Annotated in this window: 43 protein-coding genes (1 of these 43 only partly in view); 12 read left to right on the top strand and 31 right to left on the bottom strand. The window is 33.1% G+C overall.

All coding sequences use genetic code 11. The features are described 5' to 3' along the window. Positions 1–244: 244 nt before the first annotated feature. The 4 genes from B8963_RS04760 to B8963_RS04745 all read right to left on the bottom strand — a co-directional run bounded on the left by B8963_RS04760 (position 245) and on the right by B8963_RS04745 (position 3204). Positions 245–1375, bottom strand: a complete 1131-nt coding sequence (locus B8963_RS04760) for a DUF819 family protein (protein ID WP_084060262.1) — start codon at positions 1373–1375, stop codon at positions 245–247. Positions 1376–1412: 37 nt separating this feature from the next. Then, a complete protein-coding gene (locus B8963_RS04755; RefSeq protein WP_084060261.1) occupies positions 1413–1757 on the bottom strand; it encodes a HopJ type III effector protein in 345 nt (114 codons plus the stop codon). Further along, on the bottom strand, positions 1754–2434 hold the full coding sequence (gene rsmI / locus B8963_RS04750; RefSeq protein WP_084060260.1) for a 16S rRNA (cytidine(1402)-2'-O)-methyltransferase: 681 nt from the start codon (positions 2432–2434) through the stop codon (positions 1754–1756). The genes B8963_RS04755 and rsmI overlap by 4 nt, the downstream gene beginning before the upstream one ends. A gap of 83 nt (positions 2435–2517) precedes the next feature. Continuing rightward, a complete protein-coding gene (locus B8963_RS04745) occupies positions 2518–3204 on the bottom strand; it encodes a hypothetical protein (RefSeq protein WP_084060259.1) in 687 nt (228 codons plus the stop codon). A gap of 177 nt (positions 3205–3381) precedes the next feature. Between B8963_RS04745 and B8963_RS04740 the strand changes: the two genes are divergently transcribed. The 3 genes from B8963_RS04740 to mscL all read left to right on the top strand — a co-directional run bounded on the left by B8963_RS04740 (position 3382) and on the right by mscL (position 5613). Next, positions 3382–4026: a thymidine kinase gene (locus tag B8963_RS04740; RefSeq protein ID WP_084060258.1), complete on the top strand. Its 645-nt coding sequence runs from the start codon at positions 3382–3384 to the stop codon at positions 4024–4026. Further along, positions 4019–5125: an alanine racemase gene (gene alr / locus B8963_RS04735; RefSeq protein ID WP_084060723.1), complete on the top strand. Its 1107-nt coding sequence runs from the start codon at positions 4019–4021 to the stop codon at positions 5123–5125. The genes B8963_RS04740 and alr overlap by 8 nt, the downstream gene beginning before the upstream one ends. 86 nt (positions 5126–5211) lie before the next feature. Next, complete coding sequence (gene mscL / locus B8963_RS04730) at positions 5212–5613, top strand: large conductance mechanosensitive channel protein MscL (RefSeq protein WP_084060257.1); 402 nt, start codon at positions 5212–5214, stop codon at positions 5611–5613. Between the two features lie 132 nt (positions 5614–5745). Here the strand turns inward: mscL and B8963_RS04725 are convergent, their stop codons facing one another. Then, positions 5746–6147 carry a response regulator gene (locus B8963_RS04725; RefSeq protein WP_234989621.1) on the bottom strand — a complete coding sequence of 134 codons (402 nt, stop codon included), beginning with the start codon at positions 6145–6147 and terminating at the stop codon, positions 5746–5748. Positions 6148–6312: 165 nt separating this feature from the next. Between B8963_RS04725 and B8963_RS04720 the strand changes: the two genes are divergently transcribed. The 6 genes from B8963_RS04720 to B8963_RS04695 all read left to right on the top strand — a co-directional run bounded on the left by B8963_RS04720 (position 6313) and on the right by B8963_RS04695 (position 12161). Further along, positions 6313–7302, top strand: a complete 990-nt coding sequence (locus tag B8963_RS04720) for an aspartate-semialdehyde dehydrogenase (RefSeq protein WP_084060255.1) — start codon at positions 6313–6315, stop codon at positions 7300–7302. A gap of 92 nt (positions 7303–7394) precedes the next feature. Then, positions 7395–9554 (top strand): prolyl oligopeptidase family serine peptidase, encoded by a 2160-nt coding sequence (locus tag B8963_RS04715; RefSeq protein WP_084060254.1) that lies wholly within the window; start codon positions 7395–7397, stop codon positions 9552–9554. Between the two features lie 91 nt (positions 9555–9645). Next, a complete protein-coding gene (locus B8963_RS04710) occupies positions 9646–10623 on the top strand; it encodes an ABC transporter ATP-binding protein (protein ID WP_084060253.1) in 978 nt (325 codons plus the stop codon). Between the two features lie 2 nt (positions 10624–10625). Further along, positions 10626–11030 carry an alternative ribosome rescue aminoacyl-tRNA hydrolase ArfB gene (gene arfB / locus B8963_RS04705; RefSeq protein ID WP_084060252.1) on the top strand — a complete coding sequence of 135 codons (405 nt, stop codon included), beginning with the start codon at positions 10626–10628 and terminating at the stop codon, positions 11028–11030. An 82-nt stretch (positions 11031–11112) separates the two neighbouring features. Further along, entirely contained in the window at positions 11113–11628 is a 516-nt protein-coding gene (locus tag B8963_RS04700) for a DUF3124 domain-containing protein (RefSeq protein WP_084060251.1), read from the top strand. Between the two features lie 77 nt (positions 11629–11705). Continuing rightward, positions 11706–12161 carry an FKBP-type peptidyl-prolyl cis-trans isomerase gene (locus tag B8963_RS04695; protein WP_084060250.1) on the top strand — a complete coding sequence of 152 codons (456 nt, stop codon included), beginning with the start codon at positions 11706–11708 and terminating at the stop codon, positions 12159–12161. Positions 12162–12184: 23 nt separating this feature from the next. Here the strand turns inward: B8963_RS04695 and B8963_RS04690 are convergent, their stop codons facing one another. The 11 genes from B8963_RS04690 to pdxA form a co-directional block, all read right to left on the bottom strand. Beyond that, positions 12185–12640 (bottom strand): 3-oxoacyl-ACP synthase, encoded by a 456-nt coding sequence (locus B8963_RS04690; protein ID WP_084060249.1) that lies wholly within the window; start codon positions 12638–12640, stop codon positions 12185–12187. 65 nt (positions 12641–12705) lie between these two features. After that, on the bottom strand, positions 12706–13818 hold the full coding sequence (locus B8963_RS04685; protein WP_084060248.1) for an NAD(P)/FAD-dependent oxidoreductase: 1113 nt from the start codon (positions 13816–13818) through the stop codon (positions 12706–12708). 12 nt (positions 13819–13830) lie between these two features. Further along, positions 13831–15228: a hypothetical protein gene (locus B8963_RS04680; RefSeq protein ID WP_084060247.1), complete on the bottom strand. Its 1398-nt coding sequence runs from the start codon at positions 15226–15228 to the stop codon at positions 13831–13833. 33 nt (positions 15229–15261) lie between these two features. Then, entirely contained in the window at positions 15262–17253 is a 1992-nt protein-coding gene (locus B8963_RS04675; protein ID WP_084060246.1) for a hypothetical protein, read from the bottom strand. Between the two features lie 26 nt (positions 17254–17279). Continuing rightward, a complete protein-coding gene (locus B8963_RS04670) occupies positions 17280–17984 on the bottom strand; it encodes a hypothetical protein (protein ID WP_234989608.1) in 705 nt (234 codons plus the stop codon). Between the two features lie 174 nt (positions 17985–18158). Beyond that, positions 18159–19508, bottom strand: a complete 1350-nt coding sequence (accC, locus tag B8963_RS04665; protein ID WP_084060244.1) for an acetyl-CoA carboxylase biotin carboxylase subunit — start codon at positions 19506–19508, stop codon at positions 18159–18161. An 86-nt stretch (positions 19509–19594) separates the two neighbouring features. Continuing rightward, entirely contained in the window at positions 19595–20092 is a 498-nt protein-coding gene (gene accB / locus B8963_RS04660; protein WP_084060243.1) for an acetyl-CoA carboxylase biotin carboxyl carrier protein, read from the bottom strand. Between the two features lie 27 nt (positions 20093–20119). Beyond that, complete coding sequence (locus B8963_RS04655; protein ID WP_084060242.1) at positions 20120–21118, bottom strand: beta-ketoacyl-ACP synthase III; 999 nt, start codon at positions 21116–21118, stop codon at positions 20120–20122. A 171-nt stretch (positions 21119–21289) separates the two neighbouring features. Further along, positions 21290–21487, bottom strand: coding sequence for a 50S ribosomal protein L32 (gene rpmF / locus B8963_RS04650; RefSeq protein WP_084060241.1), 198 nt, complete (start codon positions 21485–21487; stop codon positions 21290–21292). Between the two features lie 8 nt (positions 21488–21495). Beyond that, positions 21496–22032: a YceD family protein gene (locus B8963_RS04645; RefSeq protein WP_084060240.1), complete on the bottom strand. Its 537-nt coding sequence runs from the start codon at positions 22030–22032 to the stop codon at positions 21496–21498. Positions 22033–22188: 156 nt separating this feature from the next. Next, positions 22189–23244 carry a 4-hydroxythreonine-4-phosphate dehydrogenase PdxA gene (gene pdxA / locus B8963_RS04640; protein ID WP_084060239.1) on the bottom strand — a complete coding sequence of 352 codons (1056 nt, stop codon included), beginning with the start codon at positions 23242–23244 and terminating at the stop codon, positions 22189–22191. Positions 23245–23301: 57 nt separating this feature from the next. Here pdxA and B8963_RS04635 point away from each other — a divergent pair, with 57 nt between their 5' ends. Beyond that, complete coding sequence (locus tag B8963_RS04635) at positions 23302–23892, top strand: riboflavin synthase (protein ID WP_084060238.1); 591 nt, start codon at positions 23302–23304, stop codon at positions 23890–23892. Between the two features lie 2 nt (positions 23893–23894). Here B8963_RS04635 and B8963_RS04630 read toward each other — a convergent pair whose 3' ends face one another. Together B8963_RS04630 and B8963_RS04625 are read right to left on the bottom strand one after the other, a co-directional pair. Beyond that, entirely contained in the window at positions 23895–24134 is a 240-nt protein-coding gene (locus B8963_RS04630; protein ID WP_084060237.1) for a putative signal transducing protein, read from the bottom strand. A gap of 46 nt (positions 24135–24180) precedes the next feature. Then, on the bottom strand, positions 24181–25272 hold the full coding sequence (locus B8963_RS04625; RefSeq protein WP_084060236.1) for an acyltransferase family protein: 1092 nt from the start codon (positions 25270–25272) through the stop codon (positions 24181–24183). Between the two features lie 70 nt (positions 25273–25342). On the opposite strand from B8963_RS04625, the gene B8963_RS04620 reads away from it, so the two are divergent. Further along, positions 25343–26098 carry a sulfite exporter TauE/SafE family protein gene (locus tag B8963_RS04620; RefSeq protein WP_084060235.1) on the top strand — a complete coding sequence of 252 codons (756 nt, stop codon included), beginning with the start codon at positions 25343–25345 and terminating at the stop codon, positions 26096–26098. 65 nt (positions 26099–26163) lie between these two features. Here B8963_RS04620 and B8963_RS04615 read toward each other — a convergent pair whose 3' ends face one another. From B8963_RS04615 to B8963_RS04575, 9 genes are all read right to left on the bottom strand, one after another. Then, positions 26164–27159, bottom strand: coding sequence for a DUF3829 domain-containing protein (locus B8963_RS04615; protein ID WP_084060234.1), 996 nt, complete (start codon positions 27157–27159; stop codon positions 26164–26166). 104 nt (positions 27160–27263) lie between these two features. Then, positions 27264–28718: an SLC13 family permease gene (locus tag B8963_RS04610; RefSeq protein WP_084060233.1), complete on the bottom strand. Its 1455-nt coding sequence runs from the start codon at positions 28716–28718 to the stop codon at positions 27264–27266. A 243-nt stretch (positions 28719–28961) separates the two neighbouring features. Beyond that, positions 28962–29111 carry a hypothetical protein gene (locus tag B8963_RS15920; protein WP_159447275.1) on the bottom strand — a complete coding sequence of 50 codons (150 nt, stop codon included), beginning with the start codon at positions 29109–29111 and terminating at the stop codon, positions 28962–28964. Positions 29112–29513: 402 nt separating this feature from the next. Beyond that, positions 29514–31046, bottom strand: a complete 1533-nt coding sequence (locus tag B8963_RS04605) for an ATP-binding protein (protein WP_084060232.1) — start codon at positions 31044–31046, stop codon at positions 29514–29516. Position 31047: 1 nt separating this feature from the next. Continuing rightward, on the bottom strand, positions 31048–31536 hold the full coding sequence (locus B8963_RS04600) for a Rab family GTPase (RefSeq protein ID WP_084060231.1): 489 nt from the start codon (positions 31534–31536) through the stop codon (positions 31048–31050). Continuing rightward, complete coding sequence (locus B8963_RS04595; protein ID WP_084060230.1) at positions 31523–32368, bottom strand: cell envelope biogenesis protein OmpA; 846 nt, start codon at positions 32366–32368, stop codon at positions 31523–31525. The genes B8963_RS04600 and B8963_RS04595 overlap by 14 nt, the downstream gene beginning before the upstream one ends. Before the next feature lie 23 nt (positions 32369–32391). Continuing rightward, a complete protein-coding gene (locus tag B8963_RS04590; RefSeq protein ID WP_084060229.1) occupies positions 32392–32751 on the bottom strand; it encodes a fructose 1,6-bisphosphatase in 360 nt (119 codons plus the stop codon). A gap of 456 nt (positions 32752–33207) precedes the next feature. Beyond that, the gene (locus tag B8963_RS04580) at positions 33208–34647 is read right to left on the bottom strand and encodes a rubredoxin (protein ID WP_084060228.1); all 1440 of its coding nucleotides are present in this window, start codon (positions 34645–34647) and stop codon (positions 33208–33210) included. A gap of 7 nt (positions 34648–34654) precedes the next feature. Then, entirely contained in the window at positions 34655–38185 is a 3531-nt protein-coding gene (locus B8963_RS04575; RefSeq protein WP_084060227.1) for a nitrate reductase, read from the bottom strand. Between the two features lie 206 nt (positions 38186–38391). Between B8963_RS04575 and B8963_RS04570 the strand changes: the two genes are divergently transcribed. Next, positions 38392–39147, top strand: a complete 756-nt coding sequence (locus tag B8963_RS04570) for a DUF5995 family protein (RefSeq protein WP_084060226.1) — start codon at positions 38392–38394, stop codon at positions 39145–39147. 3 nt (positions 39148–39150) lie between these two features. Here the strand turns inward: B8963_RS04570 and B8963_RS04565 are convergent, their stop codons facing one another. The 4 genes from B8963_RS04565 to B8963_RS04545 form a co-directional block, all read right to left on the bottom strand. Beyond that, positions 39151–39822, bottom strand: a complete 672-nt coding sequence (locus B8963_RS04565) for a response regulator transcription factor (protein ID WP_084060225.1) — start codon at positions 39820–39822, stop codon at positions 39151–39153. 143 nt (positions 39823–39965) lie between these two features. After that, the gene (locus tag B8963_RS04555) at positions 39966–41252 is read right to left on the bottom strand and encodes an alginate export family protein (RefSeq protein ID WP_084060223.1); all 1287 of its coding nucleotides are present in this window, start codon (positions 41250–41252) and stop codon (positions 39966–39968) included. 42 nt (positions 41253–41294) lie between these two features. Next, entirely contained in the window at positions 41295–42122 is an 828-nt protein-coding gene (locus tag B8963_RS04550; protein WP_084060222.1) for an ABC transporter ATP-binding protein, read from the bottom strand. A 10-nt stretch (positions 42123–42132) separates the two neighbouring features. Further along, on the bottom strand, positions 42133–42210 hold the 3' end of the coding sequence (locus B8963_RS04545) for an ABC transporter ATP-binding protein (protein WP_084060221.1). 768 nt of this gene lie beyond the right edge of the window; the window shows 78 of its 846 coding nt (coding positions 769–846); its start codon lies beyond the right edge, outside the window; the stop codon is at positions 42133–42135.

Below are 42210 nucleotides of genomic sequence, written 5' to 3'. Positions count from 1 at the left end.
GTTGATGGTTGATGGTTGATGGTTGATGGTTGATGGTAATTTCAAAAAATTGAACCTGAAATCCAAATAAAAATCCAGACTAAAATGTCAGTTCGAGTGAATTATTTTGTAGCCTCTGCGAAAAAATAATTTGTATCGAGAACCACTAAAAACTTAAAAAAATCAAGAATAAAAATCATGTGCAATCTTGAAAATTTAGCAATAGAACCCTGCCAGAAAGCGGGGTTTATTTTTTAGAGTTCATTTAAATTAAAAAATTCTTCAACAACCAAATTGTCAACATTCCCCAAAAAGTGCCTGTTGCCATGCTTAAAATAGCAAGTACTATTGCGTGTGGCATCCATTTTTTTTCATAAGCTGCGGTAACTGCAGGTGCTGTTGCAATTCCGCCTACATTAGCCATACTCGCTATTGGAACCCATGCCATATTTACGTTTAATACTTTGGCTAAAAGCAACATAAATATAAAATGCCCCACCAACCAAACCGATAAAAAGCCTAAGAAATAAAAGTTAAAGCCTAAAGTAGCAAATTGTAATTTTAAGCCCAATACTGCCATCACAATAATTATTAATATTCCTCCTAGTTTTAAGGCAAATTTAAAATTCCAATTGCGAATAAAATTACTGATCAGAAGCCCTAAAATAGAGAGTGCGACTATTTTTGCTACAAAGCTTTCAATTAATAAATTGCAGATAACCACTGCCAAAAGTATTAGTGCAAATCCGAAAATTGGAGGTAATTTCTTCCCTTTTTCTGATCGAATATCATCAGGCATTAATAAGTCTGTTATTCTAAATTTCTTGTTTAAATAGTTGCTTTTTTTAATGGTCTGAAACATTAAAATGGTCCAAATATTAACCAAAATATTATCCATTACTAATACCGACAAAAACACATTTTCAGGGCATTCAACCAATTCTTTTAAAACCAATTGACTTGTGCTACCACCTATCCAACTGCCCACAATTGGAGGAATACCTTTCCAATACTCTTGATTAATTAAGGTTTCTGAGACCAAATCTGAAGTCAAGAAGCCTAAACCCAACAGCACTGGAAAAATAGCAATGAACATAGAACCTCCCGCAAAAAGCACAATAGGTTTCCACCCAATAGCTTTTAATTGATGTAAGGATAAGCTACTCATTACTGCAATGATTGCTAAAGGAATAAAATAGTCTTTACTAAAATTATGAATTGCAGCTTGTGAATAATCTACATTAAATAAATAAGAAATGAGCGCAGGAATTATATACGCCAATAAGATTGCAGGTACCCAATCGAATAATGATTTAATGTGCTTGTTCTCCCAACGGTCTAAAAAATATACCGCTATTACGGTAAAAAGAGAAATGAACCAAGGCGTTAATTCCATAGGTTCAATTTAAGGTATTTTAATTATGTATTTGCAATTATTTTTCCAAGAGTGCTTCTGCTTCAAACTTTAAGCCAGCAAAACCTGTTTTTATAAAATTTCTAATATTTTGATGATTACTCCCTTCAGGATTCTTTAATACTTCCTCAAAATAATAGGCGCCAAAACAAGCTAGAGTTTCTTCTTTCGTGAAGTTTTGCTTTTTTGCAAAGGCAAACAACTTGCATGAGCCTGAATTCTCACCTGCCGCATTTTTTAACTCCCCATTAGTAAAAGCTGTTGGGGTAAATATATAATTAGCTTCTATAACGGCCATAGTATCTGTAAAATTTACCGTTTCGGGAGCTTTATTGAGCTTATTTTTTAAATCTTGTAATTTCATTTTTCTTTGCTTTTTCCTGCAACTACTAGTACTATTTCTCCTTTGGGTGGCTTATCGGTATAGTGCTTTAATACCTCTTCAGCAGTGCCACGAATAGTTTCTTCATATAATTTTGTGAGTTCTCTTGAAACAGAAACTTGCCTATCCCTACCAAAATATTCTACAAAATTCCCGAGTGTTTTTAAAAGTTTATGTGGAGATTCGTAAAATATCATGGTTCTTGATTCATCCGCTAAAAATGTTAACCTTGTTTGCCTACCTTTTTTAACAGGTAAAAAGCCTTCAAAAACAAATTTATCATTTGGCAAACCACTATTTACCAAGGCTGGAACAAAGGCTGTAGCACCAGGAAGGCAGTCTACTTCTATGTTATTTTCCACACATGCCCTAGTGAGTAAAAAACCAGGATCCGAAATTGCTGGTGTTCCTGCATCTGAAATTAATGCTATGGTTTCTCCCGCCTTAAGTCTTCTTATTATAGCTTCAACCGTTTTATGCTCATTGTGCATATGATGACTTTGCATCTGAGTTTTCACTTCTAAATGATGTAAAAGTTTGCCGCTAGTTCTTGTGTCTTCCGCTAAAATTAAATCTGCCTCTTTTAAAACACGAATAGCTCTTAGTGTAATATCTTCTAAATTGCCTATTGGTGTTGGAACAATATATAATTTCCCCATTGTTTAAAATTAAAAAGCCAGAAGTTAATTGTATAAACTTCTGGCAAAACTATCATTTAATTTTTTAAGTTGCTGTCTTAGTACTAAGAAAACTTACGTGAAATAAGCTCCATAAACCTTGTTTCATACTCCTCTTTTCCTGCCCAATTTTTATAATCAGGTTTTACCATATTAACAATAAAAGCTACTGATCTTTCTTCTGTATTTATGGTGTTTAATTGTGACAAAACACGATTATAATCTTCCATATTCCCATTAAAAAGATGTTTTACAAAAGCTAAACGGTCATTTAATCCTACTTTTATTTCCTTTCCAAAATTTTCATTTAAAGATTTTTTAGAAACTTCGGTTGCTTTTTCTGCTGTTTCAACGGGCATAAAAAGGTCTTTATCATTCTTCATAAGTGCTGGTTTTGCCATAAAATCAGCAAAAACATCGTCTGCCTCACCTGTAAATGGCATTTCAGAAATCATATCTTTAATTGTTTCCATACCAGGTGTAGCAATATCTACTTCATGTGGGTTGCTTTCTGGCACTGATTTGTTTTCACGCATAACTGCATTTGCCAATTCTTCAAATTTTGCAGCAATAGAACTTTTTGATACATCTATCTCTATATCATTTAATTCTTCCTCTATAAATTTTAATACTGCAAGCTTCTCGTATAACTCCTTTGAGGCAGCATACATTTCTGTAATTTCACTGAGGTCGTCTGCGGTAATAATATTTGTGGCAATTTTAACTAGTTTCTTTTTCAATTGTTTTTTCATCTCTACAATATTTATATTTTCAATTAGGCACTATAATTCATCATGCTAAAAATAACAGCTTAAACGTACTGCTAAAATTTTTAATCTTTCTATTATAAAAGCCCGTGTTTCTTTCTTAATTTTAAGCCTTCGTTTAATAAAAACGAAAAACGTATTACTTTCGTCTAAAATTACAAAATGTTTCTCGAAAATACTGTTAACCCTAAAGAACAATTTGGCTGGATCGAAGTTATTTGTGGTTCTATGTTTTCTGGCAAAACAGAGGAGTTAATTAGAAGGTTAAAAAGAGCCCAATTCGCAAAGCAAAAAGTAGAAATTTTTAAGCCACAAGTGGATACTCGCTATCATGATGAAATGGTGGTTTCCCATGATGCTAATGAAATTCGTTCTACACCTGTTCCTGCTGCAGCTAATATTAGATTGTTAGCTGACGGCTGTGATGTAGTTGGTATTGATGAAGCACAATTTTTTGATGATGAAATAGTTTCTGTCTGTAATGATTTAGCCAACAAAGGTATTCGTGTACTTGTTGCTGGATTAGATATGGATTTTAAAGGCAACCCATTTGGTCCAATGCCAGCACTTATGGCAACTGCAGAATATGTTACTAAAGTACATGCCATATGTACTAGAACAGGCAACTTGGCTAATTATAGTTTTAGAAAATCTACTAACGATAAATTGGTTTTACTTGGAGAAACTGAAGAATACGAACCCCTAAGTAGAGCAGCTTATTACAAAGCTAGATTGCGCGAAAAAGTAAAAGAAATTGATGTTACAATTGAGGAGGTGAAGGACATAAAAAAGGATGAAAATGTCTAAAGCTCAAGAAACAGTTCTAGAAATAAACTTAAAAGCCCTTGAACACAATTATAACTACTTAAAAAGTAAAATAAAACCTAATTGCAAATTTCTTGGTGTTGTTAAAGCCTATGCCTATGGCAGCGATTCAGTTAGAATTTCACAAAAATTGGTTGATTTAGGTATTGATTATCTGGCAGTAGCTTATGCTGAAGAAGGTGTAACCCTAAGAAATGCTGGCATAAGAGTGCCAATTCTAGTACTACATTCGCAAATAGTAAGCTTTGATACGATTATTGAGCGATGTTTAGAACCTAGTATTTATTCTGAAAGAATTTTAAGAGAATTTATTATTTCCGCAGAAAAGCATGGACAGAAAGATTATCCTATTCATATAAAATTTAATACTGGATTAAACAGACTTGGTTTTAATGAAAGTGATATTCCTAAAATTATCAAAATACTATCTGAAACCAATGCTGTTAAAGTATTGTCTATTTTTTCGCATTTAGCAGCTTCAGAAGATTTGAATGAAAAAGAATTTACCGAAAACCAAATACGAAGTTTTAATACAATTGCATCCCAAATTGAAGCCGCTTTACCTTATAAACCATTTAAGCATTTGGCAAATACTTCGGGTATTATCAATTTTCCAGAGGCACATTTAGACATGGTACGCAGTGGTATAGGCCTATACGGTTTTGGAAATGACGATAATGAAGATTCTAACTTTATACCCGTGGCTACTTTAAAAACTAATATTTCTCAAATACATTCTTTAGAACCCAATGAAAGTGTTGGTTATAATAGAGCATTTACTGCCACAGAAAAAATTAAGACAGCGACATTACCGCTTGGTCATGCCGATGGAATAGGTAGAGAGTATGGCAATGGTAAAGGTGTTGTACGTATTCATGGCCAAAATGCGCCTATTATTGGCAACACTTGTATGGATATGATTATGGTTGATGTTACTGCAATTGATTGCCAAGAAGGAGATGAGGTCATTGTATTTGGACAAGATCCAACAGCAACAAAATTTGCTGAAGGAGCAAAAACAATATCTTACGAGCTTATTACTGGAATTTCACAAAGAGTAAAAAGGGTATTTGTTGATTAATTTTTTTTAACATTTATTTAAGCTTTGTTTTTTTTAGTAAATTGCAACACATTAAACAATTAACTAATTTAATTAAACACAAAATCATGTTAAAAGAATTTAAAAATTTCATTATGACGGGTAACGTCATAGAATTTGCAGTAGCAGTAATTATGGCTGGTGCTGTAGGTATGGTTGTAAACGGTTTCGTTTCTGACATCATTATGCCAATCGTAGGTCATTTTGCAGGTGGTGTAGATTTCGCCGATTTAAAGGTAATCCTTACTCCAGCATCAGGATCAGCAGAAGCTGGTAATTTAGTAGCAGAAAACGCTATTCGTTGGGGTGCTTGGGTTAATACAATTGTTAACTTATTAATAGTTGGTTTTGTAATGTTTTTAATTGTAAAAGCTTACAACAAAGTAAAAACTCCTCCAGCTCCTCCAGCTCCAGCAGGTCCTACTCAAGAAGAGTTACTTGCTCAAATTAGAGATTTACTAAAAAAATAAATACATTATTTTATCCTTGAAATAGGATAATACCGCTGCACTGCAGTAGTAACTTTAAAGCCGTCAAAACATTTCGCTAATGTTTTTGACGGTTTTTTTTATATAAAAATTTTTAGGTATTAATTGTAAAGACTAAGCTATTGCACTGAAAATACTATCAACGCTTATACGCGACAAAGGCTTATCAAAATATCCATGAACTAATGGATGCTCCTTGGCGAGTTGGCGATCTTTAACCTTTGCAAAAGCAGATAGTATAAAAATACGCATTCCGCTTTTATGCTTTCCAGACTTTTTTAATTCATCTAAAAATTGCCATCCATCCATATTAGGCATAACAAGATCAAGCAAGATAATATCTGGTAAATCTTGCGCTAGAAAAGTCTTGTCGTTAACAACGTCTAATACTTCCATAGCACTTTCAAATATCTGAATAGTACAAGGTGTGGAAGCTTGCTGTATACCATATTGTGTTGCAAAACGAGAAACTAAATCATCATCTATTATCCAAACTTTCATTGCCCAAAAATACACTTTCAAATCTAAATTTATAAATTAAAACGGTCTAAGGTGCTGGAATAAAGACAAAACAATGATTGTTATAAATAAAACATTTTGTTATATTTTAATTATTAGTGTTAAAAACCCTTGTAGTATAAACTGTATTGAACTACATTTGCACCCTATAAATTTTAGAAAATGAAAGTAGCAGTTGTAGGTGCAACGGGAATGGTTGGAGAGGTTATGCTAAAAGTTTTAGCAGAACGCAATTTCCCTGTCACAGAATTATTATTAGTAGCCTCAGAACGTTCTGTAGGCAAAAAAATGTCTTACCAAGGAAAAGACATCACTGTAATTGGGTTAGCAGATGCTGTTGCAGCGAAACCAGAAATAGCAATTTTTTCTGCAGGTGGTGACACATCATTAGAATGGGCTCCAAAATTTGCAGCCGTTGGCACCACTGTCATTGACAATTCTTCTGCATGGCGCATGGATCCTACTAAAAAATTAGTAGTGCCTGAAATTAATGCCTCGCAGTTAACTAAAGAAGATAAAATTATCGCTAATCCAAATTGTTCTACCATACAAATGGTAATGGTACTAGCACCTTTACACAAAAAATATAAGATGAAACGCGTAGTTGTTTCTACGTACCAGTCAGTTTCTGGTACAGGTGTAAAAGCTGTTCAACAATTAGAAAATGAAATAGCAGGAATCCAAGGGGAAATGGCATACCCTTACCCAATTGGTAGAAATGCTTTACCTCATTGTGATGTTTTCTTAGAAAACGGATACACTAAGGAGGAAATGAAACTTGCTCGTGAGCCTCAAAAAATATTTGATGATAGAACATTTTCTGTAACAGCAACCGCAGTTAGAATTCCAACCGCTGGTGGACATTCTGAATCTGTGAATGTAGAGTTCGAAAATGACTTTGATTTATCAGAAGTGCGCAAATTGTTAAGCGAAACTTCTGGTGTTATTGTCCAAGACAATCCTGATACAAACACCTATCCAATGCCTATTTACGCACATGATAAAGATGATGTTTTTGTTGGCCGTATTCGAAGAGATGAAACACAACGCAATACACTAAATATGTGGATTGTTGCTGATAACCTTAGAAAAGGTGCTGCTACCAATGCTGTTCAGATAGGTGAATATTTAATTACACATAATCTAGTGTAACTATAAAATATTAAAGAGTGTTAAAACCTTTATAGCAAATATGTTATAAAGGTTTTTTTGTGGTATTTTTAGAGAGACTAATTATTCACACCATGAAAAAACCAATTATTATTACACTGGCAACACTCACTCTTGCAAGTTGCCAAACCACACCTAAAAAAGAAAAAATTACTGTGAATTACCCAAAAACTAATCAAGTAGATTCAGTTGATACTTATTTTGGAATAGAAGTTAAAGACCCTTATCGCTGGCTAGAAGATGATCGTAGTCCAGAGACCGAAGCTTGGGTGAAAGACCAGAATAAAACAACATTTGGCTATTTAGATCATATCTCCTTTCGCGCCGATTTAAAAAAACGACTTGAAAAATTATGGAATTATGAAAAATTAGGTTCACCTTTTAAAGAAGGGGACTACACCTATTTTTATAAAAATGATGGTCTACAAAATCAATATGTAGTATATCGCAAAAAAGGCGATGATGGTAAAGCTGAAGTTTTTCTCGACCCGAATACTTTTTCTGAAGATGGTACTACTTCATTAGCTGATCTTAGTTTTTCAAAAGATGGATCCATTGCTGCTTATGCAATTTCTGAAGGTGGTAGTGACTGGAGAAAAGTCATTATTATAGATGCGGCAAAAAAAGAAATTTTAGAAGACACGCTGGTTGATATAAAATTTAGTGGAATTTCTTGGAAAGAAAATGATGGTTTCTATTATTCTAGTTATGACAAACCGAAAGGTAGTGAGCTTTCTGCAAAAACAGACCAACACAAATTATATTATCACAAACTAGGAACTCCACAGAAAAATGATGTGCTGGTTTTTGGTGGAACTCCTGCAGAAAAACATAGGTATGTTAGCGGATCAGTCACTGAAGATGGAAAATATTTATTTATATATCCAAGGATCTCAACTTCAGGAAGCAAACTTTTAATGAAAGATCTGTCTGCGCCAAATGCTCCAATTGTTACCATTCTGGATCATACGGATACCGATAGCTATGTTATGGAAAATGTTGGCTCTAAGCTATTTATTATGACTAATAAAGACGCTCCCAATCAAAAAGTAGTCACTGTAGATGCCGCAAATCCGTCACCTGAAAATTGGGTAGATTTTATTCCTGAAACCGAAAACGTACTTTCTCCGAGTACTGGAGGAGGCTTTTTTTTCGCCGAATATATGGTTGATGCTATTTCAAAAGTATATCAATACGACTATGATGGAAAGTTAGTTCGAGAGGTAAAATTACCTGGCGTAGGTTCTGCTGGAGGGTTTGGTGGCAAAAAAGAAGACAAAGAATTTTATTTTTCATTCACCAATTATAGTACACCTGGATCGTCTTTTAAATATAATGTCGATACGGGTGAATATACACAATATTGGAAACCAAATATCGATTTTAATCCTTCGGAATACGAATCTAAACAAGTATTCTACACCTCAAAAGATGGCACAAAAGTTCCAATGATTATAACGTATAAAAAGGGACTAGAATTAAATGGCAAAAACCCAACTATTTTATATGGTTATGGAGGTTTTAATATTAGTCTTACACCTTCATTCAGTATTGCCAATGCCGTTTGGATGGAACAAGGTGGTGTTTATGCCGTTCCTAATTTAAGAGGTGGTGGTGAATACGGAAAAAAGTGGCATGATGCCGGAACAAAAATGCAAAAACAAAATGTGTTTGATGATTTCATTGCTGCAGCCGAATATTTAATAAAAGAAAAGTATACATCATCAGAATATTTAGCAATTAGAGGTGGATCTAATGGCGGTCTACTCGTTGGGGCAACAATGACACAGCGACCAGATTTAATGAAGGTAGCGCTACCGGCAGTTGGTGTATTAGATATGCTGCGTTATCATACCTTCACCTCGGGTGCTGGTTGGGCCTATGATTATGGAACCTCTGAAGAAAGTAAAGAAATGTTCAATTACCTGAAGGGATATTCTCCTGTTCATAACATTAAAAAAGGAACTTCTTACCCTGCAACTTTGATAACAACAGGTGATCACGATGATCGTGTTGTTCCCGCTCACAGTTTTAAATTTGCCGCGGCATTACAAGAAGGTCAAGCAGGTGAAAATCCAACACTAATTAGAATAGAAACTAATGCTGGTCATGGTGCAGGAACGCCAGTAAGCAAAACTATTGAACAATATGCTGACATTTATGGCTTTACACTTTTCAATATGGGTTACGAACAATTACCTAATCAGGCCGTGTTAAAAGAGTTTAAAGAATAGCTCAAACTTGCTGATTCTTAGTTACATTTAAATCCGTTTCTATGGAAACGGATTTTTTATTTCTAATTTTACATAAATATTATTCCGAATAATGCTCAAAGTAAACGCGCTTTCTTTTTCTTATAAAGACGAAACTATTCTAAAGAATATAAGTTTTCATGCCGATAAGGGTGCGCATATTTCAATTATTGGTGAAAGTGGTTGTGGAAAAAGCACCTTGCTAAAACTGCTTTATGGCATACTGCAACCTAATGAAGGGACTATTTTTTGGGGTGATAATCAAATTCTTGGACCAGATTATAATTTAGTGCCCGGAGAAAAATATATGAAATACCTTTCTCAAGACTTTGATTTAATGCCATTTATTTCAGTTGAAGAAAATATAAGTCAGTTTTTATCTGTTTTTTATCCAGAAGAATTAAAAAAACGCACTTTAGAGTTGCTAAATATGATCGAAATGTTGCCCTTTGCAAAAACAAAGGTGAAGTATTTAAGCGGAGGTCAACAGCAAAGGGTGGCGCTAGCAAGAGTACTCGCGCAAAAACCAGAAATATTATTGCTTGATGAACCTTTTAGCCATATAGACAATTCAAGAAAAAACAATCTGCGTCGAAATCTTTTTAGTTATTTAAAAACGGAAGAAATTACCTGTATTGTTGCATCGCATGATACTAATGATATTCTTTCTTTTGCAGATGAAATAATTGTGCTGAAAGATCAACACATAATAGCCCATGATACTCCAGAAAATCTATATAACTTTCCAAAAAACAAGTATGTAGCATCTTTATTCGGAGATGTAAATGTGATTCCAATTGCAGCCTTAAAACCCTATGCTACCATTGAAAAATCTATTTTGGTTTATCCTTCTGAACTGAGTGCATCAGACAAAAATGGATTGAAAATAAAGGTGACCAAATCCTTTTTTAAAGGTTCGCATTATTTAATTGAAGGACTTTTAAACGACTCAGAAATTATACTTTTTAATTCATCTAGGGCCTTAAAGTTTAATGAAGTGGTTTACTTAAATATAGCTTTGGAGACTATTAATAAACGTCTAAAGGAATAGTTTTGAATAAAGAAATACTTCTTAAGGAATTAAGTTATAAAGCTGTTCGAAGTAGTGGCGCAGGAGGACAGCATGTAAATAAAGTTTCTTCTAAAATAGTGCTTGTTTTTGATGTTATGGCATCTGAAGGACTAACACTACTTGAAAAAGAAAAAATTTATTTAAAATTAGCAAACCGACTTTCGAAAGAAAATATACTCCTCTTACAATGTGATGAAAGCAGAAGCCAGCATAAAAACAAAGAACTTGTGCTAATTCGTTTTTTTGAGTTACTTGAAAAAGCCTTAAAAGTGGCTAAAAAAAGAAAGGCCACCAAACCATCAAAATCATCTATTGAAAAAAGATTAAAATCTAAAAAGAAAGCTGCAGAGAAAAAACTTAATAGAACAAAGCGTGATTGGACATAGCACGTTAATTAATGTTTTCAATTACTATTAAAACTTTTTAAAAGCAAAAATTACCTATTTTTATAAGCCTAAAGAATAACGCATGAAAAAATATATCTTCTTTATATTAATTGTCTTTTCATTTCTTTTCAGTGCATGTAATGAAGAAAAAGATTGGAGTTCTTTAGATGCTATAAATTGGGAAAAAAGAAAAGCAGATAACATGCTTAATGATTCATTAGTAAATGGCAGTACTTACTTGTCTGTCTATTCTGAAATATATAGTTTATCTGAACATTTAACACACAATCTTACCTCAACGATAAGTATTAGAAATACGAGTAAAACAGATTCTATTTATATTACTAAAGCGGAATATTTTAATACACATGGTGAAAGCATAAGAAGCTACTTTAAAAGTCCAATATATTTAACCCCTTTAGAAACAGTTTCTATAGTTATTGATGAAAAAGATAAAGAGGGTGGCGTTGGTGCAAATTTTATTTTTGATTGGAAAATTAAAAAAGCTACTCCAGAGCCACTTTTTGAGGGAGTTATGATTTCTACCTCTGGCTCTCAAGGGCTATCATTTACCACACAAGGACAAAGAATACAATAACGACACAACTACTTATTTTTAACTTTTTAGCTTAATGGAGTTAGTTATATTTGCGCCATAAAACTAACATATAAAACATGAAAAAGTCTTTTGCACTGGTATTATTTATATCCATTTTATTTTCCTGTAGTAATGATGAAAACAATAAAGATTATACTGCTCAAAATGAAGCAGAAATCTCGGCTTACCTTGCTGCAAATAATTTATCTGCCACCCGAAGTGAAAGTGGATTGTATTATATAGTTAATGAGCCTGGAACTGGCACGCAACCTTCTGCTGCTTCTACAGTTACTGTGGCATACAAAGGTTATTTTTTAAATGGTGAAGTTTTTGATGATAGTGAAGGTTCGGGTGTTACTTTTTCTTTATCAAGAGTTATAAAAGGGTGGACCGAAGGAATTGCCTATTTTAAAGAAGGAGGTAGTGGAATTCTTTTAGTGCCTTCTCATTTAGGGTACGGGAGTTCTAAATATGGCCCTATTCCAGGCGGATCGGTACTAATTTTTGATATTAATTTAATAGCGGTAGAGTAGAAAAAAATTCTCTAAGCTCAGGCTTAGAGAATTTCTAATATTTTTATTTCGCTATCGTTAAATTTTACTACATCATTTACCTGTTTAGTAAATAACAATTTACCTATTGGCGTTTCTGACGAAATACAATATACTGCTATTCCATCGCCTTTAAACTCCCCTGCTGAAATTGCTAAAAAGTAATTGGCTTTTGTAGTTTTTACTAAATTTCCTAACCCTACATAATTAGCTTGAGTTTTAATATTTACAAGATCTAAAACTTTAGTCATTTTTTCTGCCTCTGCTAATTGCACCCCAGATTTTTCTAGTTCTAGCTGCAACATGGCCCTTCCTGTTTCATACTGATCGCCTGCACTACTCTTAGTTTCATCGTTTAAAGATTCTTTAAAATCTGCCATCTCTTTGCGGATTCTTGAAACCCGTTTATCCGCAAAATCTTTACAGAAATCGAATAGTTGTCTTTTAATGCTTTGTTCCATTTTGTGTTAGATTTTAAATTAATCAAAATCCTAGTTTTTACTTCTAGAATTTTTCGAGCGCAAATCTAGACTAAATCTGCCAATTCTTTACCAATAATACTCCCAATTGCAATTCCCATTCCCCCTAATCGAATTCCGCAATACACATTCTCAGAAATTTGTTTTACAATAGGCCTTTTTTGCGCTCCCATACCCATAATTCCACTCCATCTTTGATCTACCTCAAAATCTAAATCAGGTATAATTACTTCCTTAAGAAGATTTTCCAGTTTTTGCTGAACTAATTGGGTCTGACCAAAATCTGTGGTTTCCTCTGCTTTAAAATCTAGATTTCTTCCCCCTCCTAAAAGTACTCTATTATCTATATTCCTAAAATAATAATACCCTTCATCTAAATGAAACGTGCCTTTAATATGAAGGTTTTTAATAGGTTTTGTAATTAACACTTGGGCTCTTGCAGGCTTGATGTCTTCATCCACTAAAATCTGTGCAAAACCGTTAGTAGCTACAATGATCCTTTTTGAGTCAAATTCAAACCAATTAGTTTTTATCGTTACTCCATTAGTATTATCACTAAAACCAGCTACCGTAATTGAATTTAAAATAATTACATCTTGCGCTTGAATTAGCTTTAATAACCTTAACATCATTGCGCCTGTATCAATCTGAGATTCAAATGGATTGGTAATATAAAAATCTTGAACATTCTTAAACTTAAATAAGTTTTCATGTTTTTTAAAAGCCTTTTCTTTAAAAATTGGATGAAGTAACTTATTTACTTTTTCTAAATTGTCCAAACTGTTCTCATACAATTCCGTTTGTTGTTTAGTAAAGACTTCATGACCACCGTGATTTTGAAAATCTATATACTTATCTCCCAAATTACTTCTGAGTAATTGAATGCCATCCCATCGCTTTTTTACCAATTGAAAAACATCCTCTTCAGTATGTGATTTTACATCTGATAAAATTTCTGAAATACTACCGAAACACGCGAAACCTGCATTTTTAGTGCTTGCCCCTTGAGGCAAAAATCCTTTTTCAAGTATTAATATTTTAGCCTTAGGATACTTTTTTTTTAACTGCAAGGCACAGTTAAGGCCAACAATACCACTGCCAATTACAGTGAAATCTATATTGGAGAGCCATGTTTTATATTCCCAATAGCTTAAACTCATATCAACAATTAATTAACGAATAGAATCTTGTTCTTGTAATCCAAAAAACAATTGAGAAATGATGTTTATATGCGGTGTTTTACCCAACAGTTTTCCTTTTAGTATAATGGTATCTTTAGATTCTTGTCTTGCACTTATTCTTAAGGATTCTAACAATGTACTTACTTTTTCCCCTTTGGGTATTTCAAGATCTTTCTGTAGGTTTTCAAAATCTACATCCAAATTAAAAAAATAACTGCCCGTTTTACTTTCAAGTGTTTGGTTATGCTTTACTGTACTAAAAACTGAATTTAATGAATCTTCTTGAGCATAAAAAGTATAATACGGAATTGCTTTTAAAATGTTATTCTCTAAGGCCCCCTGTTCTATTAAATAACTATTTAATCCCCTATGTGCACCAACACTCAAGACCACTACTGGTGCTCGTTTTTCTTGAAGCGATTTTGTTGTTACTTTTTCAAAATTATCATCATATTCATACGTAATAATCGTGTCTGATTGCATGGTGGCATCCTTAATTGAAAGGCTTATTACTCCGTTCATTTGATCGGTTAAAGAAACCGAATTAAGGTTGTTTTTTTCGAAAAATGAAATACCATCTAAAAACGTGGAAACCCATTTTCGATTTTCTTCATTTTGAAAATTAGCGTCTAAATAAAACAATAATGATGCATCTGGAATTGCAGTATATTGAATCTGGGATTTAAATTTATAAGGTGTACTAGTGTGCCATAATCCTGAAATAATCGCCTTTCCATCAAGAAAATTGATAGTCATTTCGTTATCCTCATTAAGATAAGTGATATGACTATCAGAAGAAATTATTCGTTTTAAATATGAATTATTAGTGTCGTAGATAAGCTTATCATTTAATAAAACATCATCAAAAACAGGTTGGCATTTCTCGAATGACGGGTCTAAACTTAAAGCAATCGCAAGTTTGTTAGATGTCCAAGCAAATACTAATTTAGACTTTTTGTCAATGGCATATTTATATTGTGCATTTTCAATACTAGAATTTTTCTTCTTTAAATAATCTAAAATGTATATCTCAAACGCTTCAGAATCATCAATTTTTAGCGTAGAAAAATAGGTGTTTTGCTGATTCTTCATGGTATAAAACACCATAGAATAAGGCTCAAAGTCTATCCCTTTTCCATCTGTTTCAACTGAGTCTTTATCTTTTTTGCTTTGAGAGAATTTGGCATTATTCCAGTAATAACCAGGAGAGGAAATTAAATCTACAAGAAGTGTTTTCTTAATGTCATGGATTCCTATTTTCAGAACACTCTCAGCCTCTATATGTACTACCCCTTTTACTATAGCTCGTTTTTGATAAAATGTATATATAAAATATCCTATCACGAATAAAATTATAAGTGATAGGGTTATTTTGAGCAACTTTTTCATATTTAACGCTAATTGTACTCCATTTTTAAAAAACTACTCCATCAAGGCATCAATCATATTGATAAAATAAGCTAAGCTATTTTTGTGTCCTTTACCTTTTGGGGTGTTCAAAATGAACTCTCCTTCTAGTACATTACCCTTCATTTTTCCCACCTTAAATTCTATGTCTTCAACATTGTCAGAAATATAATTAAGTTTTTCTTTATAGGCTTCAGGTACCATATCTGAAGGAATACTTTTAGCAATATACTTGCCATTTATATAAATACAGCCAGAGTTTTTTGCAATTAGTTTTTTATGCTTAGATGAAACCTTAGCATTAAAAGAACCATTACTAATGGCCATTAGATCTTTAGCCGAATTACCAATTAATAATGTATTTCCTTTAAATAACATATTTAAGCTAAAGGGTACATCTGGAATATTTAATTGGTAGAATCCATTTTCGAATGTCACAACACCTTCTTTGGCACCAATACGCATTAAACGATCGAAAATTTCTTTTTCCTCTGAGGTAACCATAAATAGAAAATTAGGAATTGTTTCCATCTTGGTTTTTGTAACCTCCGTACTTTCATAATTTTCATCATACTCATAAGTGGTATACGTAACTTCCTTTTGTTCTATCCCATTCATAACAAACAACATATCGCCTCGTATAATCCTTGCAATAGCCTCTTCATCTAACAATAAAGAAATAAACCTAGTTGTAATTGGCACAATATCTTGTAAATTGCTTTCTTCCACTCCAGAAAACATAGCGTCAATCATTTGTGGATAAGCTTTTAAGGTACCTTCTGTACTTGCATTCACTGCAAAATATCCTTGAATTTGGTCTTCATTAAAGTATTTAAAGAAATTGCTGTTCATTTTACCATTATACATTGCTTTATGGTATTGAGCCATTTCATCATTCATTTTGTAAATAGTTTTCATAGATGCTTTATCTTCTTCAAAATTTAATTTTGAAGTTAAGGACATGCCTCCGTAAAGTCTATCAAAATTGAACATAGCATAAGGATTGTTTATGCCACTACTTCCAAAAATTGCTGGCATTGCTTCCATGTACAAACTGCCAAAATCATTAATCCAAAATGATGCTTCTTCCTTATCAGATCCTATGCTTGAGACATAATCTTTATTACTCAAAATACTTCTTTGAGCATAATTCCCAGTAAGAATAGACTTCGCCTTTTCTATAACTGTAACAAGGTTCTCTTTTCTTCTTTCTTCTTGTTTAGCCTCTCTTTCTAGTCTTCTTTCTTCTTGTTTTTTATAATAGTCATCGTTATAGTAGTCCTCATTATAGTACCCATTTTCATCGTACTCAGACTCCGTAGATTCAATAACTGTTTCTTCAATATACTCTTCATCATCTTCAATTTCCTCTACGACAATTTCCTCTTCAACTGCAACAACTTCTGCGGCATCTTCCACAACATCCTCTATTACACCATCCATATCATCTTCTGTAGCCTCTACTGCATCAGCAGCTTCTTCGGTAATAGTGTAATCATCATAGCCATAAAAGTCATCATAACCATAGTCATCATAAGTATTCGCTTCTTGATAAATAACCATAATTAAAGTTTCATTATTCCACATGGTTACCGCTGCATCGTATAAATCTGTGAAGTAAGAAATATTACCGTCTGCCTCCACTCTTTCTTGGGTTCTTTTAGGTAGTAATGCAACAATATTCTCTTTGTTTTTTAACGGAACAAGAAATGTATGGGTTAAACTACCTTCCTCATTTTGTAGAAAATAGTAGAAATTTTGTTCTACATCTACTCCTAATGATTCTAAGTTAGTAACCTTACCGTCAGTTTTCTTTGTTAGTTCTTTAAAAAACAGATTCCCCAATTTAGAATTTTCAAATTCGGTAGTGGTTACTAATTCTGTAAAATTCTTACCTTTCAATGCAACAACAGCACTCGCATTACTAGGTATTTTTGATATTAGGTCTTGTGCCGAGACGAACATTGCTGTTAAACAAAAACTGGTAAAAAGTATGGCTTTTTTCATTAAAATAATATTTAGGTATTTTATGGTTATTTAGATAATTGAATGGTATTTGCGACGCTTTTTTCTCCTAAAATTAATGACATAGCATCAATATTTAAAAGCACTGCTTTTTTATTTGGAGATACTTTGGCGTTAGTGTTTGAAACACTTTTTACTGAATTCTTAAATCGATAAATACTGGTGTACGATGCGTCATTGAAAATTTTACGGTCTTCTCCTTTTAATTTATAGAATGACTTTTTAATATTAGAATCATAGGAAAACAATCGCTGAAAATTATTAGTATCAGAATTATAAGAAAAATTTGAGGTGTTGAAATTGGTTTTCTCCTTTTTGTTTTGTTGCTTAATTAAATCTTGAAAAACAGCATCTAAATTGGCTACCTTATCAAAATCACAAGAAAGTGTAAAAATATAATTCTGGTAATCCGCTGTTTTTTTAATATTGGTGATACCTTTTATAGTTTTTAAATGATTCTCAGCATCTTTTAAGGCCAAATTAATATCATCTTTAGACGGAACTTTATAGCCATTAACACTATCTAGTAGCATAATTGAGGCTAGTTTAGTCTTACTCTTACTTAAATTAAAAGTAACCAACATGGATCCACTTCCATTTTCATTTAGATTTATTTCCTCTAAAATTTCAAAACAACTTGTGCAAAATGTTAACGAGAAGACCAATAAAACGTATTGTGTAAACTTTTTAATCATAGTTCTAATTCTATACATTAAGTATGCTAACTTAAAATAATGTTACATATTGTAAGAATAATTATTTTATTTTCCTTTGATAAAAACAAAGAAAAAACAATTAATTATATACTTACTCCCTGTATTCCGTGAAAAAATAGAAGTTAAAAAATAAAAACTCCGACTATTATGTAGCCGGAGTTTTTTTATTTCTTATTCAGTAGGAGGATTCATAACAAAATCTTCCATGAATTTTGTAGTGTAATTACCGGCTAAATAATCTGGATGATCCATTAACTGTCTATGGAAAGGTATTGTTGTTTTTATACCTTCTATGACAAACTCATCTAAAGCACGTTTCATTTTATTAATTGCTTCCTCTCTTGTTTGCGCAGTTGTAATTAACTTAGCAATCATTGAGTCGTAATTAGGCGGAATAGTATAACCACTATATACATGAGTGTCTAATCGTATCCCATGCCCTCCTGGTGTATGTAACGTTGTTATTTTTCCCGGAGATGGTCTAAAACCATTATAAGGATCTTCTGCATTAATTCTACATTCAATTGAATGTAGTTTTGGCAAATAATTTTTTCCAGAAATTGGAACACCACCTGCAACTAATATTTGCTCACGTATTAAATCGTAATCAATTACTTGTTCTGTAATTGGGTGCTCAACTTGAATACGTGTATTCATTTCCATAAAATAGAAATTACGGTGCTTATCAACCAAAAACTCAATGGTACCTGCTCCTTCGTATTTTATATACTCTGCAGCTTTAACAGCGGCAGCTCCCATGTCTTCTCTAAGTTTATCAGTCATAAACGGAGAAGGTGTTTCTTCTGTAAGCTTTTGATGACGACGTTGAACAGAACAATCTCTTTCTGATAAATGACAGGCTTTGCCGTATTGATCCCCCACAATTTGTATTTCAATATGGCGTGGCTCTTCAATAAGTTTCTCCATATACATGGCGCCATTACCAAATGCTGCAGAAGCCTCTTGTACTGCACTATTGTATAAGTCTTCCATTTTATCTTCGCTCCAAACAGCACGCATACCTTTACCGCCACCCCCTGCAGTTGCTTTTATCATAACAGGATACCCCATTTTTTTTGCAACTTTTTTAGCATCTTCCACGTTTTTAAGTAAACCATCTGAGCCAGGTACACAGGGCACCCCAGCTTTTTTCATGGTTTCTTTAGCGGTAGCCTTATCACCCATTTTGTCTATTTGATCGCCTGAGGCACCAATAAATTTAATGTCGTGTTCTGCACAAATTCTAGAAAATTTAGAATTTTCAGATAAAAATCCGTAGCCTGGGTGGATGGCATCAGCATTGGTAATTTCTGCCGCAGCTATTATATTCGGAATTTTTAAATAAGACTCACTACTGGCTGCTGGCCCTATACATACTGCTTCATCTGCAAATCTCACATGCAAACTTTCTTCATCTGCCTTGGAATAAACTGCAACAGTTTTAATTCCCATTTCTTTACAGGTTCTAATAATTCTAAGCGCTATTTCACCTCTGTTTGCAATTAATATTTTCTTGAACATCTTTTGAAATTTTAAATTTAACTCTAAATCTTAAATGATTCTAAATGGTTGAGAACAACCATTTAAAACTTAGCACATAAAATTTCTTATGATGGATCTACCAAAAACAATGGCTGATCAAATTCTACAGGTGAAGAATCATCAACAAGTACCTTCACGATTTTTCCTGAAACTTCTGATTCTATATCATTAAAAAGTTTCATTGCTTCTATAACACAAAGAACATCTCCTTTATTAATTGTACTACCAACCTCAACTAATACAGGCTTATCTGGAGATGATTTTCTATAAAAAGTACCAATTATTGGCGACTTAATAGTGATGTATTTTGCATTTTCATCTTTTTCCGTTTTTGCCGCTATCTCAACAGCTGGATTATTTTCAGTAGTCGCTTGTGGTGCTTGTTGCATCATTGGGGCATGTGATGACATAGGTAACTGTTGTACATATGTTGTAGGTTCTGAAGTAAAACCTGCAGCTCCGGTACGAATGGTTATTTTGATGTCTTCCATCTCTAATTTAACCTCGCTTGCGCCAGATTTGGCCACAAATTTAATCAAGCTTTGAATTTCTTTAATATCCATCGAGTTCTAGTTTAATTTAGTTGTTTTTTATTTGCTGTTATAAGCCCATTTTAAATAAATTGATCCCCAAGTAAAACCACCTCCAAAGGCAGCAAAAACAAGATTATCACCTTTCTGTAATTGGCTTTCATAATCGTTTAATAATAAAGGTAAGGTAGCTGATGTTGTATTTCCATATTTTTGAATATTCATCATTACCTTATCATCACTCAATCCCATTCTATTTGCAGTTGCATCAATGATTCTCTTATTTGCTTGGTGTGGTACAAGCCAAGATACATCTTCATGAGATAAATTATTGCGTTCCATAATTTTTGCAGCAGCTTCCGCCATATTAGATACTGCGAATTTAAACACTGTTTTCCCTTCTTGGAAAATAAAATGTTGCTTATTTTTTACGGTTTCTTCAGTAGCTGGCATTATAGACCCTCCTGCATTCATGCTTAAAAAAGCTCTTCCTGATCCATCAGATCTTAAATATTCATCTTGTAGCCCTAAACCTTCTGTATTAGGCTCAAAAAGCACAGCTCCCGCTCCATCACCAAATATAATACAAGTAGTTCTATCGGTATAATCTAATATCGATGACATTTTATCGGCTCCTATTAACAATACCTTTTTGTAACGCCCTGATGCAACAAACCCTGCAGCTGTTGACATCCCGAACAAAAAACTTGAGCATGCGGCTAATAAGTCAAAGGCAAAAGCATTAGTGGCTCCAATTTCTGATGCTACATATGCGGCAGTTGACGCAACTAGAGTATCTGGTGTTGCAGTCCCCACCATTATTAAATCTATTTCCTTAGGATCAATACCGCGTTTTTTTATAAGATCTTGAGCAGCCTTTATTGCCATGTAAGAAGTTCCCGCGCCTTCTTTTTTAAGAATTCTTCTTTCTTTAATTCCTGTTCTAGTAGTGATCCATTCATCATTAGTATCTACTAGTTCTTCTAACATTTTATTGGTCAATACGAATTCGGGAACATATGCCCCTACTGCCGTTATGGCTGCTGATAGTTTACTCATTTACAAACATTTTTGTGCTGAAAAGTTTAAAAAAGCAACAAATTTGGTGAAAATTAGTGATTTTTTATGACTTTTTCCCTTAAAACCTCTTGTTTTTATTTTCGCTTAATGTCATAAAAAAACTCCCACTTGTTTTTAAGTGGGAGTCTATATATTATCATAATATACTAATTAAGCAACTGCTTCTTCAGTATTATCAATTAAAACTTGACCTCTGTAGTAAAGTTTTCCTTCGTGCCAGTGTGCTCTATGATATAAATGCATTTCACCAGTTGTTGGGTCTTTTGCAAGAGTAGGGGCAACAGCCTTATAATGTGTTCTTCTTTTGTCTCTTCTTGTTTTGGAAATCTTCCGTTTTGGATGTGCCATTTTACAACTTATTTATCCGTTAATAACTTTTTTAATGAATCCCATCTAGGATCCGTTTCTTTATTCTTGTTTTCTTTTACTTCTTTTGGATGCAATTCATCTAGCTTTGCTAATGCTTCAGATTCTAAAGTGCCATCCAAAACTCCTGGATGAACCTTCTTTAAAGGCACTGCTAATACTAACATTTCATATACATATTGCGAAATATTCACTTGAAATTCGCCATGAGGCAGAATCAATATTTCATCATTATCATCGTTAAACTCGTCACCAAACTTTACTACTAAATCTAAATTAGCTTCTATAGCTTGGTCATATGGCTCGTTAGTGACATCGCAATATACATTTACAGTACCATTTGCAGTCATTTCTAACTCCAACATTGTACTTGACTTATTTAAAAGTACAAGCAAATTAATTGCTGCACCATTAAATTCATTGTATTCAAAAGATTCAAAGAACGTATTATCTATCTCAAAATCAAATTCATGTTTTCCTTGCTTCAATCCTGAAAAAGGAATCACAAACTCTTTATGCTTCTTCATGTTTGACACTTAATTAGTGCTCCTGCCACGTAAAGGCGGGTGCAAAGATACTATTATTTTACTAAAACCCAACTTTTTAGCTTATTTTGTATAAGTGCTCTAAAAGGCTGTATTTATTAATGAAATTAACTAAAAAATATTTTACAAGTATTCGTTTTATCTAAATTCTCGTTTTAAACGCGATTTTTTAAGCGGATTTGCCGTCAATTCTGTAAACTCTTCTCTATTTCTAAATATTTCTATTGCAGTAAAAACTGCTTCTTTAAACGAACTATGGTCTGCTTTTCCTTTTCCTGCAATTTCATAAGCCGTTCCGTGATCCGGAGAGGTGCGAACTTTATTTAATCCTGCTGTATAATTAACTCCCTTGCCAAATGAGAGGGTTTTAAACGGAATTAATCCTTGATCATGATAGGCCGCAAGTATCGCGTCAAATTTTTTGAATCCGTCAGAACCAAAAAAACTATCTGCTGAATAAGGGCCATACACCAAAGTGCCTGATTCTGAAATTTCTTTTATTACTGGTTTTAAAATAGCATCATCCTCTTGGCCAATTATTCCATTATCACCACTATGCGGATTTATGCCTAAAAGAGCAATCTTTGGTTTGCTGATTCCAAAATCTATTTTTAATGATTTTTCTATTGTAGCAACTTTACTTTTTATCAGTTCTGGTGTTATGGCTTGTGCCACATCTTTCACTGCAATATGGTCTGTGAGTAACCCAACTTTAAGTTCATCAGTCACCATAAACATTAAACTTTCTCCTTCTAGTTCTTGAGCCAAATAATCTGTATGACCGGGAAACTTAAAATCTTCGGCTTGTATGTTGTTTTTATTTATAGGTGCGGTTACTAAAACATCTACCTCGCCATTTTTTAATGCAGTTACCGCTGCTTTTAAAGATTTTATAGCGTAATCGCCTCCTTCTTTAGTAGCCTCTCCAAAATTTATTGCTGGTATTTCTCTCCATACATTCACCACATTTATCTTGCCCTCTAAGGCCTTAGAAGCTTCTTGAATACCGTTGTAATTAATTTCAAGTCCTAATTCGGACTTTTGATATGATATAGTTTTATTCGACGCGAAAATTATTGGAGTGCAAAAATCTAACATTCTAGAATCTTCAAAAGTTTTAAGAACTACCTCACAACCGATTCCGTTTAAATCGCCAATAGATATCCCTACTTTTATTTTTTGTCTTTCCTCCATTTATATTATGGGTTTATAGTAATTTTACATTGCAAAATTAGTTAATTAAAACGACACATGTTTACGGGAATAATTGAAACTTTAGGAGAAGTCAAAGCTTTGCAAAAAGAAGGTGCCAATCTTCATATAACCATACAATCAGATTTGACCTCGGAGCTAAAAATAGATCAAAGTGTTGCACACAATGGGGTGTGTTTAACTGTGGTAGCTATAAAAGATAATACCTATACTGTTACTGCTATTGAAGAAACGCTACAGAAAACCAACTTAAATCATTTAAATGTAGGTGCTTTTGTAAATTTAGAGCGCGCGATGATTTTAGGATCTCGATTAGATGGACATATTGTACAAGGGCATGTTGATCAAACAGGGGTTTGTAAATCTATAGAAGAAAAGAACGGTAGTTGGTTTTTTACTTTCGAGTATGATGCCGCTCTTAATAATCCAACTATAGAGAAGGGATCTATTACCATAGATGGTACAAGCTTAACAGTTGTAAACTCTGGAACTAATACGTTTAGTGTTGCCATTATACCTTACACCTATGAGCACACAAGGTTTAACACCTACAAAGTGGGTACAGTTGTTAATTTGGAGTTTGATGTTATTGGCAAGTATGTTGCCAAATTAATGCAAACAAGAAGTTAAAGCTACTTAGTTTCTTGTGCTTTAAAGGCTGCAACTATTTTTTCTGCCTTTGCCTTATCAAACTCTTGTACGGATAAGGATATGGTTGATTGTGTTCCGCCTACAAAACCAGCAATAACGCCAGAATTTTGTTCATTTTTTTCAATTACGGCAATAGCTGCTTCTTGTAATAATCCTTTTAATAAAATAACGGACACTTGGTTGCCGCTATAAATTTTTGTGTATCTATCTGTATTTTTCATAAGAAAACCCCTTTATTTTTAAAGATAGAATTTCTGGTATACAAACCTAAACTTTTATGAAAATTTGTCTCTTATATAAATAGTAGGCAACCCAAAGGTAAAAGCTCATAACGGTAACTGCATATAATAATGATGATAATTGCATCGACATAAAATCATGAACATAAATGGTATTAAAAAGCCACGCATGTAATGATGTACATTCAGAATTTACTTTTATTAAACCAAAAGTTTTCGCAATAAAACTAGATAAGAAAAATACGGTTATTGCATTTGCGCCTGCATACCGAAATAAACTTCCAAACTGAATCTTTTTTATATCGGTTATATAATAAATTAGTGCTAAGAATAAGTTTGCCCAACCTGCGGTTACCAAAACAAAACTACTTGTCCAAAGGGCTTTGTTGATTGGAAAAAAAATATCCCACAAATGCCCAATAATTAAATACGAACCTCCAAGACCTATTAATAGGGTTGTCTTTTTTTGCTGTTTTGAAAGCAATATTAAGCCAGTGAAAATTCCTAACATACAACTTGCAATTGCTGGAATGGTACTCAAAATTCCTTCTGGGTCATAATCATTCTTCCACATATGGCTGCCTAAAACATTCAAATCTACATAGTTTGCTAAATTATTTGGCGCGCGATCAAAAGTAGAGGCTAAACCTTGAACTGGTATAAATGCCATTGCAATCCAATAACCAATAAGTATTACAACGGCAGTTGCTATTAATTTTTTCCAATTTAGATTAACAAACAAAATGGCAGTTACAAAGAAAACGACACCTATACGTTGCAAAACTCCTGGAAATCTAATCTCAGAGAAGTCTTTAAAAAACGGAAAAGAGAAAGTAAAAGCGCCTAAAAAGAGTCCTAAGCCAATTAATTTTAAACTTCTAACGGAGATTTTCTTATAGGTGAGTAATGTTACTTCTTTGCTTGTATATGAGAACACTATGGAGGTGCCTACTATGAATAAAAAGAAGGGGAAAACTAAATCTGTTGGGGTATAACCATGCCAATCGGCATGTAAAAAAGGGCCATACACATTAGCCCAAGTACCTGGGTTATTCACTAAAATCATTAAAACAATAGTCATTCCTCTAAAAATGTCCACCGCAAGTATTCTGTCTTTCATATGCTTTTTTAGATTTTACCTAAAGTTAACTATTTTGCAATACTTTTGTATGCCAACCGAAAAATGCTTCATGTTATTAACGCTACCTCTATTTATTTCTAGTTCATCTTGGATATTGGCTTTTTTAGCGGCTATGATATTAGGAATATCAAAATCGGGAATTAAAGGTATTGCTATTATTATAGTTACCTTAATGGCATTAGCTTTTGGGGCTAGGGAATCTACAGGTCTTATTGTTCCACTATTAATTGTGGGCGATATATTTGCCGTAATCTATTATAACCGACACGCGCAATGGAGTTATATTTTTAGGTTTTTGCCTTGGATGATTTTTGGGGTGCTTATAGGTGTTTTAATTGGTAAAGACCTTGACGAAGAGACCTTTAAATATGGCATGGCATTTATTATTCTCGGAAGTGTACTAATGATGTATTGGTGGGATCAAAGAAAATCTAAAAAAGTGCCAACGCATTGGGCATTTGCGGGAACTATGGGAATTTTAGCAGGTATTACCACTATGATTGGAAACCTTGCTGGTGCCTTCTCAAATATATTTTTCTTAGCTATGCGCTTACCAAAAAATGAATTTATTGGTACGGCTGCCTGGTTGTTTTTTATAGTAAATGTTTTTAAACTACCCTTTCATGTTTTTGTTTGGAAAACCATTACTCCTGAAACTTTAATGATTAACCTTAAATTGGCTCCTGCCATTTTTATTGGCTTATTTATTGGTGTACGCTTAGTGAAAATTATTAAGGATGATTTTTACAGAAAAATGATTCTTGTGTTGACGGCTGTCGGCGCCATGTTAATTTTAATTAGATAAAAGTTACATCATAAAAAAGCGCATAAATTTTATTTTATGCGCTTTTAGACTTGTTATTTCTCGGGTTACATCATACCATTATAATCGCTAATCATTTCGCTATAAATTTTACTAAGCTTCGTTGGTGAGCCTTTATCCGGAATATTTGGGTGTACAATACTGTATTTAAAGTCGTTTTTTTCAATACGCTCTTTCAGTGTTCTAGACTCTCTAATAAAATCTGCACAGTCTTTCAAGTATTCTTTATATTTTGATTCAGAAAATACGTTTCCAGTTAACTCCTTTTTTAGTTGTTCTTCATTAGTACTAAATTCTACTAATTCGTCATATATTTTTCTAAAATTAGCCATACCGCTGTCGTATTTATTTAGATCTATAGTTTTTAAATCAGGCCCATCTAAATTGCCAATTAAAAACAATACCCCTTCAGCTTCGTGTAAACTCATCATCAGATCGTACTTAATAAGTTCACCATTCTTTTTATACTTTTCGGCATCATAAACAAATAGTTCGTTTTGTAGAACTTGAAACTCTGCATTCATGGTATCATAAGCTTTGTAATACTCTTCAAAATCTACCACTAATCTTTTATGAAATAGTTCACCTTTCTCGAAATTATCATCTTTATAATCCTGAATATCATAATAATCATTTGCCTCTTGAACTGTTGCTTGTAATTTTATGGCTTTATCATAGACAATTTTCATTAACCCATCTATTTCTTTTATTTCAGGGCCTTTTTCAAAAGCTTTTGCTAATTTTTCCAACGGATAGTTATAAATTGTAGTAATCCCACTTGGGTTTTTTGCACCTTTTGGCCCATTTTCATAATCTGCCCATCTAAAATAACTGTCGCTGGAACTGATTACACTTTTAGGAAAAGAATTTCCAAAATCGATGTAGGCATTATATTTATCAATAAATTCTGCAGATTCAAACTGACTCTCAGGTATAGAGGTAGCAATAGTTTTACCAGATGCGTCCACCTTCTTTTCTTTAGAATCTCCGCAACTTGATACTAGTAATGCAATGCTACAGATTGAAATAACTATTTTTTTCATGCTCAAATGGTTTTTGTTTAGTGTTATTATCTAAATCAAAATTATGCTTTGTTTTTGAATAACTAACACCAATTTACCGTGTTTATTGAAACCCCTGTTTTCAGTTACTGAGCCATTTTATCTAAATTCCAAAGTAATGGTAAAACATAATATACCATAAGTGTTAATAGTAGTATAGATATTACATTAAGCCAAAATCCAGTTTTTATCATATCGGAGATTTTTAAATATCCGGACCCAAACACTACGGCATTAGGCGGGGTTGCTACCGGAAGCATAAAAGCACATGAAGCTGCAACAGTTGTGGCAACCATTAATATAAACGGATTTATATTTAAGTTTAAAGCTAATGGTGCCAAAATAGGCATTAGCATGGCTGCGGTTGCTAAATTGGAGGTTACTTCGGTTAAAAAATTTACTGATGCTACTATGATTAATACTAAAAGAAATAGTGATATACCTTCTAATAAACTCATTTGGTTTCCTAACCAAACTGCCAATCCTGTCGTCTGAAAACCTGAAGCTAATGCCATTCCTCCACCGAAAAGAAGAATAATTCCCCATGGAATTTTTATTGCATCTTCCCAAACAATTAGCGGCTTTTTTGGAGAACTTGAGGGTAATAAAAATAATAAGATGGCAGCTCCAATAGCAATAGAAGTATCATCCATACTTGGAACCAATTTTTGCAGTATAAATGATCTAGTAATCCAACAAAAGGCTGTTAAAATAAAAACTGCTAAAACCAACTTTTCTTCTTTTTTCATTGGACCTAATTGAGCCAACAACCTATTAATTTCTTGTTTACCTCCAGGAAATTCTATTTGTTTAAACTTAAAAGCAACACGAGTTAAATAAACCCAAGCAATTGCTAACATAATTATTGAGATAGGTAATCCAAATCTTATCCATTGCCAAAAAGAGATTTCTATCCCGTAAGTTTTTTGAACAAAACCTGCAAAAACCAAATTAGGTGGCGTACCTATTAAAGTAGCAATACCACCTATTGATGCGGCGTAGGCTATACCTAACATTACCGCTTTACCGAAAATAATGTTCTCGTTTTCAATAGTATTCGGATTGTCTTTTAATTCAGAAACTATAGACATAGCCATTGGCAACATCATTACAGCCGTTGCGGTATTAGAAATCCACATGGATAAAAACGCGGTGGCAACCATAAATCCTAAAATAATCCGATAGATATTAGTGCCTATAAGATTTATTATATTTAAAGCTATACGTTTATGCAGGTTCCATTTTTCAATAGCAATTGCCAATATAAACCCCCCTAAATACAAAAAGACATATTTATCTCCAAAAGCCGCTGTAGTTTCGCCTACATCTAATATTCCAGATAAAGGAAAAAGCACAATAGGGAGTAAAGAAGTTACCGCAATGGGTATTGCCTCCGAAATCCACCAAATAGCTATCCATATAGTAATTGCCAACATTAAATAAGCCTCTTTGGACATACCAGAAGGAGGGTCTAGAAATAATAAGGCAATAAACAATAATGGGCCTAAGAGTAGTGCTGCAGTTTTTCGGGTAAAATTCATATTAAATTAGCTGATTATAAAGTATAATTTGGCCATTCAAAAATGTGCCAAGTACAATAATAATTACATCAATTTAATAAAGATAGGTAAGTTATTTGATTTTTAGTTTTTGGTGTTGTTTCAACAATAGAAATAAAAAAAAGGGTATTTGAAATTGCTTTCAAAATACCCTTAGGGGAACATAACAAACACTTTACTTATACAACCATTTTAGGTATTACGTTTGTTATTGTTTTTGCACTTTTATAACATGGTTAGTGTTTGTGCTTCACTCGCTATTTCAACTTTTTCTCTTTCAATTTTTGTATTTTTTTGAGCTAAAACTGGTGCCGCAATAATCCAGGCTGCGATACACATTATACCCATTAGTATTGAAATTGATATTTGCTTCATTTTTTATGCTTACTCTTTTTTTGTTGATTGGAACTACTTTTTTTTTTGATAAAATAAACTAACTATAACATATAGTGCATATAAAAAAGATGCTGTACTAAGAATAAATAATACGGTAATTAAAAAAGTGATATTCATAAAAATTCTCGAATAAGTGTACTTTTAAAGTTGTTCTTTTTAATGTTTCACTATTGCTGATGTAAATGTAATCTGCATTTAACGGAAAGAAGAATGTATAATTTCTTAATTAGAATCTTCGTTATAGAGTGGTTTTTTATCGATGAAATACATCTTAACGCGTTTTTTCTTACATTAAAATTTTTAAAAACTTGCTCCTAACAAAAAAAGCATTCCGAATAGTGATCACGGAATGCCCTTCTAATTACTTATTTTAAGTTATTGTTATTTTAAATATTTGAAAAGTATTTCTATTAACTCTTCAAGTTCAAATGGTTTAGATAAAATTGCATTCATACCACTAGACTTTAAGGTTTTAAGATTGTCTTCGAATGCATAGGCAGTTATACCTATTATAGGGATGTTTTTAATGTTTTTAAAAGGAAAATCGCGTATTAATCGTGCAACTTGGTCTCCAGTTACATTAGGTAAATTTATATCTATAAGTAACAAATCGTACTCATTATTTATTAATTGTTCCATGACCAAAGCTCCATCACTTACAACATCAATAGAAAAATATTTTGTATCTAATAGCAACTTAAATAGCACTGTTTGCACATTAATATCATCTTCTGCTAATAGTATTTTATACTTTTTATCAGATCTAAGTTTTAAAATGGTTTCCTTCTTTTTGGCCACCATTTTAACCTGTGGTTTTGTCATATTAGGAATTGGCTGCTTAAGAACAATATCAAAATAAAATGTAGAACCTTTACCGGGCTTAGATTGTACTTTTATTTCACTATTCATTAAATGCAATAAACCCTTTACAATAGACAAGCCCAATCCTGTTCCTTTAGATTTTAGGGAGGACTGGTTTAATTGAGAGAAACTTTCGAAAATACTTTCTATCTTATCTTCTGGAATGCCAATTCCAGTGTCCTTTACCTCAAACCTTAGACTTATTTTATTCGCTCTTTTTTGATTAAATTGTATCTCCAAATTTACTTTTCCACTATTCGTGTATTTAAACGCGTTATCTATCAAATTTGTAATGATCTGGAATAAACGCAAACGATCTCCTTCAACAAATTCAGGTATTTTTTTATCAGTTTTTATATCAAACTGTAGATCACTTTCATTGGCTCTAGCCTTATAGGTGAAGTTAATAAGATCAACCATTTGTGGAAGGCTAAAAACATTATTTCTTAGAACTAATCTTCCTGAAGAAATCATACTAATACTCATAATATCATCGAGTAAAAGTTTTAAATTGGCATTAGACTCCTTTAAAAACGACAACATATTCTGTTGCTGATCCGTTAGTTCTGTGTCTGATATTATTTTGGTTATAGAAATTATACTCGTTAGCGGATTTCTTAATTCATGACTAAAATTTCTAATAAATGAATTCTTAAATTTTTCTCTTTCTTCTAACTCTGCATTTTTTATAGCTATGAGTTCGCCATTTATAATAGATTCATTTCTTGCTTGGGCAATAGCTTGGTATTCTTCATAATGCTGTGTATAGTCCGATATAATTATTAAAACGCCCTCTTCTTTTTTAATAAATTTTATATCTGTAATATATGCTTTACCATCAAAATTTAGATGTACACAACTAAAAAAAACTTCGGTTTTTAAGTCTGTAGCAATGGAAGAAAAACAATAAAAAAATGGGTGAACATCATAGATGGTTCCCTTTTTATTAATAGGTAAAAAAGTTTGATCTGAATCTAAAATATTCCCTGCTAAATCTGTTAAAACAAACTGGACATTCTTTGTGGTATACGCTTCTTGATATTTTTTGAGCATCTTAATCTAGGAGTTTTGCTAATTTTAAAAACATATCATTTACAGCATCTCCCGTTTTAGCACTTGTTAAAAAATCTGTTGCAATAGCATTTTTACTTAAAACTTCTTCTAGGTCTTTTTTTACCACCAAATCTGCCTTATTACCTACCACCAACAATGGTAAAGATGGCATTTTAGATTTTACTATTTCTAAATCAGTATTAAGACCTTGAAAGGTTGATGGCCGTGTTACATCAAAAACAAATACAACACCATGAGTACCTAACAGATAAGCGTCTCTGATGGTTTTTAAATCATCAGTACCTTCTAAATCCCATAGAATTAATGATATTTCATGACCAACAGAAATTTCTACCACTTTTTTTGTAATGTGTACGCCTATTGAAACCTTATAATTATCGGAAAAACTATCTTCTACAAATCGTCTAATTAACGAAGTTTTACCCACTCCAAAATGTCCTAAGACTACAATTTTTTTAGATACTTGCATTACTAAATTTTAACACTAATTCTTTTTCCAACGATTCTCGATCAATCATTTTTTTACTTTTTTCATCGGATGATTTAAAAATTTTATCGAGGTTTTTACCCATAAAATCATCATAAAAATCAAATATTAAATCTTGTACTTTATCTTTAGCCTTTGTGTTGTAATCTCCTGAAATAACCACAGCGACATAATACGATACAAAACTTTGAAGATGTATATTATACAATTCGTATTCTATTAACTCTAAATTTTGGTTTTTCTGACCAAAAGCATCTTCAACAAAACCCTTAATTGCGGTAAGCATGCCGGAAATCATATCTTTATCAATCGTTTCGGTTTTAGAATAGCTTGCGGCTAATATACCCGAACCTCTTTCTATTAATAACACTTGCTCAATGTTTGCAGATGAAGTTTCACTAAGGATAATATCTTCTTCTTTAACGCCTGTAAACCAAGATTTGAATTTTGTTGTCCAGCGTTTTGCTGATAGTTGTTTATTTATTTTTTCGGAAAGTAATTTTATTTCTTGAGAAATATATTTTTTAATCATTTTCCCCAAAATTGGGTACAATGCATCGACAATACCGTCTCTATTTTTTTGAATTTCTTCTTTTAAAGTTGCCGTTATAGTAGGGCCTAGGGTAGTAGGTATTTCTGTTACAAACTCATCGAGCTGTTTTAAAATAATTGGCTTTACCTTTTCTGATAACTTTTCTTGTTCATTAACAGTGTGCTCAATAGTTTCTATTCTACGAGCTATTTTTTCGGCAAATTCACGGTCATCAGTGAACAAAATGTCTTTTAAAAGCTCTATTTTGTCTCTCTCAACCATATATATAAAATCAATTTAGAAAACTATTTTTTGCTTACTTTCTCTCCTAATTCTATAAGTAAGTTGCCTAGTAATTTTTTATCTAGTTTCTCAGAATCTAATTGTTCTATTCTATCTTCTAATTTATCCTCTAATTCGGTAATACGAATGTTAACATCTGTGGACACAGAATCTATGGTAGTATTAAGATCTACACGAACTTCTTCAATTAAATCTTCTAAGGCCTTTTTCTTATCTAAAATATCTTTTTTAAGTGCTTCAAATTCAGAATTATAAGCCTGAATATTTTCCCCAAAAATTATATTTTTAATCAGATCAATTTTTGATCCTGTTTCGTCGTCTTTTTTATTTAAATCTATTACCCCCTTATTATTTGTTGACATTTTCTTTGATTTAAAATTGTTTAGGTTGATTTTTTTAACTTTAAGTCCAACAATTGTCGTTGTAAATATGTGTCAATGTGTTAGTTAATTCTATTTTTGTAAATAGATATAGTTGGCAAATCTACTAAATTTACCTCAAACATCAACCAAACCGTAGACTTTGTATAAAATAATAAAAGTTGCTTAACGGAAAGGAGTCTTGTTTTAGGAGCAGAAAAGTAGTTTGCTAGATTGAGCATTTAGAACAATCTGATTCTCCTATTAATTTACCGTGTTTATCTAGTTGGTATTTACAACACTCATTGAAATTTTTCTTTAAAATTTCTTTAGCTCGTTTTACGTGGACAATTTGTCTTAAAATTAATTAAAGAAAAGAATTATAAAACACCATTTTTTATTTTAGTATTAAGAAGGTGTTTTTATGCAAATCTAATTACGCCATCAAAGCTCCTTGGATTACGAAAGCTGTAACAGTTTTTTCTCAAAATTAGCTTTTACACTATCGCAAACAGGACATGTATAATTTTCAGGAATGTCATTAAATAGTGTGCCTGCTGCTATCTCGGCTTGGGCATCGCCATAAACCTCATCATAAACAGTATAACAAGAGCTACATTGGTACACCTCGCGAGTTAACCGATCTATAGCCTTATTGGCAATTTCCTTTTTACTCTCCACATGACCCAGTTGCTTAAAATAATTTTTACTAAGTTCCATTAACAATCCTGGAAGCTCAATCTTATCTACATCGTGCGCATACGCTTCATAAACTTGTGTGTTGGGGTCAAAATTTTTAAAATGAAGTACATTATACGTAGGACGAATTGTAAAATTTTTCACAATGGTGGGTGGTGTATTTTTTTCGATTATTACAGATGAGAAATGCGTTCTTTTTCCTGCTTCATTACTCAATCCAAAGGTGAGCCCATAGGTGCTAATATCATTTTGATCAAAACTTAATACTAAAAACTTTTTTAATTCTAGGGCCTCTATATCATCTACTGGTAAATGCCAGTTCATTTCTAATTGCGAATGGCGAATATTTATTCCCCATTGTCCTAAAAATTTCTCTAGATCAGGACGACTTTGCGCTTTAATACCCTTTACTATAAATGATTTCCATGGCGTGATGCAAATTTTTCCAACGCCGTTATCCAAGCAAAATCCGCAAAATTCTTTCAGAAAACTTAAATCGTACCTATTGTTTCTCCAGTACAAACCCAGCCAATATTGATCTATTCCCATACGGTTCATGCCTTCATAATACGGAAAAGTAAGGTAAGGTACTTCTAGCTCCTTTTCCATAGACTTATTATTGGTATCTAAATTTTTATTTAGAATAAAGAATAGCTCATCTACATCTGAAATATCTTCATATACAGCCTCGATAGCTTTAGAAATACTCGTAATATCCCAACTATAGATTAAAACTGGATAATATGCCGCGGTTTGCCAATGTGGTAATTTTACATTTAAATACCAATAGTCTTCATTCTCTGAAGCAATAAAGTTTAGATTACCACTAAAAATAGGAACCAATCGCTGTTTAGAATCGGTAATATTAATTTTGAGTTTTGGCAAATAATCGAACCGCTCTAAAATGTACAAATAAGTAGATCCTTTTAACCAATGTGTCATCTCAAAAATATCTGCACATACATAAGACGAAACTATATTTTGGTATGAACGTTCGCCAATGATATCGGTATTAAATTTTGATATACTTTCTAATTGCTCCTCCTTAGCATCTTGTAAAGGAAATAGTAAATCTTGGCGCGATCCAAAATATACTTCAGTAAGTCCTGCAGACTCTAACATTATAATTACATCTTTTAATTCTCCAGGCGATGTTACGCCTCCTTTTAAAAGTATTCTATGTAAATCGTCGTTCTTCATAATACCATTAATTAGTTAACTGAAGCTGATTTTTTAATATTTCTTTAATTTCTGGTTTGCAACTTCCACAGCCCAAACCTGCGCCTGTTTCTGAACATAATTTGTTAAAATCAGAACAGCCGCCTCTTATAGCATCTACAACATTCCCTACACCAACCTGACTACAAGAACAAACCAATTTCCCTTTCATTGGAGCTGTATTTGATGCTCCTCGAAGTAATTCATTTCTTTTTTCTGAGAGTTCAATCTCTTCTTCTATTAATCGTTTAAACTCGGCAAATTCATTTTTGTCTCCCATTAAAATGGCGCCTTTAAGCGTATCATCTTTTACAATACATTTTTTATAAAACCGCTTGCTTACATCCATTAAAATAATTTCTTCATAAGTATCATCACCATCTGGAGAATTAACCATGCCGATACTACACAAGTCTAAGTTTTCAAATTTTAGAATATTCATTAATACAGAACCATGATATATACTGCTAAAATCTCCTAAAATGTAATTGGCAGCAATATCCGCTTGCTGTTCTGCGGCAGAAGTAATTCCGAAAAGAGAGTTGTTAAATTCGGCAATCTCACCCAAAGCAAAAATTGCCGGATTACTTGTTTGCAAATAAGAATTTACTACAACACCGCGTCTGGTTTTTAGCTTTGTTTGCTTTGCCAATTCTATATTTGGTCGTGTACCAATGGCATAAACTATGGCGTTACACTTTATAGTTCTTCCTGTTTTTAAATTGACTAAAATGGTATGATTGCTCGTTTTTTCTTCAAATACGGTACTTACTTCATTATCAAAATATAAATTAATGCCTCGTTCTAGAACATCTTGAGCCAAGAGCTTACTTGCCACATTATCTAACTGTCGCTCCATTAATCGTGGTGCTCGTTGTATAATACTTATATTTACATTTATCTTTTTTAGCGCTGCTGCGAGTTCCAAGCCAAGGAGTCCGCCACCTACAATTACTACATGTTGTTCTTCATTTGGAAGTCCTGTTTCTTTTAAATATTTCTTTAATTTATCGGCATCTCCTCGTTCGCGCATGGTAAACCTTCCTGGTAAATTTATTTGCACATCACTAGGTACAAAAGCTCTACTGCCTGTCGCCATGATTAACAAATCGAAAGTATGCTCAATGCCATTGGAATCGGTTACTATTTTTGCATCATCATCTATTTTTGCAATTCCAATACCTGGGTGTAAGGTAACTTCTAATTTGCTTAACTCTCCTTTTTTAAGTTTTTCTAACGCTTCCCATGAAAGTTCATCGCTTACATACTCGGGCAATAACACACGATTGTAAAAAAGATCGTTTTCTTTAGAAAAAACATGTAATTCATCTTTTAAATTCTTTTCGCGATACGATTGAATAAACCTATACGCTGCTGCACCAGCTCCAATAATAATTACTTTCTGCTTGGGTTTGTTGTATTTTTCTACTTGAACTGCACAGTATTTAAAATCGGGCTCTTTAGAAACTGGATCTATAAGGTCGTTCGTTAAATTATTCGCGCGTCCAAAATCATTATTTAAAACTTTGCCCCAATGCATCGGTAAAAAAACAACTTGCTCGCGAATATCATAATTAATGGTAACTTTTACCTGTACCTCGCCACGTCTGCTTTTAATAACGGCAATATCTCCTTCTTTTAACTTTCTTAAATAGGCATCAACCTTATTCATTTCTAAGTACGGATCTGGAATATGCGTAAGCAATCGTTTTACTTTACCTGTTTTGGTTCGTGTATGCCATTGATCACGTACACGACCAGTATTTAAAATTAACGGATATTCTACGGTTGTTTCTTCCGATTGATTATAGATGGCCGTTGGCGCATTGAAATGCGCTTTTGTGTCGGCTGTATTAAAAAGTAAGTCATTAAATAGTCGCGGTGTGCCTTTGTGTTTATTATGGGGTACGGGCCATTGAAAACTCCCTTCGTTTTTTAATCTGTCATAAGATAACCCCGATATATCTATACTGGTTCCTTTGGTTAAAAGGCAGTGCTCATCATAAACTTCGCTGGCACTTGTATATTCAAAACCATTAAAACCCATGGCCTGTGCAAAGCGCCATAAGATTTCTACATCTGGCAATGCTTCCCCTGGCGCATTTATTACTTTTGGTAGATAACTAATTCGTCTTTCAGAATTCGTCATGGTTCCCTCTTTCTCTAACCAACCAGCAGCAGGCAGCAGTAAATCTGCAAATTTTGTAGTTTCGGAATTATGTGAAATATCTTGTACTACAACAAAACTTGCCTTTTTTAATGCACGTTCTACTTTGTTGGCATTGGGCATACTTACTGCGGGATTGGTACAAATAATCCAAATAGCTTTTAGTTTGCCTTCATCAAGCGCATTAAACATTTCCGTTGCGGTTAATCCCGGTTTTTCTTGAATAGGTTTACCTCCCCAAAAATCGGAAACCTCTTTTCTGTGTTGTGGATTATCTAAGTTTTTATGCGCAGCGAGTAAGTTTGCCATACCACCTACTTCTCTTCCTCCCATAGCATTTGGTTGACCAGTAAGCGAAAAAGGACCAGAACCTGGTTTGCCAATTTGGCCCGTTAATAATGACAAATTCATTAAAGCAAGATTCTTAGAAACACCAATTACACTCTGATTAAGACCCATGGTCCACATACTAATAAAGCCTTTTGCATTACCAATATATTGTGCGGCTTTTTTTATCTCATCTCTAGTAATACCACATTTCTCAGCTGCTTGACGGATAGATAATTGAAAGGCACTCTCTTTACATTCCTCAAAATTAACAGTGTGCTTTTTAATAAAATTCTTGTCTATTTTCTTTTTCTCAATAAGTAAGCGAGCAATGGCGTTAAACAAAATAACATCTGTACCTGGTAAAATCTGTAAATGCAAATCAGCATTTGCACAGGTTTGCGTTTTTCTAGGATCAACTACAATTATTTTTACATTCGGATTTTCCTCTTTATGTTTTTCTAAACGTCTAAACAGAATTGGGTGACACCAGGCTGGGTTGGCTCCTGCTATTAAAAAGCAATCTGCTAATTCAATATCTGCATAGGCAATAGGTACAGAATCTTCTCCTACCGTTTTTTTATAGCCAACTACCGCAGAACTCATGCATAAACGTGAGTTGGTATCAATATTATTGCTTCCAATAAATCCTTTAATTATTTTATTTGCTAAATAATATTCTTCTGTTAAACATTGGCCTGAAACATAAAAACCTACACTATCGGGGCCATGTTTTTCAATGATAGATTTAAATACTGCTGCCGCTCTATCAAAGGCGGTATCCCATGAAACTTTTTGCATTGGATGATTTCTACTCCATCGCATTTCAGGATACAAAATACGATCTGTGGTATCTTGGGCAACGTAATTTAGATTTTTTCCTTTAGAACATAGCATACCCGAGTTCACAGGATAGTCTGGATCACCTTCAACACTGAGCACGCCTTTGGCATCCTTATCTACAAGTATTCCACATCCTACACCACAATAGGAACAAATAGTTTTATGCGTCGTATTCTTTTGCATGAGTATATCTTTCGTAGTGGAAAGGTATAAAATTACGTATTAATACGTAGTAAATATTTCATAATAGTTGACTGCTGGTTTTATAAAATTGACAATTAAACCGTAAAATACTTATTGAAAAACTTCATCTGTTGTAGGAATTTTAGTAAAAAATGCATAAAAATTTGTATTTTCTACCTTTAATTTTACGCTCCATTCAAATTTAAATGACCAGACCAACTACAATTGCACAAGTCTTATTAGTACTAGATGAAATTATTGATGAGTGCATTATCTCCAACAATCGTTTAGGCTTATTTGCCTATTTATATAGAAGAACTACTGCCGAGATTTTAAAAGAAATAGAATTAGGTGGTTTTGAAAATAACGAGCAACTAGAGCAGATGGATGTTGCCTTTGCCAACCTATATCTTGATGCGTATAAAAATTTTAAAGAGGCCAAATTGGTAAGCAAATCATGGGAATTTACTTTTATAAATGCCAAGGAAACCTTAACCATTCTTCAACATTTGATGTTAGGTGTAAATGCACATATAAATTTAGATTTAGGTATTGCCACAAGCGCTACCATGAAAGGTAAAAATGTACTAGAGATAGAAACTGATTTTAATAAAGTAAATGATATACTGTTTAACATCACCAATGAGATGCAAGACAGATTGAGTCGTGTTTCACCATTACTTTTCTTAATGGATATATTGGGTAAAAATACAGATGAAAAAGTGATTGATTTTAGTATGCGAAAGGCAAGACAACAGGCATGGAATAGCACTAATCTGTTATGGGCTTTAGATGAAGATCAACAAACAAAAGCAATTGCCAAAATAGATTTACTAGTTTTAGAACTGGCAAAATTTATTAAGGAACCCAAATCTAGAGTAATAGTTTATCTTCTAAAATTTATTGGGCGCTTTGAAGAAAAAAATGTGGGAAAGATAATTACCAAATTACGGCAACCATAATCTTTAGACCAAATTATATTGTTGTGCTTTTTTTGATAAATCTATTAGGTTTTTAACATCCATTTTTCGCATTAAATTAAACCGATGCGTTTCAATGGTGCGTTTACTATTTTGTAATTTTTCGGAAATTTCTTTATTGGTTAAACCAGATAACACCAATTCTAAAATTTGGAGTTCTTTACTAGTAAGATCAAACTGATTTCCTTCAGTTTTAACGCTTTTTTGTGGCTCTGGAGAAGTTTTATTTCCACTTAATAAATTGTTAACTAACACATTTGAGATATCTCCACTAAAATATTTACCTCCCTGTTGCACGGTATGAATAGCCTTTATAAATTCAGTTTTACCAGTATCTTTCAACAAATAACCATTGGCACCCGCACTTACCGATTTTAGAATATATTCTTCAGAATCATGCATGGATAAAATAATGGTCTTTGTTGTAGTTCCTTGCTGATTTAGAGCCTCTACAGCTTCAATACCATTCATTATAGGCATTCTTATATCAATTATTAAAAGATCTGGTTTTTTTTCCTGAACGATATCAATAGCTTCTTGACCATTAGATACTTCTGCAACAACAACTAAGTCCTCTTCTTCCTCCAATAAAGCACGAATACCATCTCTCACTAGTGAATGATCATCTGCTAAAACAATACGTATGGTTTGGCCCATGTTTTTAAATATTTTTACAAATATAAACGAAAAATACGTAGTTGAATACTTAGATAAATGTCTTATAAATATTTTAAAAAAAAGCTACCACAAAAAGTGTATACTTTATGTGGCAGCATATAGAAATAATAAATTTGATAAAATTATTTCACCCCAGTATTTAAAAATTTTGGTTTGATGGTTAGCATTGCCCAGGCCCAATTTTGTCCACCAGCCGCTGCATCTTCTGTAATGCCTTTTAGCTCATACATACCATCGCTTGCAAATAACTGCGAATACCCAATCGCCAAACCATAACCTTTAAACTTCTTAGAAAACACCAAGTCTATCTCTGTGCCTAGTGATTTTTCGCCACTTGGTAATTCTTGCTCGCCACTAAAATTCAAAGCTTTTATCATTAAACTTGATGTTTCATTTAATTTAAAATTAGCGCTTACATGCACATCTACTAAACCAATTGAATTTGCATGATTGCCAACATAGAAATAATCCATAAATCCATTGAATTTATGATTGGTACCATACAAAGGAAAGAAGGCGCCTGTTTCGCCGGCGTCACCATCATTTCCACTAATTATTTCAGCACCAAGACCTAAATTAACTTTATCTGATGCTTTTACACTCAAATCTAAACTCGCCAAATAAGCCCCTTTTACATCTACTTCTCCTTGTCTTTGTCCCGTTTGCAAAAACAAATTACCCTCTAAGCCCAAAGTACCTTTCGAATAGCCCAAATGTGTTCCAAATGTTAATAAACTACTAGTGCCATCAGCAGTAATTCCATCATCTTCGTATTCTTGAAAACCATTGTTTAAGACTAATAAACTTCCTGAAAAAGCATCCCAACTTTGTTTTAAATATAGATACTGCATGGCTTTATACGAAAAGAATCCAGTAGTGCTATATTCTGTTCCAACTGATGAAAAACCAGATAAATCTGCTTTATCTTGATTAAAGGCTAAACCAACATCTAATAGAAATTTATCTTTTTCATAACTTAAAAGTGCGGCATCATGATTACGCCCTTGTTGTGCCCAATCTAGTCCCCCCATTATTCGTTGGTCATCATAAGAAATAGATTGTCTACCTATTTTGGTGGTGAACCCTGAACCTAACTTCAATTCGGCATAAGCCTCAAAAAGAGCGAATGAATTATTAGCATCTGCTGGTAATAACTGCCTGTTTTCTCCCCAAGTCATTACATCTTGCAAGCTTACATAGACTTTATATGACTCTTCAGCATAGCCGAAATTTAATCGTGCTCTTGTTGAAATTCCGTAACCCGCATCTGCGCCATCCGCGATAAGTGTACCAAAACCATGTCGATATTCGGTTCTTGGTCTAAACTCACCATCTATAGTAAATTGTGCCATTATAAATTGTGTGGTAAATAAAACCAATGCTAATACTACGTATTTTTCCTTTTTCATAATTTGAGTTTTGATTGTGTTATTTTTAAGTTTCTATTGTTTTTAATGCTCTAAAAAATCAATTAAATGTTTTCGATATTTGTAATAATCCTGATGCTGTAAAACAGATTTTCTTGTTCTAGGTCTTTCAAAATCTATGTTAAGCACGTCGCCAATTTTAGCCTTAGGACCACTAGTCATCATCACTACTCGATCGGCTAAAAAAATTGCTTCATCCACATCGTGCGTAATCATAACTGCGGTAATTTTTTCTTTATTCCATATTTCAATTAATATATCTTGTAATTCTCCACGTGTTAGAGAATCAAGCATTCCAAAAGGTTCATCAAGCAGCAATACTTTTGGTTTAATTGCAAAAGCCCTTGCGATACCAACTCTTTGCTGCATTCCTTGTGACAATTCCGTTGCTTTTTTATTGAAGGAACCATCTAATCCAACCTTGTGTAAATAATACATGGCAATATCTTTTCGCTGTGCTTTTGTGGCATGTGGAAAAACTTGATTAACACCCAAAAGAACATTTTCTAATGCTGACATCCACGGCATTAAACTTGGTGATTGGAAAATTACTCCACGATCCGGACCTGGCCCTTTTACAGGGTTCCCCATCACCGCTATGTTGCCCCCAGAAATAGGATTTAGTCCTGCAATCATTGATAGCATTGTTGTTTTTCCACAACCAGAATGCCCAATTATGGTCACAAACTCCTCTTTCATAATCTGAAGATTTAAATCTTCAAGTACCACATAATCGCCTTTTGGTGTGGGGTATACCTTTTTCAAATCTTTCAAATCGAGCATTACATTCGACGGATAAAATATTCCGTTTTCAGTATGCATTTTGTTGGTCTCTACGGTGGTTGAATTCATTTTTATTAGTTTAAAAGGTGTCTACAAAACTTTTTGGTGCCAAATCTGGCAATAGATATTCAACTTCTGAAACTGACTTTCTATCTTC

Origin of the sequence: Cellulophaga tyrosinoxydans (assembly GCF_900176415.1) — a bacterium.
Taxonomy (GTDB): Bacteria; Bacteroidota; Bacteroidia; order Flavobacteriales; family Flavobacteriaceae; genus Cellulophaga; species Cellulophaga tyrosinoxydans.
The sequence above is the reverse complement of the archived record's forward strand: the minus strand, read 5'-3'. Positions and strand labels throughout refer to the sequence as shown.

Excerpts from the sequence above, each read along its gene's own strand:
- B8963_RS04745 (WP_084060259.1), bottom strand. The coding sequence starts at position 3,204 with ATGAAAAAACAATTGAAAAAGAAACTAGTTAAAATTGCCACAAATATT.
- rpmF (WP_084060241.1), bottom strand. The coding sequence starts at position 21,487 with ATGGCACATCCAAAACGGAAGATTTCCAAAACAAGAAGAGACAAAAGA.
- B8963_RS04580 (WP_084060228.1), bottom strand. The coding sequence starts at position 34,647 with ATGAAGAACGACGATTTACATAGAATACTTTTAAAAGGAGGCGTAACA.
- alr (WP_084060723.1), top strand. The coding sequence starts at position 4,019 with ATGTCTAAAGCTCAAGAAACAGTTCTAGAAATAAACTTAAAAGCCCTT.
- B8963_RS04645 (WP_084060240.1), bottom strand. The coding sequence starts at position 22,032 with ATGAAGAAGCATAAAGAGTTTGTGATTCCTTTTTCAGGATTGAAGCAA.
- B8963_RS04700 (WP_084060251.1), top strand. The coding sequence starts at position 11,113 with ATGAAAAAATATATCTTCTTTATATTAATTGTCTTTTCATTTCTTTTC.
- B8963_RS04610 (WP_084060233.1), bottom strand. The coding sequence starts at position 28,718 with ATGAATTTTACCCGAAAAACTGCAGCACTACTCTTAGGCCCATTATTG.
- B8963_RS04710 (WP_084060253.1), top strand. The coding sequence starts at position 9,646 with ATGCTCAAAGTAAACGCGCTTTCTTTTTCTTATAAAGACGAAACTATT.
- mscL (WP_084060257.1), top strand. The coding sequence starts at position 5,212 with ATGTTAAAAGAATTTAAAAATTTCATTATGACGGGTAACGTCATAGAA.
- B8963_RS04590 (WP_084060229.1), bottom strand. The coding sequence starts at position 32,751 with ATGTCAACAAATAATAAGGGGGTAATAGATTTAAATAAAAAAGACGAC.
- B8963_RS04600 (WP_084060231.1), bottom strand. The coding sequence starts at position 31,536 with ATGCAAGTATCTAAAAAAATTGTAGTCTTAGGACATTTTGGAGTGGGT.
- B8963_RS04615 (WP_084060234.1), bottom strand. The coding sequence starts at position 27,159 with ATGAAAAAAATAGTTATTTCAATCTGTAGCATTGCATTACTAGTATCA.
- pdxA (WP_084060239.1), bottom strand. The coding sequence starts at position 23,244 with ATGGAGGAAAGACAAAAAATAAAAGTAGGGATATCTATTGGCGATTTA.
- B8963_RS04605 (WP_084060232.1), bottom strand. The coding sequence starts at position 31,046 with ATGCTCAAAAAATATCAAGAAGCGTATACCACAAAGAATGTCCAGTTT.
- B8963_RS15920 (WP_159447275.1), bottom strand. The coding sequence starts at position 29,111 with ATGAAGCAAATATCAATTTCAATACTAATGGGTATAATGTGTATCGCA.
- B8963_RS04670 (WP_234989608.1), bottom strand. The coding sequence starts at position 17,984 with ATGTATAGAATTAGAACTATGATTAAAAAGTTTACACAATACGTTTTA.
- B8963_RS04715 (WP_084060254.1), top strand. The coding sequence starts at position 7,395 with ATGAAAAAACCAATTATTATTACACTGGCAACACTCACTCTTGCAAGT.
- B8963_RS04550 (WP_084060222.1), bottom strand. The coding sequence starts at position 42,122 with ATGAATTCAACCACCGTAGAGACCAACAAAATGCATACTGAAAACGGA.
- B8963_RS04740 (WP_084060258.1), top strand. The coding sequence starts at position 3,382 with ATGTTTCTCGAAAATACTGTTAACCCTAAAGAACAATTTGGCTGGATC.
- B8963_RS04685 (WP_084060248.1), bottom strand. The coding sequence starts at position 13,818 with ATGAGTTTAAGCTATTGGGAATATAAAACATGGCTCTCCAATATAGAT.
- B8963_RS04570 (WP_084060226.1), top strand. The coding sequence starts at position 38,392 with ATGACCAGACCAACTACAATTGCACAAGTCTTATTAGTACTAGATGAA.
- B8963_RS04690 (WP_084060249.1), bottom strand. The coding sequence starts at position 12,640 with ATGGAACAAAGCATTAAAAGACAACTATTCGATTTCTGTAAAGATTTT.
- rsmI (WP_084060260.1), bottom strand. The coding sequence starts at position 2,434 with ATGGGGAAATTATATATTGTTCCAACACCAATAGGCAATTTAGAAGAT.
- B8963_RS04595 (WP_084060230.1), bottom strand. The coding sequence starts at position 32,368 with ATGGTTGAGAGAGACAAAATAGAGCTTTTAAAAGACATTTTGTTCACT.
- B8963_RS04655 (WP_084060242.1), bottom strand. The coding sequence starts at position 21,118 with ATGAGTAAACTATCAGCAGCCATAACGGCAGTAGGGGCATATGTTCCC.
- B8963_RS04625 (WP_084060236.1), bottom strand. The coding sequence starts at position 25,272 with ATGAAAGACAGAATACTTGCGGTGGACATTTTTAGAGGAATGACTATT.
- accB (WP_084060243.1), bottom strand. The coding sequence starts at position 20,092 with ATGGATATTAAAGAAATTCAAAGCTTGATTAAATTTGTGGCCAAATCT.
- B8963_RS04755 (WP_084060261.1), bottom strand. The coding sequence starts at position 1,757 with ATGAAATTACAAGATTTAAAAAATAAGCTCAATAAAGCTCCCGAAACG.
- accC (WP_084060244.1), bottom strand. The coding sequence starts at position 19,508 with ATGTTCAAGAAAATATTAATTGCAAACAGAGGTGAAATAGCGCTTAGA.
- B8963_RS04630 (WP_084060237.1), bottom strand. The coding sequence starts at position 24,134 with ATGAAAAATACAGATAGATACACAAAAATTTATAGCGGCAACCAAGTG.
- B8963_RS04555 (WP_084060223.1), bottom strand. The coding sequence starts at position 41,252 with ATGAAAAAGGAAAAATACGTAGTATTAGCATTGGTTTTATTTACCACA.
- B8963_RS04680 (WP_084060247.1), bottom strand. The coding sequence starts at position 15,228 with ATGAAAAAGTTGCTCAAAATAACCCTATCACTTATAATTTTATTCGTG.
- B8963_RS04620 (WP_084060235.1), top strand. The coding sequence starts at position 25,343 with ATGTTATTAACGCTACCTCTATTTATTTCTAGTTCATCTTGGATATTG.
- B8963_RS04575 (WP_084060227.1), bottom strand. The coding sequence starts at position 38,185 with ATGCAAAAGAATACGACGCATAAAACTATTTGTTCCTATTGTGGTGTA.
- B8963_RS04675 (WP_084060246.1), bottom strand. The coding sequence starts at position 17,253 with ATGAAAAAAGCCATACTTTTTACCAGTTTTTGTTTAACAGCAATGTTC.
- B8963_RS04720 (WP_084060255.1), top strand. The coding sequence starts at position 6,313 with ATGAAAGTAGCAGTTGTAGGTGCAACGGGAATGGTTGGAGAGGTTATG.
- B8963_RS04565 (WP_084060225.1), bottom strand. The coding sequence starts at position 39,822 with ATGGGCCAAACCATACGTATTGTTTTAGCAGATGATCATTCACTAGTG.
- B8963_RS04635 (WP_084060238.1), top strand. The coding sequence starts at position 23,302 with ATGTTTACGGGAATAATTGAAACTTTAGGAGAAGTCAAAGCTTTGCAA.
- B8963_RS04695 (WP_084060250.1), top strand. The coding sequence starts at position 11,706 with ATGAAAAAGTCTTTTGCACTGGTATTATTTATATCCATTTTATTTTCC.
- B8963_RS04760 (WP_084060262.1), bottom strand. The coding sequence starts at position 1,375 with ATGGAATTAACGCCTTGGTTCATTTCTCTTTTTACCGTAATAGCGGTA.